Annotated in this window: 40 protein-coding genes, 1 tRNA gene and 1 pseudogene; 19 read left to right on the top strand and 23 right to left on the bottom strand. The window is 69.9% G+C overall.

Going from position 1 to position 57671, the window contains the following annotated elements; genetic code table 11:
* The 9 genes from ABZ624_RS32160 to ABZ624_RS32200 all read right to left on the bottom strand — a co-directional run.
* On the bottom strand, positions 1 to 2338 hold a 2338-nt coding region (locus ABZ624_RS32160; protein WP_360096885.1), incomplete at its 3' end, for a hypothetical protein.
* A gap of 5 nt (positions 2339 to 2343) precedes the next feature.
* Positions 2344 to 2502, bottom strand: a complete 159-nt coding sequence (locus ABZ624_RS32165; protein WP_360096888.1) for a DUF6760 family protein — start codon at positions 2500 to 2502, stop codon at positions 2344 to 2346.
* Complete coding sequence (locus ABZ624_RS32170; RefSeq protein ID WP_360096891.1) at positions 2499 to 2990, bottom strand: hypothetical protein; 492 nt, start codon at positions 2988 to 2990, stop codon at positions 2499 to 2501. Before ABZ624_RS32170 ends, ABZ624_RS32165 begins: the two co-directional genes overlap by 4 nt.
* The gene (locus ABZ624_RS32175) at positions 2987 to 3427 is read right to left on the bottom strand and encodes a phage tail protein (RefSeq protein ID WP_360096894.1); all 441 of its coding nucleotides are present in this window, start codon (positions 3425 to 3427) and stop codon (positions 2987 to 2989) included. The genes ABZ624_RS32170 and ABZ624_RS32175 overlap by 4 nt, the downstream gene beginning before the upstream one ends.
* 35 nt (positions 3428 to 3462) lie before the next feature.
* On the bottom strand, positions 3463 to 5025 hold the full coding sequence (locus ABZ624_RS32180) for a phage tail sheath subtilisin-like domain-containing protein (protein WP_360096897.1): 1563 nt from the start codon (positions 5023 to 5025) through the stop codon (positions 3463 to 3465).
* Positions 5026 to 5470: 445 nt separating this feature from the next.
* Positions 5471 to 7507 (bottom strand): ATP-binding protein, encoded by a 2037-nt coding sequence (locus tag ABZ624_RS32185; RefSeq protein ID WP_360097086.1) that lies wholly within the window; start codon positions 7505 to 7507, stop codon positions 5471 to 5473.
* A 134-nt stretch (positions 7508 to 7641) separates the two neighbouring features.
* Positions 7642 to 8346, bottom strand: a complete 705-nt coding sequence (locus tag ABZ624_RS32190) for a DUF4255 domain-containing protein (RefSeq protein ID WP_360096900.1) — start codon at positions 8344 to 8346, stop codon at positions 7642 to 7644.
* Complete coding sequence (locus tag ABZ624_RS32195) at positions 8343 to 11510, bottom strand: hypothetical protein (RefSeq protein WP_360096903.1); 3168 nt, start codon at positions 11508 to 11510, stop codon at positions 8343 to 8345. The genes ABZ624_RS32190 and ABZ624_RS32195 overlap by 4 nt, the downstream gene beginning before the upstream one ends.
* A 196-nt stretch (positions 11511 to 11706) precedes the next feature.
* Positions 11707 to 12402, bottom strand: a complete 696-nt coding sequence (locus ABZ624_RS32200; RefSeq protein ID WP_360096906.1) for a LuxR C-terminal-related transcriptional regulator — start codon at positions 12400 to 12402, stop codon at positions 11707 to 11709.
* A 281-nt stretch (positions 12403 to 12683) separates the two neighbouring features.
* Between ABZ624_RS32200 and ABZ624_RS32205 the strand changes: the two genes are divergently transcribed.
* Positions 12684 to 14036 carry a hydrolytic protein gene (locus ABZ624_RS32205; protein ID WP_360096909.1) on the top strand — a complete coding sequence of 451 codons (1353 nt, stop codon included), beginning with the start codon at positions 12684 to 12686 and terminating at the stop codon, positions 14034 to 14036.
* A 502-nt stretch (positions 14037 to 14538) separates the two neighbouring features.
* Positions 14539 to 15612 carry a S1 family peptidase gene (locus ABZ624_RS32210; protein WP_360096912.1) on the top strand — a complete coding sequence of 358 codons (1074 nt, stop codon included), beginning with the start codon at positions 14539 to 14541 and terminating at the stop codon, positions 15610 to 15612.
* A 90-nt stretch (positions 15613 to 15702) separates the two neighbouring features.
* Here ABZ624_RS32210 and ABZ624_RS32215 read toward each other — a convergent pair whose 3' ends face one another.
* Genes ABZ624_RS32215 through ABZ624_RS32225 form a run of 3 tightly spaced genes read right to left on the bottom strand, consistent with a single transcriptional unit; the run spans position 15703 to position 18889 of the window.
* The gene (locus ABZ624_RS32215; protein ID WP_360096915.1) at positions 15703 to 16590 is read right to left on the bottom strand and encodes a carbohydrate ABC transporter permease; all 888 of its coding nucleotides are present in this window, start codon (positions 16588 to 16590) and stop codon (positions 15703 to 15705) included.
* Positions 16587 to 17567 (bottom strand): sugar ABC transporter permease, encoded by a 981-nt coding sequence (locus ABZ624_RS32220; RefSeq protein ID WP_360096918.1) that lies wholly within the window; start codon positions 17565 to 17567, stop codon positions 16587 to 16589. The genes ABZ624_RS32215 and ABZ624_RS32220 overlap by 4 nt, the downstream gene beginning before the upstream one ends.
* A gap of 8 nt (positions 17568 to 17575) precedes the next feature.
* Complete coding sequence (locus tag ABZ624_RS32225; RefSeq protein ID WP_360096921.1) at positions 17576 to 18889, bottom strand: ABC transporter substrate-binding protein; 1314 nt, start codon at positions 18887 to 18889, stop codon at positions 17576 to 17578.
* A 445-nt stretch (positions 18890 to 19334) separates the two neighbouring features.
* Here ABZ624_RS32225 and ABZ624_RS32230 point away from each other — a divergent pair, with 445 nt between their 5' ends.
* The 5 genes from ABZ624_RS32230 to ABZ624_RS32250 all read left to right on the top strand — a co-directional run bounded on the left by ABZ624_RS32230 (position 19335) and on the right by ABZ624_RS32250 (position 23592).
* The gene (locus ABZ624_RS32230; protein ID WP_360096924.1) at positions 19335 to 20354 is read left to right on the top strand and encodes a substrate-binding domain-containing protein; all 1020 of its coding nucleotides are present in this window, start codon (positions 19335 to 19337) and stop codon (positions 20352 to 20354) included.
* On the top strand, positions 20354 to 21430 hold the full coding sequence (locus ABZ624_RS32235; protein WP_360096927.1) for an ABC transporter permease: 1077 nt from the start codon (positions 20354 to 20356) through the stop codon (positions 21428 to 21430). Before ABZ624_RS32230 ends, ABZ624_RS32235 begins: the two co-directional genes overlap by 1 nt.
* A 4-nt stretch (positions 21431 to 21434) precedes the next feature.
* Positions 21435 to 22340: an ATP-binding cassette domain-containing protein gene (locus ABZ624_RS32240; protein WP_360096930.1), complete on the top strand. Its 906-nt coding sequence runs from the start codon at positions 21435 to 21437 to the stop codon at positions 22338 to 22340.
* Between the two features lie 2 nt (positions 22341 to 22342).
* Positions 22343 to 23251 (top strand): sugar phosphate isomerase/epimerase, encoded by a 909-nt coding sequence (locus tag ABZ624_RS32245; RefSeq protein WP_360096933.1) that lies wholly within the window; start codon positions 22343 to 22345, stop codon positions 23249 to 23251.
* A 146-nt stretch (positions 23252 to 23397) separates the two neighbouring features.
* Positions 23398 to 23592, top strand: coding sequence for a hypothetical protein (locus tag ABZ624_RS32250; protein WP_360096936.1), 195 nt, complete (start codon positions 23398 to 23400; stop codon positions 23590 to 23592).
* Between the two features lie 59 nt (positions 23593 to 23651).
* On the opposite strand, the gene ABZ624_RS32255 is transcribed toward ABZ624_RS32250, so the two are convergent.
* A complete protein-coding gene (locus ABZ624_RS32255; protein WP_360096939.1) occupies positions 23652 to 24656 on the bottom strand; it encodes a Gfo/Idh/MocA family oxidoreductase in 1005 nt (334 codons plus the stop codon).
* Positions 24657 to 24691: 35 nt separating this feature from the next.
* A pseudogene (locus ABZ624_RS32260) lies at positions 24692 to 24905 on the bottom strand (SDR family oxidoreductase); the annotation flags it as partial.
* Between the two features lie 336 nt (positions 24906 to 25241).
* Here ABZ624_RS32260 and ABZ624_RS32265 point away from each other — a divergent pair.
* Positions 25242 to 26273 (top strand): LacI family DNA-binding transcriptional regulator, encoded by a 1032-nt coding sequence (locus ABZ624_RS32265; RefSeq protein WP_360096942.1) that lies wholly within the window; start codon positions 25242 to 25244, stop codon positions 26271 to 26273.
* A 10-nt stretch (positions 26274 to 26283) separates the two neighbouring features.
* Positions 26284 to 26940 carry a poly-gamma-glutamate hydrolase family protein gene (locus ABZ624_RS32270; protein ID WP_360096945.1) on the top strand — a complete coding sequence of 219 codons (657 nt, stop codon included), beginning with the start codon at positions 26284 to 26286 and terminating at the stop codon, positions 26938 to 26940.
* A 31-nt stretch (positions 26941 to 26971) separates the two neighbouring features.
* Here ABZ624_RS32270 and ABZ624_RS32275 read toward each other — a convergent pair whose 3' ends face one another.
* Positions 26972 to 28132 (bottom strand): Gfo/Idh/MocA family oxidoreductase, encoded by a 1161-nt coding sequence (locus ABZ624_RS32275; protein WP_360096948.1) that lies wholly within the window; start codon positions 28130 to 28132, stop codon positions 26972 to 26974.
* A gap of 122 nt (positions 28133 to 28254) precedes the next feature.
* Between ABZ624_RS32275 and ABZ624_RS32280 the strand changes: the two genes are divergently transcribed.
* A complete protein-coding gene (locus tag ABZ624_RS32280) occupies positions 28255 to 29262 on the top strand; it encodes a LacI family DNA-binding transcriptional regulator (RefSeq protein ID WP_360096951.1) in 1008 nt (335 codons plus the stop codon).
* On the opposite strand, the gene ABZ624_RS32285 is transcribed toward ABZ624_RS32280, so the two are convergent.
* Positions 29252 to 29596: a cupin domain-containing protein gene (locus ABZ624_RS32285; protein WP_360096954.1), complete on the bottom strand. Its 345-nt coding sequence runs from the start codon at positions 29594 to 29596 to the stop codon at positions 29252 to 29254. The genes ABZ624_RS32280 and ABZ624_RS32285 overlap by 11 nt on opposite strands.
* 129 nt (positions 29597 to 29725) lie before the next feature.
* On the opposite strand from ABZ624_RS32285, the gene ABZ624_RS32290 reads away from it, so the two are divergent.
* Positions 29726 to 30241, top strand: coding sequence for a hypothetical protein (locus ABZ624_RS32290; protein WP_360096956.1), 516 nt, complete (start codon positions 29726 to 29728; stop codon positions 30239 to 30241).
* Positions 30242 to 30264: 23 nt separating this feature from the next.
* Here ABZ624_RS32290 and ABZ624_RS32295 read toward each other — a convergent pair whose 3' ends face one another.
* Positions 30265 to 30843, bottom strand: a complete 579-nt coding sequence (locus tag ABZ624_RS32295) for a helix-turn-helix domain-containing protein (protein ID WP_360096958.1) — start codon at positions 30841 to 30843, stop codon at positions 30265 to 30267.
* Positions 30844 to 31081: 238 nt separating this feature from the next.
* On the opposite strand from ABZ624_RS32295, the gene ABZ624_RS32300 reads away from it, so the two are divergent.
* Complete coding sequence (locus ABZ624_RS32300) at positions 31082 to 32509, top strand: MFS transporter (protein WP_360096961.1); 1428 nt, start codon at positions 31082 to 31084, stop codon at positions 32507 to 32509.
* Positions 32510 to 32554: 45 nt separating this feature from the next.
* Positions 32555 to 32628 (top strand) — tRNA-Pro (locus ABZ624_RS32305).
* Between the two features lie 99 nt (positions 32629 to 32727).
* On the opposite strand, the gene ABZ624_RS32310 is transcribed toward ABZ624_RS32305, so the two are convergent.
* From ABZ624_RS32310 to ABZ624_RS32325, 4 genes are all read right to left on the bottom strand, one after another.
* Positions 32728 to 33945: a site-specific integrase gene (locus ABZ624_RS32310; RefSeq protein ID WP_360096964.1), complete on the bottom strand. Its 1218-nt coding sequence runs from the start codon at positions 33943 to 33945 to the stop codon at positions 32728 to 32730.
* Positions 33935 to 34264 (bottom strand): helix-turn-helix domain-containing protein, encoded by a 330-nt coding sequence (locus ABZ624_RS32315; RefSeq protein WP_360096967.1) that lies wholly within the window; start codon positions 34262 to 34264, stop codon positions 33935 to 33937. The genes ABZ624_RS32310 and ABZ624_RS32315 overlap by 11 nt, the downstream gene beginning before the upstream one ends.
* Positions 34265 to 35201: 937 nt before the next feature.
* Positions 35202 to 35528, bottom strand: coding sequence for a hypothetical protein (locus tag ABZ624_RS32320; protein ID WP_360096970.1), 327 nt, complete (start codon positions 35526 to 35528; stop codon positions 35202 to 35204).
* A gap of 352 nt (positions 35529 to 35880) precedes the next feature.
* Positions 35881 to 37224 carry an endonuclease domain-containing protein gene (locus tag ABZ624_RS32325; RefSeq protein WP_360096973.1) on the bottom strand — a complete coding sequence of 448 codons (1344 nt, stop codon included), beginning with the start codon at positions 37222 to 37224 and terminating at the stop codon, positions 35881 to 35883.
* A gap of 1120 nt (positions 37225 to 38344) precedes the next feature.
* Between ABZ624_RS32325 and ABZ624_RS32330 the strand changes: the two genes are divergently transcribed.
* Positions 38345 to 39886 (top strand): ISL3 family transposase, encoded by a 1542-nt coding sequence (locus ABZ624_RS32330; protein ID WP_360097089.1) that lies wholly within the window; start codon positions 38345 to 38347, stop codon positions 39884 to 39886.
* A 110-nt stretch (positions 39887 to 39996) separates the two neighbouring features.
* Here ABZ624_RS32330 and ABZ624_RS32335 read toward each other — a convergent pair whose 3' ends face one another.
* A complete protein-coding gene (locus tag ABZ624_RS32335) occupies positions 39997 to 40575 on the bottom strand; it encodes a suppressor of fused domain protein (RefSeq protein WP_360096976.1) in 579 nt (192 codons plus the stop codon).
* 2408 nt (positions 40576 to 42983) lie between these two features.
* Positions 42984 to 45338 (bottom strand): CRISPR-associated endonuclease Cas3'', encoded by a 2355-nt coding sequence (locus ABZ624_RS32340; protein WP_360096979.1) that lies wholly within the window; start codon positions 45336 to 45338, stop codon positions 42984 to 42986.
* A gap of 142 nt (positions 45339 to 45480) precedes the next feature.
* Between ABZ624_RS32340 and cas5c the strand changes: the two genes are divergently transcribed.
* The 5 genes from cas5c to ABZ624_RS32365 all read left to right on the top strand — a co-directional run bounded on the left by cas5c (position 45481) and on the right by ABZ624_RS32365 (position 56293).
* On the top strand, positions 45481 to 46248 hold the full coding sequence (gene cas5c / locus ABZ624_RS32345; protein ID WP_360097092.1) for a type I-C CRISPR-associated protein Cas5c: 768 nt from the start codon (positions 45481 to 45483) through the stop codon (positions 46246 to 46248).
* 1 nt (position 46249) lies between these two features.
* Complete coding sequence (cas8c, locus tag ABZ624_RS32350; protein ID WP_360096982.1) at positions 46250 to 48085, top strand: type I-C CRISPR-associated protein Cas8c/Csd1; 1836 nt, start codon at positions 46250 to 46252, stop codon at positions 48083 to 48085.
* Positions 48086 to 48134: 49 nt separating this feature from the next.
* The gene (gene cas7c, locus ABZ624_RS32355; protein WP_360096985.1) at positions 48135 to 49004 is read left to right on the top strand and encodes a type I-C CRISPR-associated protein Cas7/Csd2; all 870 of its coding nucleotides are present in this window, start codon (positions 48135 to 48137) and stop codon (positions 49002 to 49004) included.
* Between the two features lie 5680 nt (positions 49005 to 54684).
* Complete coding sequence (locus ABZ624_RS32360) at positions 54685 to 55257, top strand: RICIN domain-containing protein (RefSeq protein ID WP_360096988.1); 573 nt, start codon at positions 54685 to 54687, stop codon at positions 55255 to 55257.
* A gap of 271 nt (positions 55258 to 55528) precedes the next feature.
* Positions 55529 to 56293: an IS5 family transposase gene (locus ABZ624_RS32365; protein ID WP_360096991.1), complete on the top strand. Its 765-nt coding sequence runs from the start codon at positions 55529 to 55531 to the stop codon at positions 56291 to 56293.
* The last annotated feature ends 1378 nt before the right edge of the window (positions 56294 to 57671 follow it).

Raw genomic sequence — 57671 nt, forward strand, 5'->3', positions numbered from 1 at the left:
CACCGCCCGGCGCACCGCCGGGCGCGGCGACGGCCCGGGCGACGACGACCGGCCCCGGCACGACTGGGCCATCGGCCGCAGCGGCAGAAAGGGTGGAAGGGGTGGAAGGGGTGGAAGGGGCAGGCGGGGTCGGCGGAGTAGGCCGTACAAGAGGGACGGCACCGGCGTCTGCCGACCGCGGGTGTGCCGTGGCCGGCCCTTCGGGCCGCTCCGGGGGCGTCGGCCGCGCGACGACCGGGACTTCCGGCGGGGTGGCCGCCGCCGGTGCGTCGGAGGGTGAGGACCCGGCGAGCGGGGTGCCTTGCCCGGCGTCCGCCACGCCGAGCAGAGGGACCGTACCTCCGGCCGCCCCCGACGGGGGCTGACGCGTGCCCGGAGCAGCGCCGGCCGGGCGTACCGGGGCCCGCTGCAGCTCCGGGCCGGCCGGGCGGGGTGGCCCGGCGGTCGGCGGCATGGCGGGCAGCGGCGCCCCCAGACCGCCCCGGGCCCGGGCACCGGACGCCCCGGGCCGGTCATCCCGGCGGGACCGCTGGGCCGGGGCCGGCGAGATCGGCGGGGCCGGCAACCCGGCATCGCCGCCCGACGGGGTCGCCGGGTTGTCGCCGCGCGGCTCCGGCACCGACGCGACGGAGTCCGCCTGCCGCTGCACGACAGGAAGCACCGGTCCGGCCGTCGGGCGGGCATCGGCATCGAACGGCGTGGCAGTGGCCGGGAGTTCGGCCAGTGGTGTGCCCAGTGGTGTGCCCAGTGGTGTCCGGGTGGCCGGTTGGCCGGGGGTGTCGGTGCGCTGGACTGTGGGGTGGTTGTCGGGGGTCAATGGCCGGGCGTTGACGGGGAGTTCCGGCAGTGGTGTGCCCAGTGGCGCTCGGGTGGTGGGTTGGCCGGGGGCTTCAGCTCGTTGAACTGTCGGGTTGGTGTCGGCAGTCAAGGGCGCGGCGACGGTGGGGAGTTCTGGCAGTGGTGTGCCCAGTGGGGCTCGGGTCGCCGGCTGTCCGGGGGTGTCGGTGCGCTGGGCTGTCGGGTTGGTGTCGGCAGTCAAGGGCGCGGCGACGGTGGGGAGTTCTGGCAGTGGTGGACCGAGTGGTGTCCGGGTGGTGGGTTGGCCGGGGGCTTCGGCTCGTTGAACTGTCAGGTTGGTGTCGGTAGCCAAGGGCACGGAGACGGTGGGGAGTTCCGACAACGGCGTGCCCAGTGGGGCTCGGGCCGCCGGCTGTCCGGAGGACTCGGTGCGCTGGACTGACGGTGCGGACGTCACAGGCGGCGTGCCCGGTGCCGGTCGGGAGGCCTGCGGGGCGGTCCCTGTCGAGGCCGCCGTGGGTGCTGTGTCCGAGGCCGTGCCCGGGGCGGGGCGGGCGGCGGGCCGCAGCGCGGCGATCCGGCGCACCGGTCCGGTCGTCCGCCGGGCCACGGTCAACGCGGGGCCCAGTGTGCGGGGACGCACCGGCTCGGCGCTCGTGCCGCGCGTTTCGGCGGACCCGTTCTCACCTGTCGTGAAGGGGCGTCGGGGCACTCCACCGGACGGTGTACGTCCCGTCCGGCCCGTGCCCGGCGTGCGGGCGGGGCCGGTTTCCGAGGGTGTACGGCGACCGTGCGGAGCGCGGTCCGGTCCGCTCGGCGCCGTGCGGCGTCCGGCTTCGTCGCCCGAGCTGTGCGGCACCACGGCGACCCGTCGTACGAGCGGGATCTCCGGTGGGACGGCCGGGCCCCCGGCACGGGCGGGCCGGACCGCCTGATCACCGGCTCCCGCCGCGGACCGCTGAACCGGTGTCCGGCGCGTGGTGGCGGCCACGGTCCCACGGCTCGGCGGTGCACCGGCCTGCCGCTGGTGCGAAGGGACTGCGGTCCGAGCACCTCCCCGTTCGTCGACCGTGCCGTCGGCCGGGCTCCCCGTACGGCGGTCGCCGGTGAGCGGGTTCGCGGGGTCGGCCTCGGCGGCCTCCTCGGTGTCCGGCCGTGGCACCCGCAGCAGCAGAGGGCCGCCGTCGGCGTGGACGGCGCGCGGCGTCGCCGGGCCGGTGACGCCGTGGATCAGGCCCACCGGGGCGGACGGCAGCAGCGCGTGACCGAGACCGGTGTCGAAGGACGGGTCCTGCCAGGACGCGAGGCCCGAGCGGAAGGCCAGCCCGTCGCTGACGCCCAGCGGAGCGCGGGCCACGGTCAGGGCCGGCGGCGGGGTGCGGCGCCAGCCGCCGTCCCAGTCGCCCGGCACGGACGCCTCGGCGGGACCGGGAGCCGCCGGAACCACCGGACCCGGCGCGGACCGGTCGGCCGCCCCGCGCGCGGCCGCTCCCGCGGACCGGGTGCCGGACCGGCGGCGCCGTGTGTCCCGCCACGCCATGGAACTCAACCGCCTTCGTTGATACGTGTGTTGATGCGGGCGATCTCGGCCACCCACTGCTGCCGCTCGGCATGGGTGAGGTCGAGGATCTCCTCGCGGGGCCAGTGGAAGTGGTAGGCGATGTACGCGATCTCCTCCCGCAGCCGGGGGAGCGCGTACGTCACGATTCCCCCAGGCGCCCACCCGAGAGGTCCACCTCGAAGGCGCCCTCGCAGTGCGGGCAGGTCACCGCCGCGCGGGTGTGCCCCTCGCTGTTGACGCGGCGGTAGAAGTCCTGGAGGAAGGCGACATCGGTGGCGTACATCCGCTCCACGATCCCCGCGTGCACATCGGTGATGGTGCCGAGCCGGGTGATCACCTGGCTCAGCAGCACCACACTCAGGTAGGCCGGGTTCTCCTTGACCCGCAGGTCGATCTGCGGCCGCAGCTCGTCGCGGGCGGTCGCCAGGCGCATCGCGCCCTGCCGGTGCACCGTGCCCGCCTCGTCCACGTATCCGCGCGGCAGCTCGAACTCGAACTCCGTGCGCAGCCCGTGCTCCTGAGGGGCCGCAGGGCGGGCGACCGGGGGCGGCGGCTGCTCGGCCGCCGGGGCGGGCGCCGTCGCCTCCAGGATCTCCTCCAGGCTGCCCGCCGTGACCGTACGACGCCTCATTCGACGACGATCTCCTCGAACACGATCGTGACGGTCTCGGTGGCCGGGGAGGACTCGCCGGCCTTGAGGGAGGGGCCCTCCCACTTGGAGGCCCAGCCGTTCATCAGCTGGATACGGCGGACCGTGTCCCCCTTGGAGTCCTTGATCTCGATGGTGAGGTTCTGCCGTGCCGTGTCGACGGCGCCGTTGTTGAGGGTCTCCTTGATCCACTTGGTGAACTCGCTGCTCTTGTCGAGTCCCCGGGTGATCGTGATCTCGCCGGCCTGTCGTGCCCCGGGCTGCTTGCGGATGATCTGCTTGCCCGTTGACGTGACCTGCTTGACCTCGACGACCTCCTCCTCGACGGAGAAGCCGCTGATCTCCTGGATCGACTCGACCATGTACCCGCCGAGCTGCACGCCGAAGACGTGAGTGGAGAGAGCGTCGCCTTCTGCCATGACTGTCTGTCACCTTTCCTTGGCCGACCCGCGGGTCACTCGTCGATGAGGCTGGTGCTGTCGGAGAACTGGGCCAGCCGGAACACCACGAACTCGGCGGGCTTGACGGGGGAGACGCCGATCTCGCAGATGACGCGGCCCTGGTCGATGGAGGTCTGCGGGTTGTTGTCGCGGTCGCACTTGACGTAGAACGCCTCCTCGGCCGTGCGGCCGAAGAGCGCGCCCCGGCGCCATTCCTCGGTGAGGAACGCGGTGACGTTGCGCCGGATGCTCGACCACAGCCGGTCGTCGTTCGGCTCGAACACCACCCACTGGGTGCCCAACAGGATCGACTCCTCAAGGTAGTTGAAGAGCCGCCGGACGTTCAGATAGCGCCAGGCCGGGTCGGAGGACAGGGTGCGGGCGCCCCACACCCGGATGCCGCGGCCCGGGAAGGCGCGCACACAGTTCACGCCGATCGGGTTGAGCAGGTCCTGCTCGCCCTTGCTGAGCCGGATCTCCAGATCCACCGCGCCCCGGACCACCTCGTTGGCGGGTGCCTTGTGCACACCGCGCTCGGCGTCGCTGCGCGCCCACACGCCCGCGACGTGACCGCTCGGCGGGACGGTGGTATTGCGGCCGGCCGCCGGGTCGAAGACCCGCACCCACGGGTAGTAGAGGGCGGCGTACCGGGAGTCGTAACCGGCCTCGTCGTTGCGCCAGTTGCGTACCTGCTGCGCGGTGAGCCCGGGCGGGGTGTCCAGGACGGCCACCCGGTCGCCCATCTGCTCGCAGTGCGAGATCACCGCGAGCTGGACCGTGCGCACGCCCTCGGCGTCGATGTCGCCCCGCTGGTAGGCGCCCATCAGGTCCGGCACCGCGACCATGGTGATCTCGTCGATGGCCTCCAGACCGGCGAACCCGGTCCGGGCGGCGGCGTCACCGACGTACTCGGCCGGATCGAGCCGCGACACCTCCGCCGAGCCGGTCACCGCTGGTGAGGCGGGGGCGTCGGGCAGGGCCACGGTCTGGCTCGCGGGCCGCGTCTGGGCGGCGCCGCGCTGCTCGGTGACCTCGATCAGCCGGGAGGCGCGGACCTGGGTGACCACATAGCCCTTGACGCTCTTGCGGGTGGAGACGTCGTAGGTCTCGGCCACCTGGTCGCCCTGGCGGACCAGCAGCCGGAAACGGTCCTCGGGCGGGTTCTCGCCGTCCGGGTCGGCGATCTCCACCGACACTCCCGAGGTACCGGGCCGGGCCGCGACCAGGAACCCGCCGAGGGACACCGGCTCGGCCGCCCGGAACCCGCCGGAGTCGCGTCCGCGGTCCGCCGGGGCGGCGGAGGAGTCCGCGCCGGAGCCGCCGATCCGCACGATGTAGGCCGCGCCGCCGCCGTTGGAGAAGTAGCCGTACACGGCGTGCGCGAGATAGGTGTTCTCGGTGAAGCCGCCGAACAGCTGCGTGTACTGGTCCCAATTGGTGACCAGCGTCGGTTCGTGGAAGGGGCCGCTCCGGGCGAACCCGACGAACGCGGCGACGGCGGTGCCGACCCCCTCGATCGGGCGGGCACCGGACTGCACCTCCTCCACGTACACGCCCGGGGTGAGGTACGTCGGCATGCTCGCTCCTTCGGGTTCCATCGGTCACCTGCGTCGATGCCGAGTCTCCGAGGCACCTCGGGCTCCGCGGCAGGGGCGGGCGTACCTGGCCGGGGGCAACCACGCTGCCTTTTGGTACGGTCACGCGGACCGTCCGGGTGCCTCGCCGGGCGGCGCCCTCCTGCCCGTGCGGCCCTGGACACCGCACCGTCGAGCACGGTCCACTGGAGGGTCGCAACAGGTGTGCCGACGAGGAGGCAGCAGGCGTGCAGACGTCCGGGCCCCGCACCGAACGCACCGGGGCCCGGAAGCCCGGACCCGGCGCCCGTACCGGGAGCCGCCCCCCGCCCGCCTGCCACCGGTGTCCGCAAGGCGCTGCGCTCGGCCGGCAGGCCGAAGGCCGGACCGCCCGGACATCTCGGGGATCACTCGCCGATGCCGCATCCGTGGAACGAGATGGCCCCGCTCAGCCCTCGGCGAGCAGCTCCCGTGTCCACGGTCCGAACTCGCTCTCCAGGACCAGCCGGCCGAGTTTGCGGTACTCCTGGACCACGGCCGTCACCAACTGCCGCATGGTGAGCGGTTCTCCGGACTCCGCCGCGAGGTAGGCGGCGGTCACCGCGCAGGCCCGGATCGAGCCGCCGGCCAGTTCGAAACGGTCGGCGCAGAAACGGAGATCGAGGCCGGCCGCGCGCGGCAGCCGGTCGCCCAGGCAGCGTTCCCACAGGGCGAGCCGGTGGGCGGCGTCGGGCACGGGGAACTCCGCCACCACATCCAGCCGCCGCGTGAACGCCTCGTCCAGGTTGGCCCGCAGATTCGTGGTCAGTACGGCGATCCCGTCGAAGGACTCCATGCGTTGCAGCAGGTAGGCCGACTCGATGTTGGCGTGCCGGTCGTGCGCGTCCTTGACCTCCGAGCGCTTCCCGAAGATCGCGTCGGCCTCGTCGAAAAGCAGCACCGCGTTGACCGCGGACGCCTCGGTGAAGATCCGCTCCAGGTTCTTCTCGGTCTCGCCGACGTACTTGTCGACCACCGTGGACAGGTCGACCACGTACAGATCCATGCCGAGATCCGCCGCGACGACCTCCGCGGACATCGTCTTGCCGGTGCCCGACTCGCCGGCGAACAGCGCGATCACCCCTCGCCCCCGGCCGCCGCCCGGCCGCATCCGCCACTGCCCGAGCACCTGCTCGCGGTGGCGGGCGCGCACGGCGAGCTCCCGCAGCCTGCGGTGGACCGGCGGGGGCAGCACCAGATCGTCCCAGCCGACGCCCGGCTCCACCCTGCGGGCCAGCCGGGCCAGACCCGCGCCGTTCTGGGCCCGCACGGCCGAGCGCAGGTCGTCCGGACAGACCGGGCGGCCCGCCAGCGCGGCACCGCGCACCGCCGCCTCGGCGGCGCGGCGCAGCTGTCCTCCGTCGAGGCGGTGCGCGGCGACCGCCCGGGCGAGCGCGTCGGTGTCATCGTTCACCGAGTCCCCGGCGCCGGCCAGGGCGAGGGCGTGCCGCCAGCGTACGGCCTGCCGGGCGGGGGAGGGCGGGGCCACCGGGAGGACGACCGGGGTGTCCGCCGCCCACGCCGGGTCCCAGCCGGCCGTACCGTAGGTGAACAGCGGTGTGCCGCGCAGCGCCGTACAGAACTCCCGCAGCGCACGGGCCTGTTCGGCGGGTTCCGGGGGCAGCGCCTCCAGCGGGCCGAGGACGACCCCCGCGCCGGTCAGCCGGGCCTCCAGCGTCGTGACCCGGGCGAGCGCGGGTACGTCGCCGGAGCGCCGGGCGAGTGCCGCCGCGTCCAGGACCAGCGACGGCAGTCCGGCCGCGCGCAGGGCCGCGACGGCGAGGCCCGGCGGGTCACCGCCCCGGTCGAGCAGATGCACCAGGCCCGTCCCGGAGCGGGCCGCCGACGCCGCCCTGGCGACCTCGTCCGCCTCGGCCGTGGGGTCGCTCCCGGTTTCGCCGAGCACCCCGGCGAGCCGGGCGTCCGGCTCCGTCCCGCCCAGCAGATGTGCGGTCACCCGGTCCGGCACCGTCAGCACCCGCGACAGCGGCGGCCGGTCCGGCTCGGTGATCCGCACCAGGCCTCCGTCGACCAGGGGGGCGCCCGGGGCGAGACGGAAGCGTGCGGTTGACGCCGACGGGAGCCCGCACAGTTCGAGCGCCAGCCCGACGGTCGGCCTACGGCGCGTCAGATCGTCGTGGAGATAGCCGTACAGCCGCTCGAACCGCGCGTCCAGGTCCGGGGCCAGCGCGACCAGCAGCAGATCCGTGTCCAGCGGCGACAGACCGAACCGCGCGGAGAGCGCGCCGAGCACGGACCCCGGCGGCGGGGGCAGTGGCTCGTACCCCGGTACGTCGAGCCCGCCCTGCTCGTCCAGGATCCGTTCCACGGCCTCGGGCGTGAGGTACTGGCCCCGGTAAGGATCGTCCGGGTCCGGGTCGGTGGTACGCCGGGCCGCGACCGCATACCGCACCCGCTCCTCGACCAGGCGCAGCCGTGCCCACAGGGGATCCGCCCCGACGGCGGCACCTCCTCCGGCGTCAGCGCCGACGAGAGGGCCGAGGTCAGCGGTGTCGGCGTCGGCGAGGTGGGCGGTGTCGGTGCCGGTGCCGGGGCGGTGGGCGGTGTCGGCGGGGTGCGTCACGGCTGGCGGTCTCCTCGGCGGCGGCGGACGGGGGCCGGGCGGCGCTCGCGCGGACCGGCGAAGCCGTCCGGGCCCGGGTCGCTCACGCCCTCGTACCGCAATCTGCGCCCCGGCACCGGATCCCCGTGCTGTCGCCGTTCCGTGCCGCGCACCACGAGCCCTTCGGTGACCGGCGGCGCGGCGGCCCTGGCCACACCCGCGAGCGGGGCCCGGACCCGCACCCCGAGCGACGCCTTCAGCTCTCCGCCGAGCGCCGACCACACATCGGAGGCGGCCGGCGCGTCCAGCGCGGCCCCGGCGGTCTCCAGCCCGACGGTCAGACCGAGTTCGGCCAGCGAGCCCGTGAGCAGCCGTTCCGGCAGCGCCTCGGCCGCCACCAGAGTGGCCAGCACCTGCGACAGCAGCCGGTGCTCGTCCTGCGGGCGGCTCGCCCACGCCGTGACGAGGTACGTCAGCTCGAACCAGCGGGGCGGGGTGCGCCGTGCCACCACGTACCCGTCCGCGTCGTACACCTCACCGGCCCCGCTGCCGCGCCGGCTCGGGTCCTCCCGGATGTCGTACAGGAAGGCGCAGATGGTGGGCGCGTTGCGGCGGGCCGCCCAGTCGCGGGTCGGCGCGTCGAAGACGATCTCGACCCCGGACGCCTCCAGCCCGGACTCGCCGAGCAGGCCGCGCAGCGCATCATCGACCTCGTGGATCACCGGCGGGTCACCTCGTCGGGCGGCTGCACGCTGCCGTTGACCACCAGGAAACCGGTCGTCACGGGCGAGAATCCCGGGCCGCGCGCGGTGATGGTGCGCGGACCCGTCTGGTCCTTGGCGAGGATGAGCAGCTGGCCGATGAACGTGCCGTCCGGCAGGGGCACCGTCGGCGCCGCCGCCGCCGTGATCCCCGGCTTCCAGGAGAACCGCACCGGGACTCCCGGCGGGAAGTCCCTGCCGCGCACCGAGGTGACGAAGCCGGGCCTGCCGATCGGCGGTACGGCGACGATCCGCGGCTGGAGGATCCGCAGGGTCGTGCGCGCCCTGTTGTCCCCCGGGTCGGCGTCCGTCCCGGTGGTGGTGAGAACGCCGGTGGCACGGCCGGTGAGCGCATGGTCGGGGGCGAGCACCACCCGTACGACGGTCGAGGCGCCCGGTGCCAGGTCCGGCAGCGCGCACACCCAGCCGGTGTCGCAGCCCGGCGGCGGCCCGCCGCCCGGGATCCCGGCGGGCAGCCCGATCCGCAGCCGCAGCCCGGTGGCCAGCGCGTTGCGCCCGTTGCGGACGGTGTACGTCACCACCACCCGGCCGCCGACATAGCCCGGCTCGGGCTGGGCGGTGACCCGGACACCGGGCCCGGCCTTCGGCGGGGGCGGCGTCGGCACCGGCCTGGGCGTGGGCGGGGTCGGGCCGGGATGCGGCGGGGTCGGAGTCGGGCGGGGGTGCGGCGGGGCGGGCGGGCGCACCGGCACCACGGTGCGGGCGGTGTTGTCGCCCGGCTCCGGGTCGATCACGCTGCCGGTGACGGACCAGTCCACCGGCTGGTCGCCCACGGTCTGCCCGGTCAGGGTCACGGTCAGCGGCACGGTCGCGCCGGGCGGCACCACTCCGATGTCGCACTGGAGGGAGACGGCGTCGCAGGTACCGCCCGGACGGCGGATCCGGGTGACGGTCACGCCGGCCGGCGGCGCGATGGTCAGCCGGGTGCCGGGGGAGGCGGCGGGACCGTTGTTGACGACGTCGACGCGGACCGTCGTGGCGGTGCCGACGGTGACCGCGGGCGCCGTGCCCGGGGCGCGCACCGCCAGGTTCACCGACTGCTGGACGCCGGGCTCCTTCTGGCGTCCCGGCAGCTCCGTGGTGAGCGGGGACAGATGACCGGTCGCGACCTTCAACAGGTAAAGGTTTTCAGGGCAGTTGACGGGCAGGTCGGTGCGGGAGCTGAAGACGATCCCGGTGCCGTCCGCCGTCCAGGCCGCGTCGCGGGGCTGGTGCGGGCCGGTGACGGAGGTGTCGGGCAGCTCCCGGTGGCAGGCGTCGGCGGTGCCCCGGGCGGGCGCGGGCAGCACGGCCCGGCAGTCGTCGCCGGACACGGAGGTGACCAGGAGTCCGTTGTGCTCGTCGATCCGGCCGCCGCCGTTCTTCCGGTTGAACGCGATCGAGCGTCCGTCCGGCGAGAACGCGGGACTGTCGTCGATGACCGCGCAGGTGTCCGGGCAGATCCGCGCGCTCAGATCGCGCTGCTGGTCCAGGGCGTTCACCGGCACGGTCCAGATGTGCTTGTTGCCGCCGCCCCCGTCGATCACCTCGTTGCGGGTGAAGGCGAGGGTGGTGCCGTCGGAGGACCAGGTGGGCTGTGCGTCGCCGCCCGCCTGCTGCCCCGCCGGCGGCACGATCTCGTGGACGATCGCGCCGATGGTGGCGTCGGCGATCAGGATACGGCCGGGACCCGAGGCGGACCCGACGCCGCCCGGCGAAGTCCGCGTGAACGCAAGGTATCTGCCGTCGGGCGAGAACGTGGGGTCGGTGTCCCAGTCCTTCGGCCCGCGTCCGGCCAGCGGCATCGGCGCCGGGTCCGAGCCGTCGGCGTCCACCGTCCAGATCCGCTCGATCCGCCCGGCGGTACCGTCCTCGAACCGGGTCACCACGATGCGGCGGCCGTCGGGCGTGTAGTTCTGCCGCTCGGTCCACGGGTCGTACCCGGACGCCGGGTTGAACAGCGGATCCTTGGCCGGATCGGTGTTGGTGTCGGCCGCCGGATCCTCCTTGAGGATGGTCAGCCCGAGGTCGCGCGGGTCGGCGCCGTCCAGGCGGGCGTCCTGCAGGGTCACCACGTGCGGGCCGGCCGCCGAGGTACGGTCCACCACCACCTGGCCGCCGTTCAGCGGGCCCAGCCAGGTGGGCGAGCCGACCGCGCGGTCCTCGCTGAGCACCAGCTGCGGGGTGTCCGCGGCATGGGCCCGCACCCGGAACACATGGTCCCAGTCGCCCTCGCAGCCGCAGGTGCGGTCCGGGCTGAGGAACAGCAGCCCGTCCCCGTCGGGCAGCCAGGCTGCCCCGCGGGTCCGCCACTGTGCCTGCGTGCCCGCCAGCAGCGGCTGGTCGCCGTCCGCTGTGCCGGTCACCCGCAGCCGCGGGCCCGTCGCCTTGTCGGCGGTGAAGGTGTACGCGATGAGGTCCCGGTGCGCCGGGTCGTTCACCGGGTTCCACACGGGTTCCGCCGCCGTGCCGCCGAGCGCGCCGGTGACCCGGGTGGCCGTGCCACCGGCCAGCGGGCGTACGTAGATCTGCTGCCCCAGCACCGGATCGCCGTCGTCGGCGTACGCCATGCGGGTGCCGTCCGGGGAGACGGTCGGGCTGGTCTCGTCGGACGGGGTGTCCGTCAGCCGGGTCAGCCCCGTGCCGTCGGTGCGCACCCGCCACAGGTCGCGCTGCTTCTTCCCGTGCGGGCCACCCGGCTCGGCCGAGTCGAACACCACCGCCCTGCCGTCCGGGGTCAGCCGCGGGTGCGCCGCGTCCCGGCCGCTGGTCAGCTTGCGCACCGAACCGTCGGGGGCCCGCAGATAGATCTGGGGGCGCTTGTCGTCGCGGCGGCTCGCGAACACCATCGCATCACCCTGTGCCGACGGCTGGACGTCGTAGTGCGCCGGGCCCGCACCGAACAGCGGCTTGCTGGAGGTGGTGGTGGCGACCCGGCCGAGACTGCGGTGCCCCGTGCCCGCGTAGGCGATCCGGGTGGCGGGGGCGGCGGCTGCCCGCGGAGCCGGGGCCGCGCTGCCCGGCCCCGAAGCCGCCGTCATCACGAGCAGGGGAACCAGCAGGAGCAACGACGCGCCGAATCTCCCCAGCCGGCGCTGCCCGCCGGGGCCAGCGGTGCCGTTCACGGTCCACCTCACAGTCTCGGAACACCAGGGTCGCCCCGCCACTGTGCGCCGGTGCGCGCGGCGCACGTCAGGGCGGCGGGGCCGTGCCCGGGGGAAGCGCGGGGTGCGCTTTCGGGCAGCGGGCGGGTCCGGGCCGCCCACGCAGCGGCCGGCGCCCCGGGCCGGACAGCGGCCGCACGGTGCGCGGGGGCGGTTCTCAGATCAGCCCGTTGCGCAGCGCGTAGCCGACCGCGTGTGCCCGGTTGCGCAGCTGGAGCCGCGTGGTGATCTCATGCAGCACGTTCTTGACGGTCCGTTCGGAGTACGCGGTCTTCTGCGCGATCTCCGAGGTGTCGAACCCCTCCGCCACCAGACGCAGCATGTCCGCCTCGCGTGCGGTCAGCGTGGACAGGGCCAGACCGTGCGGGTCGAGCGCCGAGCGCTGGAGGCTGCCCACATGGCTCAGTAACTTGCCGAGCAGATCACCGGGGAGCACTCCCTCGCCGTTGGCCAGGGCGAGCACCAGATGGAGCAGCCGGTCCTGGTCCGCCTCGGTGCGCCGCAGCACCGCCGCGACCCCGCACTCGACGACCCGTTGCAGCGCCGCCGACTCGAACGTGCCGACCACGAGTCCGGTGCGGGTGGCGCCGTTGTGCTGCAACCGCCGCAGCAGGGCCATCACCTCGTCGTCCACGGCGTCGACGACGACGAGCGACGTGTGCGCCCGGTCCGCCTCGGCGTCGGTGACCAGCTCCACCTCGGGGCGCTGGCGCAGCTGGTGGACGACGCCGATGCGCAGGACGAGATCCTGGGCGTAGACGGCGACGGTCACCCGGTGCGGGTGGCCGGCGGGGGCGGCACCACGTGGCGTGCCGGTGGTGTTGAGAGCGTTCTCATGTGCGGAACGGGACATGGTGGATTCCTGATTCATGACGGGAAACGACGGAGACGGGAAACGAAGGCGAGAAACGACAGGAGAGGGGCGGGGCGGGGAGTGACGGCGCGGGGAGCGGCGGGGCGGGGAGGACAGGGGGAGGCCGGCGCTGTCGGCCGGTGGGCCGCGCGCAGCGCGTGCTGTGTTCAACTGCCCTGCCGACCGGCTGAGTCGGCGTTGACCGCGCGGGGCATACCGACTGCCCCGGTGTTGCCCTCGCACCTCTCGTGACGGTGCGGCCCGGCTTCTACGGTCGTGGCGTGACGCCATCTGCAGCCTCTTCCGGACCCGGGGCCCCCGGTCTCGACATCCCCGCCGTGACGGTGACGCCCGGCGGCACCGCCTCGACCAGCCTGACCGTCCGCAACGACAGCGACATCGTCGAGGCGTACACCCTGGAGGTCGTCGGCGACTGCAAGGCCTGGGCCACCGTGGAGCCCGAGCGGGTCTCGCTCTACCCCGGCACCTCCGAGACGGTGACCATCCGCCTGGACCCGCCGCGCTCCCCCGAAGTCCGGGCGGGTGACGTGCCGCTGGGCATCCGGGTGCTGCCGGCCGAGCACCCCGAAGCGGTCACCGTGCCCGAGACCACGGTGCACATCGAGGAATTCCGTGAACTGCGGGCGGAGTTGCTGCCGCGTCGCCGGCGCGGCTGGCTGCGGGGCCGTTACCGGCTGGCGGTGCGCAACGAGGGCAACTCCCCGGCCCGGGTGGTCTTCACGCCCGAGCAGCCGGGTGAGGAACTGCGATTCGGGTTCACCCCCGGAGAGCTGCAGCTGGAACCGGGTGAATCGGCGGAGACCCGGCTGCGGGTGCGCACCGGCAAGCCGGTCTGGTTCGGCAAGCCCGCCGTCTGGCCGTTCATCGTGCGTGCCACCGACACCGGGGCGGCGGAGAGCGCCGAGCGGCCGCAGGCTCTCGTACGGCCGCCGCTGGAGGCCGAGTTCGTCCAGATCCCGGTCTTCCCGAAGTGGCTGCTGGCCGTGCTCGCAGCCCTGCTCGCGCTGGTGATGGCCTGGTTCGCGCTGGTCCGCCCGGCGGTGCGCAGTGCCGCCAAGCAGGCCGCCAACGAGGTGGTCCAGCCGCGCCCCACTCCCGGCGGCGGGCAGAACGGGCAGGGCCCGGGGGCCGGCTCCGGCAACGGAACGGGCACCGGCGCGGGTTCCCGGCCGGGCGGACAGGGCACGGACGTGGCGCCGGACACCGGCGGCGGCGGGGGATCCGGCGGGGACGGCGACGGCCGGACCGGGGCCGGTCAGCAGAGCTCGGCCACCATTGACGTACAGACCTCGGGAGGCGGGAACAAGACCGGTACGTATCTGGTGCCGGCGGGCAAGGTCTTCGGTGTGACGGACATCGTCGTCGCGAACTTCCAGGGCGACGAAGGGGTCATGACCATCACGTTCGGCCAGCGGAAGATCACCACGATCGCCCTGGAGACCTTCCGCAACCAGGACTACCACTGGGTCACTCCCATCAAGATCCCCGAGGGTGCCGACGTCACCGTGAACGTGACGTGTGCGAAGCCGGGTACACCGGCGACCGGCCGGCAGGCGCAGCAGTGTCATGAGGTCCTGAACGTGAGTGGTGTGCTCAGCGATACGAAGCGGTGATGACAAGGTTCTTCGAACATCGTTCGCCGCGTGGGGCCCAAAGGGGAAGGGGAGACTCCCGATCCGTCCGAAAACCGACAGGGCGCTGGACGTAACCCGGCTTGTTCGTGACCGCGTCCGCGCAACCGGGCGGGGCGGCAGGTCACCGGCGGGCCAAGAATGCTCCAAATCGGCGACCGCCGTTCCGTATTCCGGACGGAAGCGGCGTGTCCCGGTCAGTCGCCCGTGCGCGGAGCGTGGGCACCCGGCCCGGTGTCGTCCACGGTGCGTGGCGTCCGGCGGGGCCGCGACGACCTGACGAGCGGGGACACGGGGCCCGGACGGGCGGCGTGCCTGCCGGGCGCGGGTGGCTTGAACCCTTCCTTGTCGCGCCGTGGGTGCGTCGTCATACTCGTCGACGCTTGGCATGGGCACGCCGTATCGGCGTTCCGGCGTCCCGTGCCCGCATCCCTCCGGCCCCGGCCCGCGCGACGGGCGGGGCAACCCCCACTGGAGGCTCCCCATGACGCAACGTCGCACGGCCCTCGTCCCCTGCGCTCTCACCGGTCTGAGCGTGCTGGCCCTGACCGCGGGCGCGCTGATGCTCCCCGGCCCCACAGCGGCCACCGCGGCCACCCCCGCCACTCCCTCCGCCGTCCGCGCCGAGGCCGCCGCCGCCCTCGCCGCCCGGCTCGGCGACCGGGCCGCCGGCTCCTACTACGACACCGCGGCCCACCACTTCGTCGTCAACCTCACCGACCCGTCCGCCGCGGCCCTGGTACGCGGCACCGGAGCGGTCCCCCGAACGGTGCGCCACTCCACCGCCCAACTCCGCTCGGTCATGGCCACCTTGAGCCGGCGCGCCAGGATCGCGGGCACCGCCTGGGCGATCGACCCCCGCCAGGACAAGGTCGTCGTGACCGTCGACCCGACGGTCACCGGCACCGACCGCACCCGGCTCGAGGCCGTGACGGGCGCGCTGGGCGACAAGGTCGCCGTACGGCGGGCGGCCTCGGTGTTCAGGCCGCTGCTCGCGGGCGGCGACGCCATCTGGGGCAGCGGCGTCCGCTGCTCCCTGGGCTTCAATGTGACCGTGGACGGCTCCCCCTACTTCCTCACCGCCGGACACTGCGGCAACGCCGCTTCCAGCTGGTCCGACACCCAGGGCGGCGGTGAGACCGGCCAGACCGTCGACTCCCGCTTCCCCGGCACCGACTACGCCCTGGTCCAGTACGACGACCCGGGTGGCGACGAGCCGAGCGCCGTCGACCTCTACGACGGCGGCACCCAGCAGATCACCCACGCCGCCGACGCCTACGTGGGCGAACAGGTCCAGCGCAGCGGCAGCACCACGGGCGTCCACGGCGGCTCGGTCACCGGCCTGGACGCGACGGTGAACTACGAGGAGGGCACGGTCTCCGGACTCATCGACACCGATGTGTGCGCCGAACCCGGCGACAGTGGCGGCGCCCTGTTCGACGGGGACGCGGCGATCGGACTGACCTCCGGCGGCAGCGGTGACTGCTCGTCCGGCGGCGAGACGTTCTTCCAGCCGGTGACGGCCGCGCTGAGCGCGGAGGGCGCCACCCTCCCGTGAACCGGTACCCACCCGGCTGAAGCGGCTCCGGGCCATCGCCCGGAGCCGCACCGCCGGTGCGGGGCCGCGGGTGACCCGGTACCCGGCGGCTCAGCCCTTGCTGGAGCCCAGGGTGAGGCCACTGACGAACTGGCGCTGGAGCGCGAAGTAGACCAGCAGGGTGGGGATCGCGGTCAGCAGGGAGCCCGCGGCGACCAGGTTGGGGTCGGTGAAGTACTGGCCGGAGAGGTTGTTCAGCGCCGAGGTGATCGGCATGTTCTGGCCCGTCGAGATCAGCACCAGCGCCCAGAAGAAGTCGTTGTAGATCCAGATCGACAGCAGGGTTGCCAGCGCCGCCATCGCCGGCTTGCACAGCGGCAGCGTGATCTGCCAGTACAGCCGCCACACCGAGGCGCCGTCGACCAGTGCGGCCTCCGTGAGCTCGTGCGGCAGCGAGCGCATGTAGTTGCTCAGCACGAACGCGCAGAACCCCGACTGGAACGCCACATGGATGAGGACCAGGCCGAGCGCGGAGTCGTACAGCTTGCCGCTTTGTGTGATCCCCGGCAGGTTCGTCAGCAGGTACAGCCGGTACAGCGGGGTGATGACGACCTGCTGCGGGAGCAGGTTGCCGGCCGTGAAGACCAGCAGGAGGGCAAGGTTCAGCCGGAAGTCGAACCGGCTGACGTAGAAGGCGACACAGGAGGACAGGAACAGGGTCAGCAGCACGGCCGGCACCGCGATGACCAGGGTGTTGCCGAAGTAGTGCAGCATGTCCGACTGCACGAACGCGTTCTTGAAGTTGTCGAGGTCCAGCGTGTGCGGCCAGGACACATAACCCCGTGCGCTGGTCTCGCCGTAGGGCCGCAGCGCCGAGAAGACCGCCCACAGCAGCGGCGCCAGCCACGCCAGCGCCGTACCGGCGAGGAAGACGTGCAGCAGGACACGGGCGGGCCGGACCGGGGCGCGCCGCTTCAGCGGCACAGTGGTGCTGCTCATGCCCGCCGCTCCTTCCGGAAGGTGGCGATCAGATACGGAATGATCACCGCTAGGGAGATGACCAGGAGGACCACGGCGATCGCCGAGCCGTAACCGATACGGCTGGACTCGCCGATGATGTTGTTGGTGACCAGGATCGACAGCAACTCCGTGCCCTGGGCGCCCTTGTTGAAGACGAAGACCAGGTCGAAGGCGCGCAGTGCCTCGATGATGGTGACGACCAGGACGACCGTGTTGGTCGGGCGCAGGGTGGGGAAGACGACGCTCCTGAACGTCTGCCACTCGTTCGCGCCGTCCAGCGCGGAAGCCTCCCGCAGGGCCGGGTCGACGCTCTTCAGACCGGCCAGGTACAGGATCATCATGTAGCCGGTGTGCCGCCAGGACGCGGCGATGAGGACCGCCCACAGGTTGAGGTGCGGGTCGCCGATCCAGTCGATGTAGTGGCCGGGCCTGTTGGCGTCGAGGATGCTGTTGATCAGGCCCGTGTCCGGGTTGTAGACCAGCTGCCAGACGAAGCCGATGCAGGCCATGGAGATGACGACCGGCAGGAAGAACGCGGTCTGGTAGACCCGGCTGAAGCGGATCCGCTTGTCCAGCTGCACGGCCAGGAACAGGCCGAACGGCGTCGGGATCAGGATCAGTACGACGAACCAGATGATGTTGTGCTGGACGGCCGGCCAGAACTGCGGGTTGTCGCTGAAGAGTTGCCTGAAGTTGTCCAGGCCCACCCACTTGATCGAGTCGAAACCGATGCCGTCCCAGGTGGTGAAGGCGAGGAGGACCGAGGCGATGGCGGTGACCCAGACCAGGGCCACGTGCAGGATCGTCGGCACGCCCGCCATCAGGGCGAGCGTGAACCGGTCACGGCGGGTCAGCAGGCGTCGGTGGCCCCGCGTGACCCGCTTCTTCCCGGGTGCGGGCCCCGAAGGCGGCACGGCGGCCGTCTCCGGGGTCTTCGTCGTCGTGCCGGTCGTCATCGGGCCGCTCACCGGGACGCGAAGATCTGCTTCTTCTGGCGCTCGATGGACGACAGCAGGCTGTCCACGCCCCTGGGGTTCTGCAGGAACTTCTGCAGGCCCGGCTGCATCACCGTGGAGGTGAAGTCGGGCCGGGAGTCGCGGTCCATGAACTGGGTCAGGCTCTTGGCGTTGCCGATCATCTCGAACGCCTTCTTCTGCAGCGCCGAGTAAGAGGAGGTGCTCGCCTTGCTGGAGGCGGCCACCACGCTCGGGTCGCCCTTGAGGTACAGCTCCTCGGCCGCCGGGGAGCCCAGGAACTCCAGCAGCTTCACGACACCCGCGTGGTTCTTCGGGGACTTGCTGACCATGAAACCGTCGGTCGGCGCCTCGACCGTGTCCTGGCCGTACACGGAGTTGATCTCCGGGAAGGGGAAGAAGTCGAGGTCGTCCAGGTCGGCCTTGTTCGTGAACTGCTGGGCCACGAAGGAGCCGAGGAGGTACATGCCGGCCTTCTTCGCGACCAGCGTCTGCGCGGCGTCCTGCCAGGTACGGCCCATGAAACCGTCCTGGTGGTAGGGCAGGAGCTCGCTCCAGTGGTCGAAGACGGCCTTCACCCTGGTGTCGGTCCAGGACGCCTTGCCCGCCATCAGCTGGACGTGGAAGTCGTAGCCGTTGAGCCGGAAGTCGATCTGGTCGAAGGTGCCCATCGCCGGCCACGCGTCCTTGTCGCCGAAGGCGAGCGGGACCAGGCCGTCCTTCTTCATCTGCCGGCACAGGGCGACGAGTTCGTCCCAGGTGGCGGGGACCTTGTAGCCGTGCTGCGTGAAGACGCTCTTGCGGTAGAAGACCGCCCAGGGATAGGTCGTCAGCGGCACGAAGTAGTACCTGCCGTCCTCGCCCTTGCTGAGCTTCTTCATCGCGTCCGGGAAGTTGCCCCCGATCTTCTGCCACACGTCGTCGACCGGCGAGGCCAGGCCTTTCGCCGCGAAGAACTGCATGCGGTAACCGGCGAACCAGTTGAACACGTCGTCCGGGGTGCCCTGCAGATACGAGTTGATCTGCTCCTGGAAGGTGTTGTGGTCCTTCGTGTTCACGTCGACGGTGATGCCGGACTGCTTCTTGAAGGCCGCGTAGACGCTCTCGAACGCCGTCTTCGGCACGGCGTCGGACGCGTTGGAGCCGAGCGTGACGGTCTTCGGGTCGGAGGCGGAACCGCTGCCTCCGCAGGCCGACAGCAAGGGCGTTCCGGCCCCGGCGAGCAGCGCGGCACCGCCCGCGGTGCGCAGGACCGAACGCCGGCTGGGACCCGGGAGGGAAAGACCGGAGGGGGAGAGGCGCATGGCGGCTCCTGAGGAATACAGGGCTCGGTCAAGGGGATGAGTTGATCAATGAACGGTCTTCGAAACCGCTCAGAAACCAACTCGACCGAACATCGTGGGCGTAATGACAGCCCCATGTCCGCTCATGAGTCAATAGGCCGGATCGCGTTGGGGTCTCTCTTGCTCGAAATGTAATCGTCACCGTCACCTGCAACTTTGTTGAAGATCGGGCAGCCTCGCGCGCGGGATCACCCGGTGCCGTTCGCTGCGGGGTGCGGTGTACTGGGCTCATGCCTCAGGTTGGTCTCGGGGGGGTGAGGTGTTCATGATTTGTCCTTACATTCGGACCTGCTTGTGCAATGATGTCTTAACAAAGTATTGACAGCGGGCTCGCCAAGGACTTGGATCGCGTCCCAACGCAACAGCGTCCCTTCCCCCGTCGCACGCACAGTGAGGTGCAGGAAAGATGGACCGCTCTTCTCCCTCCCGCTCCCGGAGACTGGCCCCCCTCGTGGCGGTGGCCACCGCGGCAGCCCTGACCCTCGCCGGGTGCGCAAGCGCCCACGGCGGCAAGAAGGCCGAGGAGGCGGCGCAGAACGCCTCGGCGGGCCGGGCCGACACTCCGCACATGACCGTCGCGCTGGTCACGCACCAGGCACCCGGCGACACCTTCTGGGACACCGTCCGCAAGGGCGCCGAGGCGGCCGCAGCCAAGGACAACGTCAAGCTCGTCTACTCCGCCGACCCCAACGCCGGCAACCAGGCCAACCTGGTGCAGAACGCGATCGACCAGCACGTGGACGGCATCGCGGTCACGCTGGCCAAGCCGGACGCGATGAAGAACGTCATCGGCAAGGCGGAGCAGGACGGCATACCGGTGGTGGGCCTGAACTCCGGACTGAGCGACTGGCGGAAGCTCGGCCTGCTGGAGTTCTTCGGGCAGGACGAGAGCGTGGCGGGCGAGGCGTTCGGCGACAAGCTGAACACCACCGGCGCCAAGAAGATCGTCTGTGTCATCCAGGAGCAGGGCAATGTGGGCCTCACCCAGCGCTGCGACGGCGTGAAGAAGACGTTCAAGGGCACCACTGAGACGCTGTATGTGAACGGCACCGACATGCCGTCCGTGCGGTCGACCATCACGGCCAAGCTGAAGCAGGACAACTCCGTCGACACGGTCGTCACCCTCGGCGCCCCCTTCGCCCTGGCCGCCGCGCAGGCGGTGGGCGACGCGGGCAGCAAGGCGAAGGTCGCGACCTTCGACCTGAACAAGGACCTGGTGAAGGCCGTCCAGAACGGCTCGATCGAGTTCGCCGTCGACCAGCAGCCCTACCTGCAGGGCTACCTCGCGGTCGACGCGCTGTGGCTCTACAAGAACAACGGCAACTACAGCGGCGGCGGGGTCCAGCCGGTGCTGACCGGCCCGGCCTTCGTCGACAAGTCCAATGTCGACAAGGTCGCCGAGTTCGCCGCGAAGGGGACCCGGTGATGAGCATGGCCCAGCAGGCTGAGCCGGCGGTGACCGCGCCGTCGGGATCCGGTCCGAAGCAGACCGACGGCCGTACGGTCCGGCGCCCGCTGGCGCTGCGGCTGCTGGCCCGGCCCGAAGTGGGCGTCTTCCTCGGCGCCGCCGCCGTACTGGTCTTCTTCCTGATCGCCGCGCCCTCGGTCCGCCAGGGCAGCTCCATGGCCACGATCCTCTACCAGTCCTCGACGATCGGGATCATGGCCCTGCCGGTGGCCCTGCTGATGATCGGCGGCGAGTTCGACCTGTCCTCCGGCGTCGCGGTGATCTCCTCCGCGCTGACCGCGAGCATGCTCAGCTACCAGCTGACGCTGAACGTGTGGACCGGGGTGATCGTCGCTCTGGCCGTGTCCCTGGGCATCGGCGCGTTCAACGGCTGGATGGTGGTCAGGACCGGCCTGCCGAGCTTCCTCATCACGCTCGGCACCTTCCTGATCCTGCAGGGTGTGAACCTGGCCGTCACGAAATGGGTCACCGGCAATGTCGCCACCGACGACATCAGCGACATGGACGGCTTCGCCCAGGCGAAGAAGATCTTCGCCTCGTCCTTCGACGTGGGCGGGGTCCAGGTGAAGATCACGATCGTATGGTGGCTGGTCTTCGCCGCGCTGGCCACCTGGGTGCTGCTGCGTACCAAGTACGGCAACTGGATCTTCGCGGTCGGCGGCGACAAGGAGTCCGCGCGGGCGGTCGGTGTGCCGGTGAACTTCACCAAGATCACGCTGTTCATGCTGGTCGGTCTCGGGGCCTGGTTCGTCGGCATGCACAACCTGTTCTCCTTCAACACCGTGCAGTCCGGCGAAGGCGTGAGCAACGAGCTGATCTACATCGCCGCGGCGGTGATCGGCGGCTGTCTGCTCACCGGCGGCTACGGCTCCGCGATCGGCCCGGTCTTCGGGGCGTTCATGTTCGGCATGGTCAACCAGGGCATCGTCTACGCCGGCTGGAACCCCGACTGGTTCAAGGCCTTCCTCGGCGTGATGCTGCTCGGTGCCGTCCTGATCAATCTGTGGGTCCAGCGCACGGCGACCCGGAGGTAAAGCGATGACCGACAACACGACCCACGGTGCCGTTCTCCAGGACACGCCGCCCGCCGGGGACGGCCCCCTCGTCGAGCTGCGCGGGGCGGGCAAGTCCTACGGCAACATCCGCGCCCTGCACGGCGTCGACCTCACCGTCCACGCCGGGAACGTGACCTGCGTGCTCGGCGACAACGGCGCCGGCAAGTCCACCCTCATCAAGATCATATCCGGGCTGCACCAGCACACCGAGGGCGACTTCCTGGTCGACGGACGGCCGGTCCGCTTCTCCAGCCCGCGCGAGGCCCTCGACAAGGGCATCGCCACCGTCTACCAGGACCTGGCCACCGTCCCGCTGATGCCGGTGTGGCGCAACTTCTTCCTCGGCTCCGAGATGACCCGCGGCCCCTGGCCCGTCCGCCGCCTGGACATCGCCGGCATGAAGAAGACAGCCGACCGCGAACTGCGGAACATGGGCATCGTCCTGGACGACCTCGAACAGCCCATCGGCACCCTGTCCGGCGGCCAGCGCCAGTGCGTGGCCATCGCCCGCGCCGTCTACTTCGGCGCGCGCGTCCTCATCCTGGACGAGCCCACCGCCGCCCTCGGCGTCAAACAGTCCGGCGTGGTCCTGAAGTACATCGCCGCCGCCCGCGACCGCGGCCTCGGCGTCATCTTCATCACCCACAACCCCCACCACGCCTACATGGTCGGCGACCACTTCAGCGTCCTGCGCCTGGGCACCCTGGAGCTGTCCGCCGACCGCAGCGAGGTCAGCCTGGAGGAGCTGACCAACCACATGGCCGGCGGCGCCGAACTCGCCGCGCTCAAACACGAACTCGCCCAGGTACGCGGCGTCGACACCGAGGAACTCCCCGAAGAGAGCGACCTGACCGCACCCGTCGCACCCTCCCCGGAAGGAACCCCCTGACCATGGCCACCCCCACCCCGCTGGACCGTATCCGGGTCGGCTCGGCCCCCGACTCCTGGGGCGTCTGGTTCCCCGACGACCCACGGCAGGTGCCCTGGGAACGCTTCCTCGACGAGGTCTCCGAGGCCGGCTACGACTGGATCGAACTCGGCCCCTACGGCTACCTCCCCACCGACCCCGCGCGCCTGCGGGACGAGGTGGCCCGGCGGAACCTGAAGGTCTCGGCGGGCACGGTCTTCACCGGTATGCACCGCGGCCCGGCCGTGTGGGAGGACACCTGGGCGCACGTCAGCCAGGTCGCCGCGCTCACCCAGGCGACGGGCGCCCGGCACCTCGTCGTCATCCCCTCCTTCTGGCGGGACGACAAGACCGCCGAGATCCTGGAGCCGCCCGAGCTGACCGCCGAGCAGTGGGCGCACCTCACCAAGGGCATGGAACGGCTCGGCCACGAGGTCAAGGACACCTACGGCCTGGACATCGTGGTCCACCCGCACGCCGACACCCACATCGACACCGAGGAGCACGTCGAACGCTTCCTGGACTCCACCGACTCCGAACTGGTCGGTCTCTGCCTGGACACCGGGCACTACGCCTACTGCGGCGGGGACAGCGTCAAGCTCATCGAGACCTACGGCGAGCGCATCGGCTATCTGCACCTCAAGCAGGTCGACCCGGACATCCTCGCGGACGTGGTCGCGGGCGGGGTGCCCTTCGGGCCGGCGGTACAGCGGGGCGTGATGTGCGAACCGCCGTCCGGCGTGCCCGAGTTGGGGCCCGTCCTGGAAGCGGCGCAGAAACTGGGCGTGGACCTGTTCGCGATCGTCGAGCAGGACATGTACCCGTGCGAGCCGGACAAACCGCTGCCCATCGCGGTACGGACACGGCGGTTCCTGCGCTCCTGCGGCGCCTGAGCCACGCCCTTTGAACCGGGCCCCGTCGCGGGGGCCCGGTTCCTGCGTGAGCGCAACGGATTCGGCCAGGGGACGGCCGGGAACCAACCTGGGCACGCGGGCGTTCACTACGAGACGGGGGACGCCCGCGCAGACGGGAGGACGAGATGACACACCGTACACAGGACCGCAAGACGCCCGGGGACACCATCGATGCGGCAGCCCCGCACCACGGCCGCTTCGGCACGCTGCCCGAGCGGATACGCCCCGAGGACACGATCGAGACCAAGCCGGCCACCGTGCCGGACCCGGCGCGGGACGCCTACAACCCCGACGAATGGCTGATCCGGTACTGCGGCTGAGAGGAGCGGTACGGCGCCCGCGCCCGTGCCGTGCGGACCGGTTTCCCGAAGCCCGGCTCTCAGGCTCCCCGCACCTCCGCCAGCGTCACCGGCCGGTGCTCGTGCAGGGACAGGGTGCAGGCCTCGGCGATCCAGCCCGCCTCCAGGGCGTCCTCGATGGTGCAGGGGGAGGGGCGGGCGCCGGACACGACCTCGGTGAACGCGGTGAGTTCGGCGCGGTAGGCGTCCGCGAAGCGGTCCATGAAGAAGTCGTGCGGGGTGCCGGCCGGGAAGGTCACACCGGGTTCGACCGAGCGCAGCGGGAGTCTGTCGTCCAGGCCGACCGCGATCGAGTCCGTGAAGCCGTGCAGCTCCATGCGGACGTCGTGACCCCGGGCGTTGTGGCGGGAGTTGGAGACCACCGCGAGGGTGCCGTCGTCCAGGGTGAGGATCGCGCCGGTGGTGTCCGCGTCGCCCGCCGCCCTGATGTAGTCGGCGCCCCGGTTGCCGCCGACCGCGTACACCTCGGTGACCTCACGGCCCGTCACCCAGCGGATGATGTCGAAGTCGTGCACGGAACAGTCCCGGAAGATGCCCCCGGACGCGGCGATGTACGCGGCCGGCGGCGGCGCCGGGTCCAGGGTCGTGGAGCGGACCGTGTGCAGCTTGCCCAGCTCGCCCGTCCGGACGGCGGCCCGCGCGGCGGTGAAGCCGGCGTCGAAGCGCCGGTTGTAGCCGATCTGGATCGGCACGCCGCTGTCCCGTACGGCGTTCAGCACCTCCACGCCCTCCGCCATGGTGCGGGCGACCGGCTTCTCGCAGAAGACGGGGACGCCGGCCTCGACCCCGGCCCGGATCAGCGCCGGGTGGGCGTCGGTTGCCGCCGCGACGACCAGGCCGTCCACCCCGGCCGCCAGCAGCGCCTCCGGGGAGTCCGCGACGTCGGCGCCGAACCGCTTCGCGGCGGCCTTGGCGGCGTCCGCGAACGGGTCGGCGACGACGAGCGACTCGACGGCGTCCAGTCCGGCGAGGGTCTCGGCGTGGAAGGCGCCGATGCGGCCGAGGCCGAGGATTCCGATACGCATGCTGCTCCTTGAGTGCGAAGGTTTCCGGAGGGAGGTCAGTCGAGGGGGCCCAGCACGTTCTGGTCCCAGTCGATCACCGGACCGGTGACCACCCCGGACCGGTCGGACAGCAGGAACACCACGAAGTCGGCGATCTCGTCCGGCTGGCCCAGCCTGCCCATCGGCAGTCTCGCCGCGGCCTGCTCCCGCCAGCCGTCCGCCCGCGCCGTGGAAGACGCGCTGGGTGGCGTCCTCGCCCTCCGTCGCGGTCATCCAGTGCGTTCCCCACCCGGTCGCCGGCGCCCGGCCTGGCGAAGTGGTCGCCGGCCTCCCGCAGCCGCTCCCCCTCCTCGTACACCGGAACGTTGTCCGTCACCGCGGCGGCGTGCGGATGGTGCGCGAGGTCCGTCGACCGGTCGACGAGTGCCCGCAAGGCCTCCAGGTCGCAGCCCTGCCCGGACAGCCGGACACGGGTGGATACGGCGGCGACGGACATCGGTGTCCCTCTTTCGGTGACAGGAGCGGCGCAGCCCTGCCATTCTTGTCAGTACAAACCCCTCGAACAACCAGCAGGCAGCCATCAAAAACCCCTCAAGGAGCCGGGCCATGGGCCACCCGTTCCCCATCCGGGAGATCGCACGTCAGGCGGGCCTCAGCGAGGCCACCGTGGACCGTGTGCTGAACGGCAGGGGAGGGGTGCGCGAGAGCACCGAGCGGGAGGTGCGCCGGGCCATCGCCGACCTCGACCGGCAGCGCACCCAGGTGCGGCTGGTCGGCCGTACCTTCATGGTGGACATCGTGGTACAGGCCCCCGAGCGGTTCAGCACCGCCGTGCGCGCCGCCCTGGAGGCCGAACTGCCGTCCCTGCACCCGGCGGTGGTCCGCTCCCGCTTCCACTTCCGCGAGACCGGACCGGCCGCCGAGCAGGTCAGGACGCTGGACCGGATCGCCCGGCGCGGCTCCCAGGGCGTGATCCTCAAGGCCCCGGACGTCCCCGAGGTCACCGCCGCCGTGGGCCGGCTCACCGCGGCCGGCATCCCGGTCGTCACCCTGGTCACCGACCTGCCCGCCAGCGGCCGGCTCGGCTACGCCGGCAGCGACAACCGGGCCGCCGGTGCCACCGCCGCCTACCTCATGGGCCAGTGGCTCGGCGACCGGCCCGGCAATGTCCTCACCAGCCTCAGCAGTGGCTTCTTCCGCAACGAGGAGGAGCGCGAGATGGGCTTCAGGAGCGTCATGCGGGCCCGGCACCCGCAGCGCACCCTGGTGGAGATCGCCGAGGGCCAGGGCCTGGACGCCACCCAGTACGACCTGGTCCGCGCCGCCCTGGAACGCGACCCGGAGATCCGGGCCGTGTACTCCATCGGCGGCGGCAACGACGCCACCCTGCGCGCCTTCGCCGACGCCGGCCGGGAGTGCGCGGTGTTCGTCGCCCATGACCTCGACCACGACAACACCCGGCTGCTGCGCGAGCACCGGCTGTCCGCCGTACTCCACCACGACCTGCGGCACGATCTGCGCGAGGCCTGTCACGCGGTCATGCGCCACCACGGTGCCCTGCCGCCCGCCGGCCCGCTGCTCCCGTCGGCCATCCAGGTCGTCACGCCGTACAACATGCCCGCGCCGACGGACGGCTGAAGGGGAAGCGATGGCACGCACCGAAGAGATGGAGATCGAGGGCGTCCCGATGGTCGCGACCCTCGTACCGGGCCGCGGCGGCGTCGGGCTGCTCGCCCTGCACGGCAGCAACGAAGGGGGCACGGCCCAGCTCGCCGCGACGGTGGCCCGTCGCTGCGGCGCCACCAGCCTCGTCTTCACCCAGCCGGGGGTACGGCGTCCGGTGCACATCCCGTCCCCGCGCATGGCGCCGGAGCACTGCGCGCTGCTGCGCGAGTTCCTCCAGCGGGTCTCCCTCACCGTCTCCCTGCACGGCCATATGCGCCCCGAGGCGCCGCACTCCGTCTTCCTCGGCGGACGCCACCGGGACGCGGCCGACGTCCTCGCCGAGGCGCTCACCGCCCATGCCCCGCACTTCCCGGCCGTCGTCGACCTCGCGGCGATCCCGGCCGGCCTGCGCGGCGTGCACCCCCGCAACCCGGTCAATCTGACCCGCCTGGGCGGAGTCCAGGTGGAACTTCCCCTTCTGGCCCGCACCACTGCCGACGCCGACATCCCGCCGGGACCGGTGGTCGAGGCGCTGACCGCGGGGGTGAAAGAGCTGAGCAGGCAAGCGCCCCGCAGAACAGCGCCCCAAAGGGGCGCGGGGATGCGCGCGATCAACCACGGCGGCGATGCAGACGTCTGACGGCATGTCGTGGCACACCCCTTCCGAGAGCTCAGCTTGACTCGACCTCCACCCAGCAGCCCCGCCCGGCGGAAAGCGTCATCGCATCCAGCACAGCCGCGCAGCGAACCGCGTCCGCGAGCGTGGCGCCGTACGGCGTTCCCTCGGCAACGGACCGCACGAACCGGTACGCCTCGATCACCTTCAGATCGTCGTACCCCATCGCATTGCCCGCCCCCGGCTGGAACGCCGCGAACTCACCGGCCCCCGGCCCGACGTACACCGTGCTCACCGGCTGGTCCTGGTACGTCGCCCCCCGGCTCACCGCCAGCTCGTTCATCCGCCGGAAGTCCCAGAACACCGCCCCCTTCGTGCCGTGCACCTCGAAGCCGTAGTTGTTCTGCTCGCCGACCGAGACCCGGCAGGCCTCCAGGACCCCACGCGCGCCGGAGGCGAAGCGCAGCAGGCAGCTGACATAGTCCTCGTTCTCTACCGGCCCGGGTGCACCGCCGGAGGCGAGGGCGTGGCCGGCGGTGGCGCCGGTCGGCCGGGCGCGCTCGGGGAGGAAGATCGCGGTGTCTGCGGTCAGTGACGCGATGTCGCCGACCAGGAAGCGGGCCAGGTCGGCGCCGTGCGAGGCCAGGTCGCCGAGCACCCCGCTGCCGCCGCGCGCCCGCTCGTACCGCCAGGTCAGGGCACCGTCCGGATGGGCCGCGTAGTCGCTGAACAGCCGGATGCGGACGTGGGTGACCGCGCCGATCTCGCCGGAGGCGATGAGATCGCGGGCGGCCTCGACGGCGGGCGGGTTGCGGTAGTTGAAACCGACCGCGCCCTGCACGCCGGCCTTGGCGACGGCGTCCGCGACCGCTCGGGCGTCGTCGGCGGTCAGCCCGACCGGCTTCTCGATCCAGATGTGCTTGCCCGCCTCGGCCATCGCCACCCCGATCTCCCGGTGCAGGAAGTTCGGGGCGGTGATGCTGACGGCCCGCACCCGCGGGTCGGCGGCCACCTCGCGCCAGTCGCGGGTCGCGGTGGCGAACCCGAACCGCCCGGCGGCCTCCTCGGCCCGCCCCGGCACCTCCTCGGCGACCGTGATCAGCCGAGGGCGCAGGGGAAGCTGCGGATAGTGGTGCGGGAGACGGGCGTACGCCTGGGTGTGCACCCGGCCCATCCAGCCGAACCCGACGACGGCGACGCCCAGCTCATCCACCATGACAGCCCCTTCACGACAGTCGTTTGGACCGGTCCATGCTCTGTCCAGGCCACCTTTGTGCGGACATGGCCAGGGTGTCAACCCTTTGACAGGGCGGCACGCCGCATGGAACGGTCCATGCCATGAGACCGCCGACGATCCGTGACGTGGCCGACCGGGCCGGAGTGTCCAAGTCGCTGGTCTCGCTGGTGCTGCGCGGCTCGGGACCGGTGAGCCCGGAGAAGCGGGAGGCCGTGCTGCGGGCCGTGCGCGAGCTGGGTTACCGGCCCAACGCGGCTGCCCGCAGCCTGAGCGAACAGCGCACCCGGACGGTCGGCGTCCTCCTGGACGACCTGCGCAACCCCTGGTTCGTCGACCTCCTCGACGGCCTCAACTCCCTGCTGCACGACGCCGGTCTGCACATGCTGCTCGCCGACGCCCGGCTGAACCGGCGCATCGGGCACGATCTGGCCGAACCGTTCCTGGACCTCGGCGTCGACGGGCTGGTGATCGTCGGCACGGTCCCCGACGCGGGCGGTCTCGGTGCGCTCGCGCGGCGGATGCCGGTGGTCGTGGCCGGCGCTCGTGAGCCCCGGCCGGAGGGCGTGGACCTCGTCGCCGGGGACGACGAGCACGGGGCCCGGCTCGCCACCGAGCACCTGCTCGGCCTCGGCCACCGCCGGATCGCCCATCTCGCGGGCCACGGCGCGGTCGGCGCACTGCGCAGGCAGGGCTTCGAGGCGGCGATGCGGGCCCACGGTGCCGAACCGGTCGTCGAGCCGGGCGACCTGACCGAGGAAGGCGGCTACCGGGGGACCGTACGCCTGCTCAGCCGCCCGGAGCGGCCGACGGCCCTGTTCGCCGTCAACGACATGGCCTCGGTGGGCGCTCTCTCGGCAGCCGAGGAGCTGGGCCTCAGGGTGCCGCGCGACCTCTCCGTGGCCGGCTACGACAACACCAGCATCTCCCGGCTGCGGCACGTCTGGCTGACCACGGTCGACACCGCGCCGTACCGGATCGGGCGGCGCGCCGCCCGCTGCCTGCTCGACCGGTTCGAGCGGCCGGACGGCGAGGGACGCGTCCACCTCGCCGTACCGACGCTGGAGGTGCGGGGCACCACGGCGCCGCCCTGCGAGGAACTCAGAGGTTGATGGCGTACGCCTTGCGCAGTGTCTCGTGCACGGTCCACGTCGTACGGTCACCCGCGCGCAGCACCGCCATGTCGCCGGGACTCACCCGCAGCGTCGGCCCGTCCGCGACCTCGATCGTCGCCGAACCGCTGATCACCACGAACAGTTCGTCCGCCTCCGTGTCGGTGACCACGCCCGGTGTGATCTGCCAGACACCGCGGATCTGCCGGCCGTCCGGCGACTCCCAGACCACCTTCCCGGTGACCTCCGGGTTCCCGGAGACGATCTGCTCCGGGTCGAGGGGCTCGGGTTCGAGAGCGGCGTCGGGGATGTGGAGCGCGAAGCTGTGCGTCATGCGGTGACCCTAACCAGGGTCACGCACCCCCCGCGGCCGACAGTGTGTGGAGCATCGGGGCTGGTGGGAGGACACTTCGTCGGTCCGTCGGACTGGCGGGCGGGTGCGGCGCGGGTGATCGTGGGGAACATGGCTGACTCCACGGCGGCCGGCCCGGCACCGCCCCGGCACCACGACACCCGCGAGGCCGTCCTGTTCGGAGGGGTGTACGGCGCCGTCCTCGCCAGCTCGATGGTGGCGGCGCTCACCCAGTACGGGCACACGTCCGCCACGGTCCGCGGCTACGACGCCGCCTGGGTGCTGGTGACCGCGCTCGCCTCGGCCCTCGCCCACGGCTACGCCCACTACGTCGCCGAGCGCCGCCCCCACAGCCGGTGGGAGGCGCTGCGCGCGATGCGGGACGAGTGGCCGCTCGTCACGGCCGTACTGCCCACGGTCCTCCTGCTCGCGGGCGCGCGGCTGGGGTGGTTCCCCGCCAAGGGCGTCGAGTACGCGGCGTTCGTCCTCAACACCGTGATCCTTTTCGTACTCGGGCTCCTCACCGCCCGCTGGTCGGCGCGGCGGTGGCCGAAGGCCGTGCTCATCGGGGCGGGGGACGCACTGCTCGGGATGATCGTGGTGGTGGCGAACGCGCTGATCAAGTAGGCGGCTCCTGCCCGATGGCGGGATCAGCGGCCGGTGCGGACGCCGTCCAGGGCGATCGCGAGGACCCGGTCGCGCTGGGCGTCGTCGTCGAACGCGGTGGCCGTGATGCCGGCGACCATCCGCACCAGGTCGGTGAAGTCCATGTCCGTGCGGGCCACGCCCGCCTGCTGGGCGCGCTCCAGCAGGGGGCCGCCGGCCGAGTACATCGAATCGCGGCAGGTCTGGAAGATCGCCGACTCGTCGTTCAGCGCCTCGCGCACCGCGCGCTTGGTGACCATGTAGCCGGCGAACCGGTCCAGCCAGGCCGTCAGCGCCTCCCACGGCTCCAGGTCCGCCAGCTCCACGGCTGCCCGGCACAGGGCGTTGACCTCGTCGGCGTAGACGCTCTCGAACAGCTCACGGCGGGTGGGGAAGTTCCGGTACAGGGTGCCGATGCCGACGCCCGCGCGACGGGCGATGTCCTCCAGGGAGGCGTCCGAGCCGTGCTCCGCGAACGCCTCCCGGGCGGCGGCGAGCAGGGCGTCGAAGTTGCGGGCGGCGTCCTTGCGCTGGGGCCGGCGGGCCGCCACGATCTCGCCGACGGGGAACGGCGTGGCCGTCACTGCTGCCTCCCAGAGGGAATCGATGAACCGGCTTCCGTTGAACCGGACTTCAGTTGAACCGGACTTCAGTTGAACCGGAGGGGCGCATCCGATTCAGTTGAACCGGAGGTGTGCCTCCGTTAGAGTGGAGGGGTACCTCCACTTTAGCAGTGCGGGGGCGGCTCCGCCCTGGGCAGACGTGCCCGGCAGCAAGGCCCCTTTCACCCATCCCAGCGCTCCCACCCGGAGAGGCTCCCTCATGCCCCGCAGGTCCACGCGCCTCACCTTCGCGGTTCTCGCGACCGGTGCCGGCGTGTTCTCCATGCTCCAGTCGCTGATCGCGCCGGCCCTGCCGACCGTCCAGCACGCCCTGCACACCTCCCAGTCGACCGCGACCTGGGTGATGACGGCCTACCTGCTGTCCGCCTCGGTCTTCACCCCGATCCTCGGGCGCGTCGGCGACCTCGTCGGCAAGAAGCGCACGCTCGTCGCCGTCCTGCTCACCGTCCTCGCCGGCTGCCTGATCGCCGCGCTCGCCCCGGACATCGGCGTCCTCATCGTCGCCCGCGTCGTGCAGGGCGTCGGCGGCGCCCTGTTCCCGCTGTCCTTCGGCATCATCCGCGACGAGTTCGCACCCGCCGAGATCAGCGGCAGCATCAGCAACCTCTCCGCCGTGATCGCGGCCGGCGGCGGGGTCGGCATGGTGGCCGCCGGGCCGATCGTCTCCGCGCTCGACTACCGCTGGCTCTTCTGGATCCCCGTGGCGATCGTCGCCGCGACCGCCCTCATCGCCCTGCGCTACGTCCCCGAATCGCCCAAGAGCGCCCAGGGGAAGGTCGGTTGGTACGGCGCCGGGCTGCTCTCCGCCTGGCTGGTGGCCCTGCTGCTGCCACTGAGCCAGGCCGGGCAGTGGGGCTGGGGCTCGCCGAAGGTGCTCGGTCTGTTCGCCGCCGCCGCCGTCCTGTTCGCCGCATGGGTGACGACCGAGGCCCGCTCCCGCAGCCCGCTGATCGACCTGCGCGTGATGCGGCTGCCCACGGTATGGACGACCAACGCCGCCGCCCTGCTCTTCGGTGCGGGCATGTACGCGATCTGGTCCTTCCTGCCGGGCTTCGTCCAGACGCCGTCCACGGCCGGCTACGGCTTCGGCGCGAGCGTCACCGCCTCGGGGCTCCTGATGCTGCCGATGCTGCTGGCGATGTTCCTCTCCGGCATCCTCTCGGGGCGCCTGGAGCCCCGCGTCGGCGCCAGGGCGCTTCTCACCACCGGTGCCGCACTCGGTGCGCTGGCCTGCGGATTCCTCACCCTCTGGCATGACGCCCAGTGGCAGATAGCCGTGGTCGCCGCACTGTTCGGCCTGGGCATCGGACTGGCCTTCGCCGCCATGGCCAACCTCGTCGTCGGCAGCGTCCCGCCCGAGCAGACCGGCGCCGCGACCGGCATGAACGCCAACATCCGCACCATCGGCGGATCCATCGGCGCCGCGCTCACCAGCGTCCTGGTCACCGGCCGCCTGCAGCCCTCCGGCCTGCCCTACGGCTCCGGCTACACCCACGGCTGGGCCCTGCTCGCCCTCCTCTGCCTGGCCGCGGCGGGCGCCGCCCTCCTCGTCCCGGCCCGCCGCCCCGGCCCTACGACGATCCCCGCCATGCCGGGGACGACCCGGGCACCCGCACAGGTGCGGTAGGGTTGACCTGCGTGATCACACGGGACACCCCGGGTGAGAACGCAACGGGACGTGGCGCAGCTTGGTAGCGCACTTGACTGGGGGTCAAGGGGTCGCAGGTTCAAATCCTGTCGTCCCGACTTGCGAGAGTCGCAGGTCAGGGCCGGTTTCGGAGGATTCCGAAACCGGCCCTTGACCGTGCTTGGGGACCAGTTGGGGACCAGCGCCCTTGACCGTGGTCAGCGGGTCACGACGATCGGGCTCGGCAGCGAGCGAGGTGCGCGGAGCACGCTGAGGTGCGCGGAGAGCGCCGCCCCGGCGGCCGTGATCTTGCGTACGTCGGGGTGTAGGTAGCGCTGGGTGGTGGCCAGAGAGCCGTGGCCGGCGATCCGGCGCAGGACGTGTACCTGGACTCCGGCGTCGGCGAACCAGGTCAGTCCGGTGTGCCGGAGGTCGTGGCGGCGCAGGTGCTCGTAGCCGAGCTTAGTGACCACGTCGTCCCAGTGTGTCGCGTCGCGCAGAACGGCGGTGGAGATGCGTCCGTCGCGGGGGCCGGTGAACAGGCGGGCATCGGGATTTGGGCCAGCGGACAGGACACGCTGAGCGACGAGGGGACGGATCTCCTCGATGATGGGAACCTTGCGGGCCCGCTTGCCCTTGGTGCCCTTGTCGGTCAGCCCGCCGGGCGCGGGTGTGGTCTGGCGCCGTACGGTCCAGATCCACTGGTTGGTGTCGATGTCCCCGACGCGGCAGCCTGAGACCTCGCCGATCCGTGCGGCAGTGCACGCGGCGAAGACGACCACGTCTCCCCAGCCGCGGTACTGGTCGTGGGAGGCGGCAACGAGAGCGTCGGCCAGCGCGACAAGGGTCTTCCAGTCGGGCAGGGCCAGCGCCCGTGGGTCGAGGAGCTCGTCCTCGGCCTGCTTGTAGAGCTTCTGCCAGCCAGTCACCCGGGCGGGGTTGACCTTGATGATGCCGTCACGGACTGCCTGCTCCATGACGCGGACCAGGACGGCGATCGTGTTCTTCACTGTGGAGCGGCTGTGCTCGTCGGCGATCCAGTTCTGCACGGTGCGGTCGACGACACCATTGGTGATCATCCGCACCGCGAGGTGGCCCAGGGCGGGGACAACACGCATCCGCCACCCCGACAGGTAGGGGTCCAGCGTTTTCAACTCCAGGCCGCGCAGGGCGAGATCCATGTTCGCTTCGCCGTATTCGGCGAGCTTCATGGTGGCCAGCGACGGGCTCAGGCTGGCCTCTGCGGCCTCGATGATGGCCTGGAGCCATTCCTGCGCCTCTTCTTTGCTGTCCTTTCCCTCGGACAGCGACTGGCGGCGCTTGCTGGTCGGATCGGTCCACCGGACACGCGCCCGATACGGAGTGGGGCGGTCAGGACGGTACTCGATATCGGTTGAGAGCCGGACACCGACAGGAACGTTGGTCTTATCGGCCATTGAGTCCCTTGGTCGGGACGGTACGTCGGTGGCGCAGCCATTCCTCGACGTCAAGGACGCTGTACATGACGACGCGTTCCGAGACCGTGACGAATGGCGGCCCTTGAGGTGGCTGGGCGGTGCGCCAGCGGCGCAGGGTTGAGGCGTCGACTCTCAGGCAGGCAGCGAGGTCACGGGTTGAATACCAGGCGCTGGTGAGAAGAAGCGCTCGGCTATCAGGTGATACGGCATGATGGTGAGCAACTTCAGGGTCCGCTGTGGACTCCTTCTCGCGATGCGGTTCGGCGTTGGCAATGGTTGCTATCGGTTCATTGAGCAAGTGCGGTTGTTCTCCGGGGAGTACGGAACACTAGACGGATCTGCGGAAGAGTCCAGAGACGGACAGCACAGTTCGCGAACGGAGAACGCGCGGCGGATTTCCAGCAGGCAGCGGCGACGCGCCTTCGTCATCGCTTCGATCTGTGGTTGTGCTCGGGTGCGGACGTTGGTGCATTAATCGTCTCCGGGAACGCCGGTTTGCTAACCGGCGTTCCCGGGCTATGTTGCCGCCGAGTCGGACGGCGGTAGGCGGTCATTCGGATGTTTCACTGCCATGTCCATTGACGCAGCCGGAAGTTTCAGGAGGGTTCCACAAGACTCCTGCCGTCGACGGCCGTTCTTTCGCTGCTACCCAGGGTGAGTGGGGGGCTGGGAAGCACACGGCCGGGAATCTGAGTGCCGGGAAAATGACACTGGGCCTATGAGCCCATTCCCTGCTGGACCGAGGTCCGTTGACCGTCAGCTGGAGCAGTGGGACGCCGGCGCGGGATGACGTCCCGCCGAGTGGTGTATCAGCGATCACGTCTATCGCCTTGTCCGTACCACGGTGCTGGTCGATGGACTGCTTGTGAGCGGCAAGATCGGCCCGTTACGCCTTGGGTGCCCAGGCGCGAGCGGTTTCCGGAGATACCGATGGGTGCCGAGGCTGGGCGACCCTCTGCACGGGGCTGTTCGTTCCTGATGATCAGTTGTCCCGGAAGAGACCAGCCAACGCCGTGACCTGCGGGGTCTGGCCGTCGCAGGTCGTTGACCTGCATGAATGCCCTTTCGGTTGTTTCACGCTCGTACTGGCTGATGCGGCCGGAAGTCCCAGGAAAGTCCCGATAACTCCCACGGGCAGGAGCCACTCTTTCGCCTCTGTACGACCCCTACGACCCTCGACCACGCAAGGCATTTAGCAAGGTCCTCCAGCAACCGGGAAGCGCGGGCCCGTAGAGCTACCAGGTTGCGACTGCCGTGGAGTTCCTGCTGTCGCCTCGCAGCAGCTCGACCAGAATGCGTGCCTCGCGCCGGGCCAGTTCGTCCAGCGGATGGCGCCAGGCGGGCAGGTAGATCAGTTTGAACTTGTCTAACTTGCGGGCAAGTCCGTGCTTGTTGGCCAGCCGGGAAGTAACCGTTCCCACCTGTCGGTGCAGGGAGACACTCCAAGATTCAGCGTCTCCGCCGAGGCGACGGCGGCCCGTGGTACGAAGCTCACGGCCAAGCCGCTCTTCCGCTTCGAGGGTCTCTCCCAGCGCATAGGTGATGTCGATGCTGCGCTCCACGCCTGCGTCAGGCGGTGCCAGTACAGCTGAAGTCGGCCGTGGCAGCACGGGAACCGGCTTCCGGGATGCGCGAGGTAGAGCGCGTCTGTGAGCGTGGTCTTGCCGACGCCGTTCGCACCGATCAGCACACTGAATCTGCCGGGAAGGGTGCAACTCATTGGAGTCTCTGCGCTCGCCCGCAGGCCGCTCACCGCAACTCGGCTCAGATGCATGGCAGATCCCCCGATCAGCTCGGTCATTCTGTTAAACATCATCGCTCAGCGATACGCACGTGCACGCCCCTTCTGACCGTTGGGGACATCGCATTTCCCTGGGGCGCGCAGGGTGACCGTGTGGGTCTCCCGGTGCTCGCTCAGAACAGTGCTAGGCCCTCGCCGCTGGTGTCCGCGATGACTGGCCGGGACCGGGCAGGGAGGCCGTCCAAGCGGTCAGGGCCAGCTGCGGAGGCCACGGCAGGCGCCGTCTCGGCCAACCAGATGCGAAACCGCTCGGCGGCTTCGCGGTAGGGGACTTGCGCCAGGACACGGTGCTCGCCGGAGGGGCAGAAGTCGACGGCGACAGTGAGCAGGCAGGAAAGGGGCGCGTTCTGACTGCCCGTCCAGGACACGCGCAGGACACCGCAGGGCTTGCGACCCCGGGAGGCGGGGTGGCTCGGGCGCAGCGTTCGGCAGGCTATGTGGGCGGTCCATGCGGCGAGGTGCGGCAGGGGCAGGGTGGTGCGTGCGCGGCAGCCGGGGCAGCGGTGCCAGTGGCGAAGCCAGTCGTCGGTGTCGGTGTGGAAGAGGCGTGTGTAGCGGTTCGCCACGCGGATGTCGTTGCTGTACAGGTGGTCGGGGCGTTCTAGTGTGTTGCAGGACTGGCAGACGGGGGCGCGGACGTAGCCGTGTTCGTGGCAGTGGTCGAGGACTGCGGCGGGCGCAGTGTGGCAGACGGCGCACGCCCATCCGGCCACCCTGCGGGAGGTGCCTGGCTTCCTGCTGAGCACCGAGTACAGCTGGCCTTCCAGCTCTTTGTTGTACGGGTGCAGTGAGGCGGTGGGGCCCTCGGGGGTCGTCGTCTGCCGACTGTCGCAGGCTCGGGCCTGCTGGGGGTGGTGGGCTGGCTCGGTGGCGGCTGCGCTGGCCTGGCGGGTCCGCGCGGCTTGCACCCACTGCGTTTCGGTGTGCTCGGCCGCATCCAGCAGCCTGACCACAGCGCGCGGCAGCCACCAAGTCCGCTGCGTCCCGTCGCTGGTTTGCTCCACGAGTATCTGTCGCCAGTCGATCCCCGCCAGATGGTGCGGCCGGCCGTCTTCACGTCGTGCTGCCCGCTCGGGGCCGTGCAGTTCCTGCAGTTCCCGCGTGATGCGCCGGCGCCAACGCAGCGGCGTTTCCTCGTTGCACTCCTGCCTCGGCGCCCCACGGAACGGACCGATGCGGACCAGGTCCTGCCGGTCCATCCCGACCGCGTTCAGTTTCGCGGCTGCCCGGCGCACCTCAGCCTCCGGAACAGTCCACTGACCGCTGCTCGCGCTCACCGTCGCCACCGCATGGCCGCCGAGCAGGACGTACCCCACCCGGGCATGGGCAGGAGAGCAGGTGAATGCCCCAGACGCCGTCGGCACAGCGCTGTCGGCCGTCAAATTGACCCACAGAGCGTCCGCGATACCCAGGGTGATCAGGCCGTCTGTGCGACCGGGGATGACACGCTCTGACATACCGACAGGCTAACGGCCTGCAAACGCGGCAACGGGTCTCCAGGCGCCTCGTTCAGCCGGGCTGCCACCCACGCCGCATCCGCCGGCCCGCAACTTATCCCTGAGCATCTGGTTCGGACAGCCTCATCACCAGAACGTCAATAATCGGGTGATCCGCCCTTGCGTATCTGCGGTCCCCGAGCCCAGACGAATCGAGCAACAGAGTCGAACCCGCGTCGGCAAGTTGGGACCTGTCCCTGAGTGGTGGACACCTCTGAGCCCGGCCCCGGCAGGGGCCGGGGAGGAGGGGTCTCGTTGATGAGTGCCGATCTGCCGGCAGTCCGGAGGACGACCGGCACCAGCCGGATGCACGTCCAGACCGAGTCCCCGTGGATGTTGCGATCCTCGGTCGCCCCGGAGGACGACCGCCACCTGGAACCCTGTCCGACGGATACGGGCCCTACGCGGCGTTGCGATCCTCAGCCGCCCCGGAGGACGACCGCCACCTCGGCGCCGTGGTGTCAGGCCAGCGCCATCAGGTCGTTGCGATCCTCGGCCGCCCTGGAGGACGACCGCCACCAGCACCTGCAGTGGCGTGGTGGTGACGCTCTTGGTGTTGCGATTCTCGGCCCTCCTGGAGGACGGCCGCAACCGATGTAGAGGGTTCCAATGCCGCCGGGGCACCCGGTGTTGCGATTCTTGGTTGCCCCGGAGGGACGACCGCCACCCCTCGCTGGTGACGACCAGCCAGTCACGGTGCCAGCGGTTGCCATCCTCGGCCGCCCTGGAGGACGACCGCCACGCTGGTCGACCAGCGAGATCACTGTAGTCGGTGCTTCCTGGAAAACCACTGATGTGAGACAAACCGGATTAAATGGACTGTTCGGCTTCGGTGCGGTTCGCGTGTCGCGCGTGCACTTGGGGTTCCGAAGCACGATCTGGCGCCGGAGCAATGGCGACCCTTGGCTGTCCTCGCGGACGACCGCCACCACCTGTGGCCGGCGACGCCAGCTGGTCGTGTCGACGGTCAGCCAATTCGGCTCTGTCGGGGATCTTGTGACGTCACCTGCCTGATCGGGGCATCTACCGGGTGTGCGGTTCAGGGGGTTTGGGGCGGTTGCTGCCGCATTTACCCGGTGTGGTGGTCGAGTCGATCGAGCGTGCGGCCGGAACGGCCACGTTCCGCGCCCACTCCGCGGTGCCGTCGGCGAGGTGCCCAAGATGCGGGGTGGTGTCGTGGCGTGTGCACGGCCGGTACGCGCGCCGGCTCGCTGACGCGCCCGTCGGCGGAGCCCCAGCGGTGATCGAACTCATGGTGCGCCGGTTCAAGTGCCTCAATCCGCAGTGTCCAGCAGTGACGTTCGCTGAGCAGATCGAAGGGCTGACCAGCCCACATGCCCGGTACACGCCGCTGCTGCGCACGCTGCTTACCTCGATCGCCGCTGTTCTGGCGGGCCGGCCGGGTGCACGGCTCGCGGCCACGCTGAGCATCCGCGTCGCCAAGGACAAGCTCCTTGCACTTCTCCGCGGGTTGCCCGAACTGCCACCGTTCAGCGTGCGGGTCCTCGGGGTGGACGACTTGTTACGCAAGGGCGACTCGTACGCCACGATCCTGGTGGACCTGGAAGGCCGGCGCCCGGTCGATGTACTGCCGGGCCGGGACGCCGAGCCGCTGGCCGACTGGCTGCGCGGTCACCCCGAGATCGAGGTGATCTGCCGTGACCGGGCCGGCGCCTACGCCGAAGGTGCCCGGAGCGGGGCTCCGCAGGCCCGGCAAGTGGCAGACACCTGGCACCTGCTGCGCAACCTCGCCGAAGCTGTGGAGAAGACGGTCGGCGCCCATCACCCGTGCATCCGCAAGGCGTTCACAAGACCCCCGGCCGTCACGGAGTCCGCCACGGCACCCAGCGGGACGGCGGAGCCACCGCCTGAAGGGGCCTCGTTCGTCCCGCCGGACGGCACCCGGGACGTCCTCGGCCACCCAAGGCGGCTGGTGGCCCGCACCACCGAGCGGTACACGGCGGTGCAGCAGCTGCTTTCCGAGGGCAAGTCCCTGGCCGCGATTGGCCGCCAGCTGCGGCTGGACCACTCGACCGTACGGCGCTTCGCTCGCGCTCAGAGTCTCGACGAACTGCTGGTCAAGGCCACCAACCGGGCATCGATCCTGGACGTGCACAAGCCCTACCTGCACCAACGCTGGCGCGAAGGCTGCCATGACCTCCAGCAGCTGCACTGCGAACTGCGCGCACGTGGCTTCGCCGGAGACATCCAGTGCGTCCGCCGCTACTTCCGCCCCTTCAAGAAGCCGCACAGTCCCAAGCCGAAGAACCCGCCCGCGCCTGCTCTCGAGCTGCGGCCTACCCCGAAACCCCGGCGCGTCGTCCGCTGGATCATGACCAACCCCGGGCACCTCGCCGAGACCGACGCGGCCGAGCTCAAAGAGATCCGGGCCGCCTGCCCACACCTCGACGCCACCGCAGGCCACGTTCGCGATTTCGCCGACATGATGCGCGATCTGCGGGGCGAGGATCTGCCTGCGTGGATGGACCGCGTCCTCGCAGACGACCTGCCCGCCCTGCATTCCCTGGTCAACGGCATGAAGAGGGACCTGGACGCGGTCACCGCCGGCCTGTCCACGCACTGTCTGGCCAGGTCGAGGGACAGGTCACGCGAATCAAGCTGATCAAGCGGAAGGGTTATGGTCGCGCCAACCTTGATCTGCTCCGCAAACGGATCCTTCTGATGACCTGAGCAGGCTGCGTCGCCCTCTGTGTCCTCGCCGGCTACGGCCGCTCAGGCCACGGAGGCTCGCTTCGGATCAGTCGGGTCGATTGCGTGCTCCTCGAATCGAGCCTCAAGTTCCTCAAGGCCGTTCTCCCGGCGGAAGTCCTTCTCGGCCGCGGTGATCGGCAGCAGCCACAGGATCTGGGCGTGGGCTCCTCCGTTCCACTTGCAGATCTCGAATTCCGGACCGAAGGGATAGGGCAGGCTCACCAAGTAGTGATCGCATTCCGAGTTGTCGAGCCATGGTCTGCCGATCGGAACGGTGTGCCCGACATCGAGTCGTTGGTGGGCCGGCCCGCAGTGGTAGTACGCGTTCATGGTGAGGCTCTCCAGGTTGAGCCACTCGTCGCGTGGCGCCGCGAGGAAGAACTCCACCCCGTGACCGTCACGCTGAGCTGCCTCCCAGCAACCTGACGTCACATACAGCCACCAATCGCCAGGATGCGCGGGATGAACCCGGAACACCCGAAATCCGGGCACGCGTTCCTCGATGGGCCCATCGACTCCTGGGACTTCGTCGATGACGCGACCCGGCAGCGTCTTGCGAAGGTGATCGAGAAGAGCAGAGCGGGCTGCGGTGTTCGACATCCGCTCATGATGCCGAACACCACCGGCGACTGCGAGGACGGGGGCCCAGAGCACTGCCCGATCACAAGATCGTCGCCAGAGCCGAATTACTTGACCGCTGACAGGTCGGGCACCACGTTGCGGCCCTCGGTCGTCCCGTATGACGACCACCGCTTCCTGTCCGCGGCTGCGCACGCCGCCCACTGATCTCGTTCGCAATCCTCGGCTGTCCCGAAGGACAACCGCCACGTCCAACCACGAGTCCAGGCCGACGGACCAGTGGGTGTTGCGATCCTCGGCCGTCCCGGAAGACGACCTCCCCAGCTGAGGCCCTACGTCACAGCCAACGCGTACCCAGTTGCGATCCTCGGCCGCCCTGAAGGACCACCGCCACCAGGCCGTCGGCATTCCACTTGAATCCGACCTCGGAGTTGCGATCCTCGGCCGTTCCGGAAGACGACCGCCACGGAGCAGGCCCACGACGCCGAGCTCGACCAGGCGTTGCAATCCTTGTCGACGATCGGGCCCGCGACGACGTGGTTGCGATCCTCGGCCATCACGCAGGACGACCGCCACAGCTCACCGCCGGCCTGCGTACGGATACGGCAGCGACGTTGCGATTCTCGACCATCTGGTAGGACGGTCGCCACATCGATGTACTGCTCCATCAGCCACAGCGGCGGGACGTTGCGACTCTCGGCTGTCCCGGAGGACGACCGCCACGATCCGCTTGGGCGCGTCCGAGACGGCGGATGCGGGGGTGCGGTCCTCGGCCGACCCGAAGGGCGACCGCCACTTCTGCCCCACACACCGCCAGGTTCGGCTGGCCGAAGTAGTTGTGGTCCTCGGCCGTCCCGGAGGACGACCGCCACATGGCACGATCAGCATGGACGGCACGGCCACCACGTGGTTGCGATCCACGGTCGTCCCGGAGGACGACCGCCGCGACGGCTTCTGTTGCTCGCGGACGCATCGGTCACGCTGTTGCGATCCTCGGCCATCCCGGGGAACAGCCGGTACGTCGACAGCGGCGGATGCTGCCACCAGGCAGGCAAGGTTGCGGTCCTCGGTCGGCTCTGGAGGAGGACCGCCACCTGCTGTACGTGCAGGGCTTGGCCGGGCACATGCCGTTGCGATCCTCGGCCGTCCCAGAGGACGACCGCCGCGCGCTCGACGACGCGTTACGCGGTCTTTTCGTTGGCGTTGCGATCCTCGATAGCCCTGGAGGACGACCGCCACCACCGCGGACCGGGCGATGCGGCTGCTGGGCGACGAGTTGCGATCCTCGGCTGTCCCTGAGGACAGCCGCCACTGCTGAATCTGCTTGGCATCCAGCCGCGTCTCCAACCCGTTGCGATCCTCGACCGTCACAGAGGACGATTCGCCCCCCGACTATCCCGCAGGCTGTCCGGCGCCGGTCGCCCTGTTGCGGTTCTCGGTCACGGAAGACGACCGCCACGTGACCCGCAGGACTTCTACGGCGTCGACCGCGACAAGTTGTGATCCTCGGTCGTCCCGGAGGACAACCGCCACGCTGGCCCCCTGCCGGGTAGCCAGGTAGAGACCGAGGCTGCGATCCTCGGCCATCCCGGAGGACGACCGCCACGGCCACCATACGGGGCGCCTATCGGCTGCACGAGAGGTTGCGAGTCGCGTAGTTGCGATCCTCGGCCGTTCCCGAGGGCGACCGCCACTCGCTGGCCAGATTCTCTGCCATCCCAGAGGACGGCCGCCCCCGCCCTCATCGGCAGGAGCCTGTACGAGACGACGGGCACGTTGCGATCCCCGGTCGTCCCGCAGGACGACCGCCACCCGAAGGAGCGTTGGGCAGACGACCGCAAAGCGCCGCACTGCCCCCCGCCGGCTCCAGACGAGGTTGCCTCCTCGTCGGCCATCCTGGCGGACAGCCCCCACGCTAGTAGGCCAAACCGGCCATGTCGGCAGATCAGTTGCGACTCTCGACCGTCCCGAAGGGCGACCGCCACCTTCAGTTGATGACCGGGACGAGGCCAAGGTTGTGTGTGTTGCGATTCTCGGTCGTCCTGCAGGGCGACCGCCACTTGTGCACCACACCGCGGTATCGGCCGGCCGAAGTAATTGCGATCCTCGGTCGCCCCGAAGGACGGCCGCCAGCGAAGCTCGCCCGGCGGAGAAATCCGGGAAAACGACTGCTGCGATCCTCGGCCGTCCCAGAAGACGACCGCCACAACACGACCCAACGCACATCGCGTCCGTGGGGGACGTTGGGATCCTCGGCCATCCCGGAGAACGACCGCCACGCGGTACGTCGCTCGCAGCGCACCGTTGCGATACACGGTTGCCCCGAGGGCGACCGCCACCTCCCGAGAATACCGATGACGCGCTCGGCTAGGGGGCGCGATCCTCGGTTGTCGAGAAAGGTGAGCGAGGCCCAGCGTTGGCCCAGTGCACTACGCAGGTGGTTCGATCCCGCGTTGCGGGTGGTAGGGGCCTGTCCACTCATACAGGTCGCCGGCGATTTCGAGGGCGTGACCGGCGCTGATCGCTGTCTCCAGTTCTTTTTGCGGGATGGAGGACATGTGGTCCTGGAGTGTGCGGAAGGTCTCTGGTGTCGGTACTCCGTTGCGGAGTTGTTCGACGGCCTTCTGGGCGGCTTGCCGGTCGTTCTCAGTGAGCTGGGAGCGGATAACGACGACAGCCACCGACTGCTCGTTGTCGATCACCCGCATTCTCCGAGCGACTTCCGGGTAGTCCAGCTTTTCTCGCAGTGCCTCGATGGCTTCTCCGGTGGCTCCGTTCGGATCGGTGGAGGTACGTCCGGCCTGGAGTTGGTAGCGGTGCTGGTAGTAGGAACGAAGTTTGTCCAGATCGTCGGGGTCTGCCAACCCTTCGCCGAAGCGGCGGGATGCTGCGGCGATGCCAGACCGGTTGTAGATAACGTGTGGCTGGAGACCGTCGGTCGGTTCAAAGATGGTCATGACGCTGTCCTCGGCTGCAAGGTTCCCTTCGCGGTTGATGCGTCCGGCTGCCTGCTGTTCGGACTCCGGCAGTGATCTGGCGCGGAATCCGCGTGGGAAGTCGAGGTCGACTCCGGCCTCGATCAGCGATGTCGACACCAGGAGTGTGTCCAGGCCGGCTGCCCGGCGGTGTTTTGTCTCCTGGATGGTCTCTTTGCGGTGGCCGCCGGTCATGCGGGTCGACAGGTGCAGGGTGTGGGGACATTCCTCGTGGTCGCCGAGCCACTTCTTGTGCACCATGCTGGCATCCTTGGTTCCGTTGACTACCACCAGAGCGTGCCCGTGCTCGGCGGCCTCTGCGGCGATGCTCCCCAGCGTCACGTGCGGTCCGGTGCGCCAGTCGTAGCGGACCCGGCGCAGTCGTTTGAAGATCGGCGCGGGGTTGGCGACGATGTCGCGCTGCCGCAGGCCGGTCTGCCAGGGGTTGAGCGCGGCGAGTTCCGGTTGCGTCGCGGAGGACAGTACAAGCGTGACTCCATAGTGCTCCACGAGTTCGCGCAGTCCCGACAGGATCGGTGTCAGCAGATGGTCAGGGAGGGACTGGACCTCGTCCAGGACGATGGCGGAGCCCGCTATCCGGTGAAGGCGGCGGGTGGCGGATGGGCTGTTGCCGAAGAGGGTTTCGATCAGGCGGACCGTGGTGGTGACGATGAACGGGGCATCCCAGTTTTCTGTGGCCAGTTTGGCCCAGCGGTTGAGACGGCCACGCTCTTGCTCTGCGTTTCCTGCCCTGTCCGATGATCGTGGCGTCCGCGGGTCGGCGGTCTCGAAGTTCACGGCCGAGTGGTGTTCCAGTACCACCCGGGGCCCGTGGTCTGGATCCAGAAGGCCCCGGTAGACGGCCGCGTTCTGGTCGGTGATCGAGGTGAACGGGACTGCGACGATGATGCGGCGCAGACCGTGCAGTGCGGCATGGCGCAGCGCGAAGCCTCCGCCGGTGAACGTCTTTCCAGCCCCGGTCGGCAGGTGTAGCCGGTAAACACCCGGCTTTTCCGCGGCGGATTCGATCGCTTCCTGATAGATGTCTTCGCGGAGTCTGTCCAGCCACGAGGGCTCCTGCCGACGCCGGCGCTCGGCAAGGGCATCCTGGCGCCGGGTCTCGTACCGCTCCCACAGCTCCGTCATGCTTACGTCGGGACGGGGGAGTGCTGCGGGCCTGAAGTGTGCCGAGGTGTCGAGCCGGTCGGCGTCGACCACGGCCGAGTAGGTCATGCGGACCAGCATCTCCACGCTGGTCTTGTCGCGCGGATCAAGCCAGTCCGGGACAGAGGGGGCCGATCCTTCCAGGATCTCCGGCATGACCTTGGCGATCTGGCTGATCGCCTCGTCCACCTCGGCCGAGCCCCACATCAGAGCTTTCAGCCGGGACCTCACCTTCGACCAGGCAGATAGGCCCGTGTGGTGCCCCTCGATGACGCCAGCGAACGGTGTCAGCACCGGATTCTGCCGGGCAGCCCGGGCGAAGAGCACCGCTCCCGCGTCGTTGTGCGAGGGCCGGTGGACCTTCCGGCCGGACGTGGCTTCTTCGACCAGCCCGTCCTGCCAGGCGCACGCCCCCTTGCCGGTGTCATGGTCACGCCCCAGCCGATAGGCAAGCTCTCCGCCTCCCCACGGCTCGGCGAAACCGCGGGCGAGTTCACTGGTACCACGAGCGTGGTCTTCGTACCAGTGCCAGCTACCCCGGTGGCCCGGTGAGTGGGCTACGAGTCTGCCCGCCGGAACCGGCATAGGCACACATAACGGATCAACTGCCTCGTTTTCAAGTATATTTGACATCTCGTCAGTCATGCGCTCTTATCCAATCAGATCGCCGTATTCCGCTGCCGCCCCGATCTGCGGCAGGCCGTGGGCCGTCATCGCGAGATGACGCTAGCCGCCGGCACTGACAACGGGCCGCGGCCGACCTGTGCATGAGGGAGGAAGATGCATGATGACGGCACAAATCCGGCAACGCGGAGAGAGGGCTGACCGGCCACTTCACGTGCAGGTGGAGGCGTGGGGGCCACTGGCTTGCTTCACCCGCCCGGAACTCAAGGTCGAACGGGTCTCCTACCCGACCATGACTCCGTCGGCAGCGGCAGGACTGCTGCAAGCGATCCTGTGGAAACCGGAGTTGACCTACCAGGTCGAGCGGATCGAACTGCTCAAGCCGGTGCAGTGGACCACCTTCCGACGCAACGAGGTCAACAACTCGGTCATCACGAAGAAGACCTACGCGGAGCTGCGCGCCAACAGCGGCTACCGGTATGACGTGGCTGAGGATCGGGGGCAGCGCGTCACCGTCGCGCTGCGCGATGTCGCCTATCGCATCCACGCCACCATCAACGCCACCGAACGGTGCACCGCGCCGCTGCCGAAGTACCGCGACCAGTTCGACCGCCGTCTCAAGCGCGGTGCCTGCTTCGAGCAGCCCCACTTCGGCTGCCGCGAGTTCGCGGCCTTCTTCGGTCCCCGCGGATCAGCCGAGGAGGCCGGCGTCGTCACCGCTGCCGACCGGACAGGGATTCCCCCGGTCGACGAGATCGGGCTGATGCTCCACCACATCGAGTACCTGCCCAAGGGCCAGGAGCGCTACCACTGGTTCCGCGCTCGCCTCGAACGAGGCGTTCTCCACGTGCCGGACAAGCCCCTCGACCCGGCCCATGCGGGCGGGATGCCCGGGGCCGAGGGCCGCGCGTCTGCCGAGGGGACGGTCTGACGTGCTACTGCACAGCCTTGTCCAGCACGCCGACAGCCGCGAGGACGCCGTTCCCGACTACTACCAGCGCCGCGCGGTCATGTGGCGGATCGACCTGTCCAGCACGGGCAACGCCGAGCCTCTGATCACCGATCTGCGCCCTGCGAAGGTGAAAGAGCCGCGGACTGTCACCGCTCCGTACACCGGCCGCTCCGGGAAGAACCCGCCGCCGTTCCTGCTCGCCGACAGCGCGCTGTACGTCCTGGCCCATCCCGGCCTGGTGAAGCAGCCGGACGGAAAGAAGGTCCCCTCAACCAGCGCGAAGGACATCACCAAGGCGAACGAGCGTCACGCCGCCTATCGCGCCATGGTGACGTCCTGGTGCAACGAGCACCCCGGCCTTCCCCAGGCTCACACTCTTACCCAGTGGCTTAAGACCCCTGCACCGGACAGCTGGCCGGAGGGCATGGAGCAAGGGCACCTCGTCGCCATCAGTGTGGACGGCGAATGGATCCACGACCTGCCCCAAGCCCAACGATGGTGGGCCGAAAAGGTCAGAAGCGCGAAGAGCGGCAAGCCGGGCACGTCCCAGGAAGGCATCTGCCTCGTCTGTGGACAGCAGGGATCGCTGCTGTCCACTCTCCCCGTTCCCATCAAGGGCCTGCCCGGCTCCGGGATGAACACGCAGTTGATCTGCCTCAACCAGCCCGCCCACTACCGGGCCGGCCTCAAGCAGCTCGGCGCCACTCCCATCTGCGTGGAGTGTGGCACCAAGGCCACCACCGCCTTGAACACGCTGCTAGCCGACCCTGACCACCACACCGGCGTTGGCGACTCCGCCCTCGTGTGGTGGACTCGCGATGCCACCACCGAAATCGACATGTGGACCCTGGACAACCCCGAACCCACGGAAGTTGCCCAGCTCATCGACGGCCGCAACCACCCCCGCCAAGGACGCGATGCCCTGGCCGCCGTCGACGAGGACGCCTTCCACGCTGTCACCCTGCGCGTGAACACCAACAGGGTCATCGTCGCCGACTGGATCACCATCCCCGTCCCCGAGCTGAAACAGCGGCTCGGGACCTGGTTCGCCGACCAGCAGACCTGGGACGGCTGGAACAACACCTACCTCTACTGGTCCGTCTGGCGCCTCGCCCTCGCCGCCGCCCGCTGGGACAAGCGGAAAAACAAGTACATCGACACCACCACCCCCAAGCATCTGCAGGCCGACCTGGCCAAAGCCGCACTCCACGGCACCCCACCACCCGCCCACGTCCTGCCCATCCTCATGCAGCGCATCCGCGCCGACCACCACATCGACTGGCCCCGCATCGCGCTGCTGCGCCTCACCCTGACCCGTACCACCACTCGCCACAAGGAGCTGTGCGTGCCCCAGCTAAACCCCGCCTCAACGGAGCCCGGATACGTTTGCGGGCGGATCATGGCCATGCTCGAAGCAATCCAGCGCAAGGCTATGCCCAAGGTCAACACCACCATCACCGACAAGTACCTGACCACCGCCGTCGTCTCTCCCCGAGCACCCCTCACCCGGCTCCGCATCGGCGCACGCCCCCACCTGCGCACCATCGCCCGCACAAGCGAACCAGCCGCCAAGGCCATGGAAAACCGCATGCGGGAAGCCTTCGACCTGCTCGACAGCCTGCCCGCCCACCTCAACGCCGAACAGCAGGCACTGTTCATCCTCGGCTACGAACACCAACGCGCCCACTCCGCCCGCGCCGCCGCCCAAGCCATCAAGGCCCGCGAAGCCGGCAAGGAACTCTCCGCCGACCAGGCCGCGGATGCCCTTCCCGAAGCCGCCGATGATGCAAAAACCTCCGACAGCACCCTCTGGTAAGCGTCCGACAGCCCACACAACCACAGCCGAAAGGACATTGAACACCGTCATGACCGCCGCACACCTGGACCCCACCCGCAAGCACGACTACGTCTTCCTCATCGACGTCAAGGACGGCAACCCCAACGGCGACCCCGACGCCGGCGGCATGCCCCGCACCGACCCCATCACCAGCCAGGGCCTCATCACGGACGTCGCCCTCAAGCGCAAGATTCGCAACACCGTCACCCTCGCCCACCAGGGGCAGCCCGGCTTCGAGATGTACGTCGAGGAAGGTGTCGCCCTCAACCCACAGATCCAGCGCGCGTACCACGAAGGCGGCGCCAAGGAAGGCGAGACTGCCTCGGCCCAGCAGTGGATGATCCGCAACTTCTACGACGTGCGCCTGTTTGGCGCCGTGATGTCTGTGGGCGACCAGAAGAAGCACGCCGGAAGGGCCCGCGGACCGATGCAGCTCACCTTCTCCCGCTCCATCGACCCCGTCACGCCTCTTGAGGCCGGCATCACCCGCGTCGCCCCGAACAAGCCCGAAGACCTCGCCAAGGGCAAGGTCACCGAGATGGGCAACAAGCATTACGTGCCCTACGGGCTCTACCGCGGCCACGGCTTCTACTCCGGCGCCCTCGGTACCAAGGGGGGCGTCTCCACAGAAGACCTGGTCGCCTATTGGCAAGCCATGACCATGATGTTCGACCACGACCGCGCCGCCTCCCGCGGCGAGATGGCCATCCGCGGCCTCTACGTCTTCACACACGACGACGCCTATGGACGCGCACCCGCCCACAAACTGTTCGACCTGATCCGCATCAAACCCCTGGGCCACAGCGAGGCACGATCCTGGGACGACTACACGGACCGGATCACCATCGACCAGGACAGCGTGCCTGAGGGAGTAACCCTTACCCGCCTCATCGGCTAATACCAACCCGGAGCGGCTGACGTATCCAACGGTTCCGAGCAGCAACCGAACATCGCAACGTTCGGCCTTGCTGGGCCTGGCGCCGGACAAGCAACGCCGGGAGTAGCGGTCGCCTTCCGGACCGGGTGAGAGTCGCAACGGGCCGCGGGAGTCCAGAATGGTGGACGTAGGCGTGTGGCGGTCGCCCCTACGGGCGGCCGAGGATCACAACGGATATCGGGCAGGCTGGAACGACATGTAGTTGTACCAGGCGGTTGCCCTCCGGGCGGATGAGAATCACAACGCTTCGTACCGCAGCGTCGCCAGCCCGGCGTGGCGCTGGCCCCGGGCCCTCTCAGTTGGGGTTGCCGAGGCGGCGCGCCGGGCCAGCCGGCCGCCAACATCGCCGCCCTGGACGTATGCCCTCCAGGGCAACTGGGGATCGCAACGCCAAGTAGGGCTTCAACAAGTCCCACGCCTACGCCGTGGTGGCCGCCCTGAGGGGGCCAAGGATCGCAACCTCCGGGCCGTAACGGACAGCGTCGTCTGCGGCAACGGTGGCGGTCGTCTTTCGAGACGACCGAGGGTCGCAACTCGTTGAAGAGCTGGAAGTCACGGATCGTCGGCCGGGGCGGCGGTCGCCCTCCGGGTGACCGAGGATCGCAACAGAAGTCGGTCCTGACGGCGAGTACCGGCGCCAATGGTGGCGGTCGTCCTCTGGGGCGGCCGAGGATCGCAACGTCCCGCCTCTTTGGCTAGAACACGAATTCGTCAACTCGAGGGCCGTCCGTCGGGGCGGTCGAGGATCGCAACAAAGACACGGGTGGCTCAGATTTCGTGGTCGGCCAGGTGGCGGTCGCCCTCCGGGGAGACCACGGATCACAACCACGTGCACCGAGTGGCGGTTGCCTTCTGGGGTGGACGAGGATCGCAACCGCCCGCACCAGTCGAAACGCGGCGACGTGGATGTGTGACGGCAGCTCTCCGGGGCGACCGAGGATCGCACCTTCGTCCACGCTCTCCGTGACGGGCCGCGCGTAGGGCACGTGGCGGTCGTCATCGCGGACGGTCGAGGATCGCAACCTGTGCAGATGCATAGGCCCGGCCATGGTCACGCCGGGTGGCGCTCGTCCTCTGGGACGACCGAGGATCGCAACAACTCCGGGCCCTACGACATGTGGAACCAGTGTCAGCGTGGCAGTCGCTCTACGGGGCGAGATGGTTCGGTGGCGCTTGGTCCCGCTGGCCTCCCAGTGACGGTCGTCCTCCGGGACGGCCAGGGATCGCAACCGGTTGACCTTGCGAGCAAGCTGTCCAGTCGTTGGGGCGGTCGCTACCGGGGGCGTAGCCAGGCAGCTTGATGAGGCGGGCGCCGTTCGTGGCGTCCGAGGATCGCAACGTCAAGTGGGGAGGCTTCTGCTTCACCGACGACCCCGTGGCGGTACTTCCCTGGTGCGGCCGAGGACTGCAACACCAGGGCGGCAGGCCGCACGAAAACCGGAAACGGGTGGCGGTCGTCCTGAGAGGCGGCCCAGGATTGCAACGAGCACATGCCTGACGAGGCGTGGAGGGGCAAGTAGGTGACGGTCTCCCTTCCGGACGGCCGAGGATCGCACGTACTTCGGCCTCGACATGGCCAACGGCCAGGTCAAGGTGGGGCGGTCGGCCACCAGAGGCGGCCGAGGATCGCAACGGAATGTTGATGGTGTCAGTACCGGGCGGAAGAGCCTGTGGCGGTCGCCCCCCAGGGCGGCCGAGGATCGCAACGACGGCGACGTTTGCCCGGACACCATCGGTTTCCCGCGTGGCGGCCGCTCCGGGGCCCCGAGGATCGCAACTTCGACACCGACACGTCGAAGAACGGGGCCGATCACGGTGTCGGCCGTCCTCCGGGACACCCAGGATCGCCACTGCGCGCAGGCGGCCACGATCGTGCGGCTCCGCCGGCGGCGGTCGCCCCCCCCGGGGCGACCGAGGATCGCAACCACACCACGCTCGCATCGACGATCGCAGCCGGCGTCAGGTGGCGGTCACCCGCCGAGGCGACCGAGGATCGTAATGGCCAGTAGCGCAGGGCGTTGTCGAGCAGGACCATGGGGTGGCGGTCGTCCTCCAGGGCGACCGGGGAGTGCAACCGTGAGGACATCGACAAGGCCATCGGCGCCGCCCTGTTGTGGCGGTCGCCCTCCGGGGCGACGGAGGATCGCAACTACTGGCTCCCGGAAGGTGTGGCCGTCGAGCCCCCAGGTGGCGGTCGCCGTTCGCGGTGACCGAGGATTGCGACAAAGACCGGGTCGTTGCTGGCGAGACCATCACCAGCGTGGCGGTCCTCCTCTGGGGCGACCGAGGACCGCAACACGCCAGGCGGTACGCCAGCGGGCGACGGTCCGGGGGGTGGCAGTCGCCGTCCGGGGGCGGCCGGGGATCGCAACGACCGGTGGAGGGCCGGCGACCTGAAGGGCATGCCCCGTGGCGGTCGTCCTCCAGGGCGACCGAGGATCGCAACATCAAAAAGGAGTGGGGCGAGATGGTCAGGCTCGTGGTGGCGGTCGCCCTTCGGGCGCCCGAGGATCGCAACGAATACGCCCTTCCCGGCAGCCTCCACTACTACGCCGTGGCGGTCGCCCTTCGGGGCGATCGAGGATCGCAACAGCATGTACAGCAGTGGTGACTCATCCGCGGCGACGTGTGGCGGTTGTCCTTCGGGGCGACCGAGGATCGCAACCAGGCGGAGGTGAACGCCATCACCAGACCACCGCCGAAGTGGCGGTCGCCCTCCGGGGAACTGAGGATCGCAACTGCTGCGGACATGGTGGGGCGTCTCCGCTCCTCCGGGTGGCGGTTGCCTTTCGGGGCGCCCGAGGATCGCAACGACGTCATGAAATGCGAGCACGAACAACTGCTGCGCGTGGCGGTCGCCCTGCGGGGCGACGGAGGGTCGCAACGACCAGGAAGCGCCGCACTGGGCGCTGTCCATGGGTGTGGCGGTCGCCCTGGCGGCCGACAACCGCAACGACTACGCGGCCAACGAGGTCGTCTTTTAATGAGCAGGGTGGCGGTCGCCCTCGGTGGGGCGATCGAGGATCGCAACCACGCTGCCGTGACAACGATCGGCGGCCGCGTCTTGTGGCGGTCGTCCTCCGCGGCGGCCGAGGAAAGCAACACGCACAGGGTGATTAGCTTCGGGGCCTTCAGACGGGTGCGGTCGCCCTCCGGCGCGACCGAGGATCGCAACGAGACGTACCGCGTGGAGTGGTTCTACGGCGGGTCGCCCCCTGGGGCGACCGAGGATCGCAACGTCAGCCGACTCGGCGGTGACGGCCTCTGGTCCCAGGTGGCGGTCGCCTTTCGAGGGCGACCGAGGATCGCAACCGCGAGATCTGCCCGTGCGGCCGGCAGCTGCGCATCGAGTGGCGGTCGTCATCCGGGACGACCGTGGATCGCAACAAAAAAAAAATGGTGGCCGCTGCTGCTTGTGACCTTCCTGGTGGAGGTCGCCCTTTTGGGGCGGCTGAGGGTCGCAACTGCGGGTGGTGCCGGATTAGGGGCTACGACTTCGGGTGGCGGTCGCCCTCCAGGGTAGCCGAGGATCGCAACTGCCCGGACTGGCCGGCCAGGAGCTGCGCCATCAGAGCGGCGGCCGCCTTTCGGGGCGGCCGAGGATCGCAACACCCGCAACCTCGGCCTTGTCCCCGTCTTCGACTGCAGTGGCGGTCGTCCTCCTGGGCGACCGAGGACCGCAATAACTCCGGGACGCTGGTCGGCCGTGCGCAATGTGGCGGCCGTCCTCCGGGGTGACCGAGGATCGCAACATGACGAAGTCGGTGTAGCCCTGCCCCCAGTCAGCGAGTGGCGGTCGTCTTCCGGGGCGACCGAGCATCGCAGCAGCGTGCACTCGCCGATGTTGGGGTGGGCGCGGTGGCGGCGGTCGCCTTCTGGGACGGCCGAGGATCTTAACACCGCCCCAGGGACCCCGCTGCCCCGTCACTCGCCGGTGGCGGTCGCCCTCCGTGGCGACCGAGGATCGCAACCTCTATCAGGTCCGCTCGAGACCGCTGTTGGAACTGGTGGGGGTCACCTTCCGGGGCGACTGAAGATCGCAAGTCCCAATCCAGCCAGATGGCGTTCAGTCGGCTGGCGGCGTGGCGGTCGTCCCTCGGGGCACCGAGGATCCCAACATGGGGTAGAGGGGCGGCAGAGCGGGTATTCGGTGTGGCGGTCGCCGTCCCGGGGCGACCGAGGATCGCAACTTCGGGTCTACGTCGACCACAACGGCGTCGGGGGGAGGCGGCGGTCGTCCCCCGGTACGCTTGGGGATCGCAACAGCGCAGTCTGTGCAGCACTGACCGAGAACATCCAAGTGGCGGTCGTCCTCCGGGGCGATCGAGGATCGCAACAACACCACGTTCCAGTGGATCAACGGCTACGCTCTCGTGGCGGTCGCCCTCCGGGGCGACCGAGGAGCGAAACGCTAACGAGGGCCGTCAGGTGGCCTCGACGTTCGGGTGGCGGTTACCGTCGGCGGCGACCGACGATCGCAACGTCTAACGTCGGTCGGCCGGGTACCAGGGTGGCCGGCGCGGCGGTCGCCGTATGCGGCGACGAGGATCGTAACGCAAACGGCTTGTGGCCGACGTCGCACAGTGGGCTCTCCGGCACGGCGGCCGTCCTCCGGGGGAACCGAGGATCGCACTGTATACGTGCGGCGTCGTCTTCGGTGGTAGCAACACAGCGGCGGCCGCCCTTTGGAGGCGGCCGAGGATCGCAACCGTTGATGCGGCACCGACGCTTGCGAGGGATGGCTGTGGCGGTTGCCCTCCGGGGTGACCGAGGACCGCAACATGGAGCAGAACGCGGCCGCCTGGCGGGCGGCGAAGGCTGTGGCGGTCGCCCTCCGGGGCGACCGAGGATCGCAACTGCCGGGCAACGGCGGCCGGGGTCACGGACTGGTCGGTTGCGGTCGCTTTCCGGGGCGGCCGAGAATCGCAACGTCAAGGCGTACGGCGTGATCAGCGGCTCGAACGTCAGTGGCGGTTGTCACCCGGGGTGACCGAGGATCGCAACTACGCCGCGCAGGAGTGGGGCGGCATGGTCGACATATGGCGGTCGTCCTCTGGGGGCGACCGAGGATCGCAACGGAACGTCGGCAAACAGCTGCTCGCGCTCCTCCTCGTGGCGGTCGCCCTCCGGGGCGACCGAGGGTCGCAACAACCAGCTCTACGAGGGTCATGCCCGAGCGCTCGCCGGGTGGCGGTTGCCCTTTCGGGGCAGCTGAGAATCGCAACTGGGCGTTGTACTACTCGACGACCGACGCTTCCAAGTGGCGGTGCCCTTCGGGGCGACCGGAGATCGCAACTATGCAGCGGTGACGGAGGCGTGGCAGCGCTGGGCCGTGACGGTCGCTTTCCGGGGTGACCGAGGATCGCAACTGCATGACGGTGCAGAACACGAAGTTGGCCTTGACGGTGGCGGTCGCCCTCCGGGGCGGCCGAGGATCGCAATACTTACGAGGGCGGAAAGGCCAAGGGGTGGGGGAGGCGGCAGTGAGCCTTTCCCAACCTCTCGCGTTGGTTCGGACGTAGAGGAACAAGCCAGGAAGCGATGGCTGGAACTGAGGGCGACTGCGAGCTTTCGCCGGAACACACTGTCCACGAGCGAGACGGAATCGGTTTCCGGTCGACAAGTCATAGGAGTTGCGACGATGAAGATCCAGAACAGGATCACCGTCCTGGCGGCGACGCTTCTGAGCTGCGCAGGCATGGTTACCTTGGCGACGGGAGCGAGTGCCGCCGTGCCGACGCCGGGCTCTACGACGGGAGTGTCCGCCCGTGTCACGGCCGCCGCTGCCGCGAGCAGCTATCACACGATCAAGAACATGGCCTACAGCCAATGCGTGGACGCGCCCGGCGGGGTGCTCAACGTCAGACTTCAGCTGGCCAACTGCAACGGCTCCAGCACGCAGAACTGGGCGTTCGTGTCGACCGGTTCGGCGGGCACCTACTACCTGGTGAATCAGGCGAGCGGGTACTGCGCCGAGGTCAACAACGGCACCAGCGTTCCGGGCGAGGCCGTCGACGAGTACCTCTGTGACGGGCTGGCGTCGGAACAGTGGGTCGAGACCGCCGTGATCGTCGACCAGAAGATCGGCGCGAAGTTCAGGCACGTGGGCACCAATCTGTGCCTCGACACGGTCGGCGGTGCCGGCAGCCAGCTCATGCAGTGGAGTTGCGACGACGCACACCCGGCGGCGGCCCAGGTCTGGATCGTGAGTTAGGCCGCTTCCGAGCAGCCTGCCGCTCAGCGTTCGGCGGGCTTGCTCAACCGAACGCCGTTCCTGCCGGGGCGAGCCCACGGCAGGAGCGGCGTTCACAACAGCAGGGCCTCCTGGCGGTTCGGGATGCGATCCCGGCCGAATACCAGGAGCCCTGCTGTGGCAGTGAGCCTTTCCAACCTCTCGCGTTGGTGGGGCAGTTGGCCTGACAGACAGGTGAAGCCCCTGGTAGATGGGTTTCGACCAAGAGAACCGTCTCCACCAGAGGCTTCGCATGCGTGTCTACCCGTCCGGCGTCGGCGTGTCCAGCTCTGCCCTCCGTTTCCTCGCCACCCGCCTGAGAGAACGTCGGCGCGCTCTCGGCACACGGTGGCGGCGCCTGAACGCAGGCCGACAGGCCCTGCTCACCCTCGCCCACCTCCGCAACGGCCAGCCCTACGCACAGCTCGCAGCCGGCTTCGGGATCGGCACCACCACCGCCTATCGCTACATCACGGAGGCCGTTGGGCTCCTGGCCGCTCTAGCCCCCACGCTCGCCGAAGCAGTACGGGCCGCGTCGATGAAGGCGTATCTGATCCTCGACGGGACACTTCTGCCCATCGACCGGATCGCCGCCGACCGTCCCTTCTACTCGGGCAAACACAAGAAACACGGCATGAATGTGCAAGTCATAGCCGACCCCCAAGGCCGTCTCCTGTGGGCTTCACCGGCCCTGGCGGGTGCCGTCCATGACGTCCGGGCCGCCCGTGAGCACGGCATCATCGACGCTCTGACCGAGGCCGGCATCAACTGCTGGGCGGACAAGGGTTACCAGGGCGCAGGCGGCGCGGTCCGCCTCCCGTACCGCGGCCGATGGAAGAGCCTCTCCGCCGGTCAGCAGGCCGTCAACCGGTCCCACGCGAAGGTCCGAGCCCTGGTCGAACAAGCCATCGCCACCCTCAAGTCCTGGCGGCTCCTGCGCAAGCTCCGCTGCTCGACAACCCGGATCACAAGCCTCGTCCAAGCGGTCCTCACCCTCCATCTGGCCAGCTCAGACTGAGGTTGGAAAAGGCTCACTGTCGCATTGTCTTGCGCCACGGATCGCTACTCGGAACGATCTCCAGTGTGCGTTTGACCTGCCGCTCTACCGCCAACCTGTAGGGGCCCTCGTGGTTCAGGGCGATGACGTCGTCGAGAGGGAACTCACCCCCCCTGCTGCAGGCAGATCGAGTCCGGAACCACGTCGAGACCGGGCACGTTCACGCCACACAGCAAGGCAACCAAATCAAGGGCTGCAACGCGATACTCGTAGATCGTGCCGCCTCCGCCCGAACCAATTGAGGAGGCCGACCTACTCAAGTACCCACTCCTCGCTCCCACGTGCTGCGCCAGACTTTCAGGACGTTTATACGCACCCTGACTGCGGGGGTTAGGTGTCTGGACCAGCCCGGCGGCGAGAATGCATCACGTCTCGTGGGGTGGGGGCGGTAGAGAGGGAAGCAGGTTAGGCGGCGGCGCCGAATGAGCGCTGTGCGTGGGCGGGGCCCCCTCCAGCGGAGAGGAGGTGCCGTCGGCAAACCTCGGAGGCAACGGCGCCGGCGGCCGTCTGCGGGGTGCGGCGTTGTAGGTGTGACACTCAGGCGGCTCGGCGCCGTCTCAACTCGGGCGCCTAATGGTGGCCGATCCAGCCGTGATAGTCGAGCAGAGTGCGGGGAGTCCAGTGCGACCGCGCCGACTAGGACCGGGGGCGCCGTCGGTGGCTAGAGCCTGCCTGACGGGTCAGTGACGGTCGGGGAGGGCAAGTCGTTTCCTGCGGCGACGATGCCGTTGATCGTGGAGCTCTCTGTACCCCACCACCTGGGTGGTGGGGTACAGAGGATGCCGTCAGCGAGGTCGAGGCCCGTGAGCAGAGCCAGTCGACGCGGGACATGGTGCCCACGGCGGCGTCGGCGCGGACGGTCTCTCTTGCCTGTACCTGCTCGCGATCGAAGTGTTGCAGGTGGGCCTTGCGATGCGACCTGCCCCGGAGCCGCGTGGGGACCAAGTTTGGGGACCAGTGGTTCATACACGTATTCCAAAGCTGTTTGTGTCCGCGATCAATCGCCGCGAACCTCGGTAGGAGGGGTCGGCCGAGACCTCGGGTACCAAGACGAGCTAGAGGATCGTGGCGCGCTGGCGAGTAGACGAGGCAGCGTCGGTCCCGGCAGTGGTGAGTAAGCCGTGGGCTTGTGCGCTTGGGGACCAGCTGGGGACCACACGGTGTCAGCAGCACTGAGCGGCACGCACGCAGACGCACGCCCTGCGCCCGAGATTCGACCGTTATGCCCAGAAAGGGTGGCGACCCCTCACTCCTGGGGGTCAAGGGGTCGCAGGTTCAAATCCTGTCGTCCCGACACGGAGACTGCTTCGTAGTCGCACGTCAGAGCCCTGCTTCACGG

It is taken from the genome of Streptomyces sp. NPDC007205, from assembly GCF_040634095.1.
Classification (GTDB): domain Bacteria; phylum Actinomycetota; class Actinomycetes; order Streptomycetales; family Streptomycetaceae; genus Streptomyces.

Excerpts from the sequence above, each read along its gene's own strand:
- ABZ624_RS32170 (WP_360096891.1), bottom strand. The coding sequence starts at position 2,990 with ATGAGGCGTCGTACGGTCACGGCGGGCAGCCTGGAGGAGATCCTGGAG.
- ABZ624_RS32175 (WP_360096894.1), bottom strand. The coding sequence starts at position 3,427 with ATGGCAGAAGGCGACGCTCTCTCCACTCACGTCTTCGGCGTGCAGCTC.
- ABZ624_RS32180 (WP_360096897.1), bottom strand. The coding sequence starts at position 5,025 with ATGCCGACGTACCTCACCCCGGGCGTGTACGTGGAGGAGGTGCAGTCC.
- ABZ624_RS32200 (WP_360096906.1), bottom strand. The coding sequence starts at position 12,402 with ATGTCCCGTTCCGCACATGAGAACGCTCTCAACACCACCGGCACGCCA.
- ABZ624_RS32210 (WP_360096912.1), top strand. The coding sequence starts at position 14,539 with ATGACGCAACGTCGCACGGCCCTCGTCCCCTGCGCTCTCACCGGTCTG.
- ABZ624_RS32215 (WP_360096915.1), bottom strand. The coding sequence starts at position 16,590 with ATGAGCAGCACCACTGTGCCGCTGAAGCGGCGCGCCCCGGTCCGGCCC.
- ABZ624_RS32220 (WP_360096918.1), bottom strand. The coding sequence starts at position 17,567 with ATGACGACCGGCACGACGACGAAGACCCCGGAGACGGCCGCCGTGCCG.
- ABZ624_RS32225 (WP_360096921.1), bottom strand. The coding sequence starts at position 18,889 with ATGCGCCTCTCCCCCTCCGGTCTTTCCCTCCCGGGTCCCAGCCGGCGT.
- ABZ624_RS32230 (WP_360096924.1), top strand. The coding sequence starts at position 19,335 with ATGGACCGCTCTTCTCCCTCCCGCTCCCGGAGACTGGCCCCCCTCGTG.
- ABZ624_RS32235 (WP_360096927.1), top strand. The coding sequence starts at position 20,354 with ATGAGCATGGCCCAGCAGGCTGAGCCGGCGGTGACCGCGCCGTCGGGA.
- ABZ624_RS32240 (WP_360096930.1), top strand. The coding sequence starts at position 21,435 with ATGACCGACAACACGACCCACGGTGCCGTTCTCCAGGACACGCCGCCC.
- ABZ624_RS32245 (WP_360096933.1), top strand. The coding sequence starts at position 22,343 with ATGGCCACCCCCACCCCGCTGGACCGTATCCGGGTCGGCTCGGCCCCC.
- ABZ624_RS32250 (WP_360096936.1), top strand. The coding sequence starts at position 23,398 with ATGACACACCGTACACAGGACCGCAAGACGCCCGGGGACACCATCGAT.
- ABZ624_RS32255 (WP_360096939.1), bottom strand. The coding sequence starts at position 24,656 with ATGCGTATCGGAATCCTCGGCCTCGGCCGCATCGGCGCCTTCCACGCC.
- ABZ624_RS32265 (WP_360096942.1), top strand. The coding sequence starts at position 25,242 with ATGGGCCACCCGTTCCCCATCCGGGAGATCGCACGTCAGGCGGGCCTC.
- ABZ624_RS32270 (WP_360096945.1), top strand. The coding sequence starts at position 26,284 with ATGGCACGCACCGAAGAGATGGAGATCGAGGGCGTCCCGATGGTCGCG.
- ABZ624_RS32275 (WP_360096948.1), bottom strand. The coding sequence starts at position 28,132 with ATGGTGGATGAGCTGGGCGTCGCCGTCGTCGGGTTCGGCTGGATGGGC.
- ABZ624_RS32280 (WP_360096951.1), top strand. The coding sequence starts at position 28,255 with ATGAGACCGCCGACGATCCGTGACGTGGCCGACCGGGCCGGAGTGTCC.
- ABZ624_RS32285 (WP_360096954.1), bottom strand. The coding sequence starts at position 29,596 with ATGACGCACAGCTTCGCGCTCCACATCCCCGACGCCGCTCTCGAACCC.
- ABZ624_RS32290 (WP_360096956.1), top strand. The coding sequence starts at position 29,726 with ATGGCTGACTCCACGGCGGCCGGCCCGGCACCGCCCCGGCACCACGAC.
- ABZ624_RS32300 (WP_360096961.1), top strand. The coding sequence starts at position 31,082 with ATGCCCCGCAGGTCCACGCGCCTCACCTTCGCGGTTCTCGCGACCGGT.
- ABZ624_RS32310 (WP_360096964.1), bottom strand. The coding sequence starts at position 33,945 with ATGGCCGATAAGACCAACGTTCCTGTCGGTGTCCGGCTCTCAACCGAT.
- ABZ624_RS32325 (WP_360096973.1), bottom strand. The coding sequence starts at position 37,224 with ATGTCAGAGCGTGTCATCCCCGGTCGCACAGACGGCCTGATCACCCTG.
- ABZ624_RS32335 (WP_360096976.1), bottom strand. The coding sequence starts at position 40,575 with ATGTCGAACACCGCAGCCCGCTCTGCTCTTCTCGATCACCTTCGCAAG.
- ABZ624_RS32340 (WP_360096979.1), bottom strand. The coding sequence starts at position 45,338 with ATGACTGACGAGATGTCAAATATACTTGAAAACGAGGCAGTTGATCCG.
- cas5c (WP_360097092.1), top strand. The coding sequence starts at position 45,481 with ATGACGGCACAAATCCGGCAACGCGGAGAGAGGGCTGACCGGCCACTT.
- cas7c (WP_360096985.1), top strand. The coding sequence starts at position 48,135 with ATGACCGCCGCACACCTGGACCCCACCCGCAAGCACGACTACGTCTTC.
- ABZ624_RS32360 (WP_360096988.1), top strand. The coding sequence starts at position 54,685 with ATGAAGATCCAGAACAGGATCACCGTCCTGGCGGCGACGCTTCTGAGC.
- ABZ624_RS32365 (WP_360096991.1), top strand. The coding sequence starts at position 55,529 with ATGCGTGTCTACCCGTCCGGCGTCGGCGTGTCCAGCTCTGCCCTCCGT.